47 protein-coding genes, 1 tRNA gene, 1 other RNA gene and 2 pseudogenes (1 of these 51 only partly in view) are annotated in these 53,182 nt (G+C 56.6%); 19 read left to right on the top strand and 32 right to left on the bottom strand.

Going from position 1 to position 53,182, the window contains the following annotated elements; all coding sequences use genetic code 11:
- Positions 1-462, top strand: the 3' end of a protein-coding gene (adhE, locus tag IM291_RS13025; RefSeq protein ID WP_028013432.1) for a bifunctional acetaldehyde-CoA/alcohol dehydrogenase. The gene continues 2,217 nt to the left of window position 1, outside the view; the window shows 462 of its 2,679 coding nt (coding positions 2,218-2,679); the start codon falls outside the window, past its left edge; it ends in the stop codon at positions 460-462.
- A gap of 66 nt (positions 463-528) precedes the next feature.
- On the opposite strand, the gene tdk is transcribed toward adhE, so the two are convergent.
- Positions 529-1,143: a thymidine kinase gene (gene tdk, locus IM291_RS13030; protein WP_028013433.1), complete on the bottom strand. Its 615-nt coding sequence runs from the start codon at positions 1,141-1,143 to the stop codon at positions 529-531.
- Positions 1,144-1,691: 548 nt separating this feature from the next.
- On the opposite strand from tdk, the gene hns reads away from it, so the two are divergent.
- Positions 1,692-2,105 carry a histone-like nucleoid-structuring protein H-NS gene (hns, locus tag IM291_RS13035; RefSeq protein ID WP_028013434.1) on the top strand — a complete coding sequence of 138 codons (414 nt, stop codon included), beginning with the start codon at positions 1,692-1,694 and terminating at the stop codon, positions 2,103-2,105.
- 198 nt (positions 2,106-2,303) lie between these two features.
- Here the strand turns inward: hns and galU are convergent, their stop codons facing one another.
- The 3 genes from galU to rssA form a co-directional block, all read right to left on the bottom strand.
- Entirely contained in the window at positions 2,304-3,212 is a 909-nt protein-coding gene (gene galU, locus IM291_RS13040; RefSeq protein WP_028013435.1) for a UTP--glucose-1-phosphate uridylyltransferase GalU, read from the bottom strand.
- 200 nt (positions 3,213-3,412) lie between these two features.
- Positions 3,413-4,426 (bottom strand): two-component system response regulator RssB, encoded by a 1,014-nt coding sequence (gene rssB / locus IM291_RS13045; protein ID WP_028013436.1) that lies wholly within the window; start codon positions 4,424-4,426, stop codon positions 3,413-3,415.
- Positions 4,427-4,517: 91 nt separating this feature from the next.
- On the bottom strand, positions 4,518-5,420 hold the full coding sequence (gene rssA / locus IM291_RS13050) for a patatin-like phospholipase RssA (protein ID WP_047368711.1): 903 nt from the start codon (positions 5,418-5,420) through the stop codon (positions 4,518-4,520).
- Positions 5,421-5,534: 114 nt separating this feature from the next.
- Here rssA and IM291_RS13055 point away from each other — a divergent pair, with 114 nt between their 5' ends.
- The 4 genes from IM291_RS13055 (at position 5,535) to IM291_RS13070 (ending at position 7,287) form a co-directional block, all read left to right on the top strand.
- Complete coding sequence (locus IM291_RS13055) at positions 5,535-5,993, top strand: YchJ family protein (RefSeq protein WP_041909602.1); 459 nt, start codon at positions 5,535-5,537, stop codon at positions 5,991-5,993.
- Positions 5,994-6,039: 46 nt separating this feature from the next.
- Positions 6,040-6,882: a formyltetrahydrofolate deformylase gene (purU, locus tag IM291_RS13060; RefSeq protein ID WP_192987047.1), complete on the top strand. Its 843-nt coding sequence runs from the start codon at positions 6,040-6,042 to the stop codon at positions 6,880-6,882.
- Positions 6,883-7,040: 158 nt separating this feature from the next.
- Positions 7,041-7,125, top strand: a tRNA-Tyr gene (locus IM291_RS13065).
- Between the two features lie 44 nt (positions 7,126-7,169).
- A non-coding RNA gene (locus IM291_RS13070) (RtT sRNA) lies at positions 7,170-7,287 on the top strand.
- A 5-nt stretch (positions 7,288-7,292) separates the two neighbouring features.
- On the opposite strand, the gene IM291_RS13075 is transcribed toward IM291_RS13070, so the two are convergent.
- The gene (locus IM291_RS13075; RefSeq protein ID WP_041909598.1) at positions 7,293-7,736 is read right to left on the bottom strand and encodes an Lrp/AsnC family transcriptional regulator; all 444 of its coding nucleotides are present in this window, start codon (positions 7,734-7,736) and stop codon (positions 7,293-7,295) included.
- 107 nt (positions 7,737-7,843) lie between these two features.
- Here IM291_RS13075 and IM291_RS13080 point away from each other — a divergent pair, with 107 nt between their 5' ends.
- Complete coding sequence (locus IM291_RS13080) at positions 7,844-8,740, top strand: DMT family transporter (protein WP_192987049.1); 897 nt, start codon at positions 7,844-7,846, stop codon at positions 8,738-8,740.
- Here the strand turns inward: IM291_RS13080 and narI are convergent.
- The 5 genes from narI to IM291_RS13105 all read right to left on the bottom strand — a co-directional run bounded on the left by narI (position 8,737) and on the right by IM291_RS13105 (position 17,176).
- Entirely contained in the window at positions 8,737-9,414 is a 678-nt protein-coding gene (gene narI / locus IM291_RS13085; RefSeq protein WP_021240339.1) for a respiratory nitrate reductase subunit gamma, read from the bottom strand. The two genes, IM291_RS13080 and narI, sit on opposite strands and share 4 nt — an antisense overlap.
- Complete coding sequence (gene narJ / locus IM291_RS13090) at positions 9,414-10,124, bottom strand: nitrate reductase molybdenum cofactor assembly chaperone (protein ID WP_045261096.1); 711 nt, start codon at positions 10,122-10,124, stop codon at positions 9,414-9,416. Before narJ ends, narI begins: the two co-directional genes overlap by 1 nt.
- Positions 10,121-11,656, bottom strand: a complete 1,536-nt coding sequence (gene narH / locus IM291_RS13095; RefSeq protein WP_028013444.1) for a nitrate reductase subunit beta — start codon at positions 11,654-11,656, stop codon at positions 10,121-10,123. Before narH ends, narJ begins: the two co-directional genes overlap by 4 nt.
- A complete protein-coding gene (locus IM291_RS13100; RefSeq protein WP_192987050.1) occupies positions 11,653-15,396 on the bottom strand; it encodes a nitrate reductase subunit alpha in 3,744 nt (1,247 codons plus the stop codon). Before IM291_RS13100 ends, narH begins: the two co-directional genes overlap by 4 nt.
- A gap of 382 nt (positions 15,397-15,778) precedes the next feature.
- On the bottom strand, positions 15,779-17,176 hold the full coding sequence (locus IM291_RS13105; protein ID WP_047364940.1) for a NarK family nitrate/nitrite MFS transporter: 1,398 nt from the start codon (positions 17,174-17,176) through the stop codon (positions 15,779-15,781).
- Positions 17,177-17,485: 309 nt separating this feature from the next.
- Here IM291_RS13105 and narX point away from each other — a divergent pair, with 309 nt between their 5' ends.
- Positions 17,486-19,282: a nitrate/nitrite two-component system sensor histidine kinase NarX gene (narX, locus tag IM291_RS13110; protein ID WP_192987052.1), complete on the top strand. Its 1,797-nt coding sequence runs from the start codon at positions 17,486-17,488 to the stop codon at positions 19,280-19,282.
- Positions 19,275-19,925 carry a two-component system response regulator NarL gene (gene narL, locus IM291_RS13115; protein ID WP_003856701.1) on the top strand — a complete coding sequence of 217 codons (651 nt, stop codon included), beginning with the start codon at positions 19,275-19,277 and terminating at the stop codon, positions 19,923-19,925. The genes narX and narL overlap by 8 nt, the downstream gene beginning before the upstream one ends.
- A gap of 3 nt (positions 19,926-19,928) precedes the next feature.
- Here the strand turns inward: narL and IM291_RS13120 are convergent, their stop codons facing one another.
- From IM291_RS13120 to nasR, 7 genes are all read right to left on the bottom strand, one after another.
- Positions 19,929-21,335, bottom strand: a complete 1,407-nt coding sequence (locus IM291_RS13120; RefSeq protein ID WP_192987053.1) for a YchO/YchP family invasin — start codon at positions 21,333-21,335, stop codon at positions 19,929-19,931.
- A gap of 75 nt (positions 21,336-21,410) precedes the next feature.
- The gene (locus IM291_RS13125; protein ID WP_192987055.1) at positions 21,411-23,909 is read right to left on the bottom strand and encodes a nitrate reductase; all 2,499 of its coding nucleotides are present in this window, start codon (positions 23,907-23,909) and stop codon (positions 21,411-21,413) included.
- A complete protein-coding gene (gene nirB / locus IM291_RS13130; RefSeq protein WP_192987057.1) occupies positions 23,906-27,892 on the bottom strand; it encodes a nitrite reductase large subunit NirB in 3,987 nt (1,328 codons plus the stop codon). Before nirB ends, IM291_RS13125 begins: the two co-directional genes overlap by 4 nt.
- Positions 27,893-27,905: 13 nt before the next feature.
- A complete protein-coding gene (locus IM291_RS13135) occupies positions 27,906-28,694 on the bottom strand; it encodes an ABC transporter ATP-binding protein (protein ID WP_028013451.1) in 789 nt (262 codons plus the stop codon).
- 9 nt (positions 28,695-28,703) lie between these two features.
- The gene (gene ntrB, locus IM291_RS13140; RefSeq protein ID WP_192987059.1) at positions 28,704-29,582 is read right to left on the bottom strand and encodes a nitrate ABC transporter permease; all 879 of its coding nucleotides are present in this window, start codon (positions 29,580-29,582) and stop codon (positions 28,704-28,706) included.
- 2 nt (positions 29,583-29,584) lie between these two features.
- A complete protein-coding gene (locus IM291_RS13145) occupies positions 29,585-30,832 on the bottom strand; it encodes a CmpA/NrtA family ABC transporter substrate-binding protein (protein ID WP_028013453.1) in 1,248 nt (415 codons plus the stop codon).
- A 226-nt stretch (positions 30,833-31,058) separates the two neighbouring features.
- Positions 31,059-32,243 (bottom strand): nitrate regulatory protein NasR, encoded by a 1,185-nt coding sequence (nasR, locus tag IM291_RS13150; RefSeq protein WP_192987061.1) that lies wholly within the window; start codon positions 32,241-32,243, stop codon positions 31,059-31,061.
- Between the two features lie 73 nt (positions 32,244-32,316).
- On the opposite strand from nasR, the gene IM291_RS13155 reads away from it, so the two are divergent.
- The 3 genes from IM291_RS13155 (at position 32,317) to IM291_RS13165 (ending at position 34,995) form a co-directional block, all read left to right on the top strand.
- Positions 32,317-32,670: a DsrE/DsrF/TusD sulfur relay family protein gene (locus tag IM291_RS13155; RefSeq protein WP_048998380.1), complete on the top strand. Its 354-nt coding sequence runs from the start codon at positions 32,317-32,319 to the stop codon at positions 32,668-32,670.
- 106 nt (positions 32,671-32,776) lie between these two features.
- On the top strand, positions 32,777-34,561 hold the full coding sequence (locus IM291_RS13160; protein WP_192987063.1) for a methyl-accepting chemotaxis protein: 1,785 nt from the start codon (positions 32,777-32,779) through the stop codon (positions 34,559-34,561).
- Positions 34,562-34,755: 194 nt separating this feature from the next.
- Positions 34,756-34,995, top strand: coding sequence for a DUF1883 domain-containing protein (locus IM291_RS13165; RefSeq protein ID WP_013096243.1), 240 nt, complete (start codon positions 34,756-34,758; stop codon positions 34,993-34,995).
- 29 nt (positions 34,996-35,024) lie between these two features.
- On the opposite strand, the gene IM291_RS13170 is transcribed toward IM291_RS13165, so the two are convergent.
- Together IM291_RS13170 and chaB are read right to left on the bottom strand one after the other, a co-directional pair.
- Positions 35,025-35,720, bottom strand: a complete 696-nt coding sequence (locus IM291_RS13170; RefSeq protein WP_028013457.1) for a gamma-glutamylcyclotransferase — start codon at positions 35,718-35,720, stop codon at positions 35,025-35,027.
- A gap of 177 nt (positions 35,721-35,897) precedes the next feature.
- Positions 35,898-36,128, bottom strand: coding sequence for a putative cation transport regulator ChaB (gene chaB / locus IM291_RS13175; RefSeq protein ID WP_014884191.1), 231 nt, complete (start codon positions 36,126-36,128; stop codon positions 35,898-35,900).
- A 269-nt stretch (positions 36,129-36,397) separates the two neighbouring features.
- On the opposite strand from chaB, the gene chaA reads away from it, so the two are divergent.
- Positions 36,398-37,498, top strand: a complete 1,101-nt coding sequence (gene chaA, locus IM291_RS13180; protein WP_048998393.1) for a sodium-potassium/proton antiporter ChaA — start codon at positions 36,398-36,400, stop codon at positions 37,496-37,498.
- A 74-nt stretch (positions 37,499-37,572) separates the two neighbouring features.
- Here the strand turns inward: chaA and kdsA are convergent, their stop codons facing one another.
- The 6 genes and pseudogenes from kdsA to hemA all read right to left on the bottom strand — a co-directional run bounded on the left by kdsA (position 37,573) and on the right by hemA (position 42,617).
- Complete coding sequence (gene kdsA / locus IM291_RS13185) at positions 37,573-38,427, bottom strand: 3-deoxy-8-phosphooctulonate synthase (protein WP_028013459.1); 855 nt, start codon at positions 38,425-38,427, stop codon at positions 37,573-37,575.
- Between the two features lie 36 nt (positions 38,428-38,463).
- Positions 38,464-39,273 carry an invasion regulator SirB1 gene (gene sirB1 / locus IM291_RS13190; protein WP_028013460.1) on the bottom strand — a complete coding sequence of 270 codons (810 nt, stop codon included), beginning with the start codon at positions 39,271-39,273 and terminating at the stop codon, positions 38,464-38,466.
- Positions 39,274-39,314: 41 nt separating this feature from the next.
- Positions 39,315-39,398, bottom strand: a pseudogene (locus tag IM291_RS21965) (siroheme synthase); the annotation flags it as partial.
- Between the two features lie 8 nt (positions 39,399-39,406).
- Positions 39,407-40,237, bottom strand: a complete 831-nt coding sequence (prmC, locus tag IM291_RS13195; RefSeq protein WP_192987065.1) for a peptide chain release factor N(5)-glutamine methyltransferase — start codon at positions 40,235-40,237, stop codon at positions 39,407-39,409.
- The gene (gene prfA, locus IM291_RS13200; protein WP_021240360.1) at positions 40,237-41,319 is read right to left on the bottom strand and encodes a peptide chain release factor 1; all 1,083 of its coding nucleotides are present in this window, start codon (positions 41,317-41,319) and stop codon (positions 40,237-40,239) included. Before prfA ends, prmC begins: the two co-directional genes overlap by 1 nt.
- Before the next feature lie 41 nt (positions 41,320-41,360).
- Complete coding sequence (gene hemA / locus IM291_RS13205) at positions 41,361-42,617, bottom strand: glutamyl-tRNA reductase (RefSeq protein WP_021240361.1); 1,257 nt, start codon at positions 42,615-42,617, stop codon at positions 41,361-41,363.
- A 201-nt stretch (positions 42,618-42,818) separates the two neighbouring features.
- Here hemA and lolB point away from each other — a divergent pair, with 201 nt between their 5' ends.
- From lolB to dauA, 4 genes are all read left to right on the top strand, one after another.
- Positions 42,819-43,430, top strand: coding sequence for a lipoprotein insertase outer membrane protein LolB (gene lolB, locus IM291_RS13210; protein WP_028013462.1), 612 nt, complete (start codon positions 42,819-42,821; stop codon positions 43,428-43,430).
- Entirely contained in the window at positions 43,427-44,296 is an 870-nt protein-coding gene (gene ispE, locus IM291_RS13215; protein ID WP_028013463.1) for a 4-(cytidine 5'-diphospho)-2-C-methyl-D-erythritol kinase, read from the top strand. The genes lolB and ispE overlap by 4 nt, the downstream gene beginning before the upstream one ends.
- 125 nt (positions 44,297-44,421) lie before the next feature.
- On the top strand, positions 44,422-45,369 hold the full coding sequence (gene prs / locus IM291_RS13220) for a ribose-phosphate diphosphokinase (RefSeq protein WP_003856663.1): 948 nt from the start codon (positions 44,422-44,424) through the stop codon (positions 45,367-45,369).
- 124 nt (positions 45,370-45,493) lie between these two features.
- Positions 45,494-47,173: a C4-dicarboxylic acid transporter DauA gene (dauA, locus tag IM291_RS13225; RefSeq protein ID WP_192987067.1), complete on the top strand. Its 1,680-nt coding sequence runs from the start codon at positions 45,494-45,496 to the stop codon at positions 47,171-47,173.
- Here the strand turns inward: dauA and IM291_RS13230 are convergent.
- Both IM291_RS13230 and ychH read right to left on the bottom strand, forming a co-directional pair.
- Entirely contained in the window at positions 47,159-48,217 is a 1,059-nt protein-coding gene (locus tag IM291_RS13230; RefSeq protein ID WP_192987069.1) for a MerR family transcriptional regulator, read from the bottom strand. The genes dauA and IM291_RS13230 overlap by 15 nt on opposite strands.
- 122 nt (positions 48,218-48,339) lie before the next feature.
- Positions 48,340-48,615 carry a stress-induced protein YchH gene (gene ychH, locus IM291_RS13235; RefSeq protein WP_008499505.1) on the bottom strand — a complete coding sequence of 92 codons (276 nt, stop codon included), beginning with the start codon at positions 48,613-48,615 and terminating at the stop codon, positions 48,340-48,342.
- A 274-nt stretch (positions 48,616-48,889) separates the two neighbouring features.
- Here ychH and pth point away from each other — a divergent pair, with 274 nt between their 5' ends.
- Positions 48,890-49,474 (top strand): aminoacyl-tRNA hydrolase, encoded by a 585-nt coding sequence (gene pth / locus IM291_RS13240; protein ID WP_008499504.1) that lies wholly within the window; start codon positions 48,890-48,892, stop codon positions 49,472-49,474.
- Positions 49,475-49,600: 126 nt separating this feature from the next.
- A complete protein-coding gene (gene ychF / locus IM291_RS13245; protein ID WP_003856650.1) occupies positions 49,601-50,695 on the top strand; it encodes a redox-regulated ATPase YchF in 1,095 nt (364 codons plus the stop codon).
- 81 nt (positions 50,696-50,776) lie between these two features.
- Here the strand turns inward: ychF and IM291_RS13250 are convergent, their stop codons facing one another.
- From IM291_RS13250 to IM291_RS21970, 5 genes and pseudogenes are all read right to left on the bottom strand, one after another.
- Positions 50,777-51,133: an SMI1/KNR4 family protein gene (locus tag IM291_RS13250; protein ID WP_192987071.1), complete on the bottom strand. Its 357-nt coding sequence runs from the start codon at positions 51,131-51,133 to the stop codon at positions 50,777-50,779.
- Between the two features lie 25 nt (positions 51,134-51,158).
- Positions 51,159-51,608: a Rhs family protein gene (locus tag IM291_RS22115; RefSeq protein WP_370552181.1), complete on the bottom strand. Its 450-nt coding sequence runs from the start codon at positions 51,606-51,608 to the stop codon at positions 51,159-51,161.
- Positions 51,585-52,014: pseudogene (locus IM291_RS22120) on the bottom strand (RHS repeat-associated core domain-containing protein); the annotation flags it as partial. The gene IM291_RS22115 and the pseudogene IM291_RS22120, both read right to left, overlap by 24 nt.
- A 271-nt stretch (positions 52,015-52,285) precedes the next feature.
- The gene (locus IM291_RS13265) at positions 52,286-52,492 is read right to left on the bottom strand and encodes a hypothetical protein (protein ID WP_192987072.1); all 207 of its coding nucleotides are present in this window, start codon (positions 52,490-52,492) and stop codon (positions 52,286-52,288) included.
- A 390-nt stretch (positions 52,493-52,882) separates the two neighbouring features.
- Positions 52,883-53,182: hypothetical protein (locus tag IM291_RS21970; RefSeq protein ID WP_226840363.1), on the bottom strand; the 300-nt coding region annotated here is incomplete at its 5' end.

A 53,182-nucleotide genomic window follows, 5' to 3' on the forward strand; every position in this document is an offset into this window, starting at 1 on the left:
GCGAACGCCCTGTTGATCAGCAACGTTATCCGCTATAACGCCAACGACAACCCAACCAAGCAGACTGCGTTCAGCCAGTATGACCGTCCGCAAGCGCGCCGTCGTTATGCTGAAATCGCTGACCACCTTGGTCTGAGCGCACCGGGCGACCGTACTGCTGCGAAGATTGAGAAACTGCTGGCATGGCTGGAAAGCCTGAAAGCTGAACTGGGTATTCCTAAATCTATCCGTGAAGCAGGCGTTCAGGAAGCTGACTTCCTCGCTCACGTAGACAAGCTGTCTGAAGATGCCTTCGATGACCAGTGTACTGGTGCTAACCCGCGCTACCCACTGATCTCCGAGCTGAAACAGATTCTGCTGGATACCTACTACGGTCGTGAGTTCAAAGAAGGTGACGTTGCTGCTGTGAAAACAGAAGCTCCGGTTATTAAAGCTGACAAGAAAGCGAAGAAAAGCGCTTAACTGACAGTCTGATGAAAAAAACCCGCCTGTATGGCGGGTTTTTTTATGTCTGAATAACGGCGGATATTATTTTCTGTTGTCGTGCTGGATCGCCGTCAGCGAGCCTACGGACAACGCTTCCTTATAATGCTTACGACAGACCGACACATAGCGTTCATTGCCACCAATCACCACCTGCTCACCGTCCGCATAAGGTTTTCCAGCCTGGTCGAGACGAAGCACCATGCTGGCCTTGCGTCCGCAGAAACAGATAGTTTTCAGTTCAACCAGCTTATCTGACCAGGCAAGCAAATACTGGCTTCCGGCAAACAACTCCCCGCGGAAATCCGTACGCAGCCCGTAGCACAGAACGGGGATATCGAGCTCATCAACCACTTCAGAGAGCGCGTGCACCTGTTCACGTGTCAGGAACTGGCTCTCATCAACCAGCACGCAGTGAATGGGCTCTGACGCATGCGCAGCGCGGATATCCTCCAGCAGGTCAGTTTGCGGGTTAAACAGCCTGGCTGGCGAAGAGAGGCCTATTCTGGAACTCACCTTACCTGCACCGAAGCGATCGTCGATTTCAGCGGTATAAACAACGGTACGCATTCCTCGTTCCTGGTAATTGTATGAGGATTGCAGCAGTGCGGTGGATTTCCCGGCATTCATTGCCGAATAGTAGAAATAAAGTTGTGCCATTGGCCGTAAAACCCTAATCAATGTGTAATATTCCCGATGATTCATTGTACCATATTTTGTCTGGTCATCAGCGACACGCCGCACAAACGATGCCGTGCTGAAAGGTGTAAAACGCCCTCTTTTCGCAAAAATAATCCGCTAAAACAGAGAGTAATGACGGTCATGCTGGTGAACAAGTTATATGATTAGCCAAACATAACACTTCTTTTTATTGTGGAATCTACGTTCATTAAAATTCACTATTTATTAACTATTCCTGCCTTAACACCGTCGCCTGGAACTAATACAAAAGGCTGATATTTATCCGCCGAAACTATAATTCCTGCGGCAAATGTCACAAAAAAAAGATGCAAGCGGCGGGGTTAAGCAGGTTATCGTGATAACAAGCGAGACTGCCAAAGAGGAAATTTAAGTTAGCGTAATTAATAATAGCGGCTTTATTTAGTATTTTTTGAATTCCTTACATTCCTGGCTATTGCACATCTGAATTTATGGCTCTATTATTAGGTCAACAAACCACCCCCCATTATAAGTTTGAGATTACTACAATGAGCGAAGCACTTAAAATTCTGAACAACATCCGTACTCTTCGTGCGCAGGCAAGAGAATGTACCCTTGAAACGCTCGAAGAAATGCTGGAAAAATTAGAAGTTGTAGTTAATGAACGTCGCGAAGAAGAAAGCGCTGCTGCAGCTGAAATCGAAGAGCGTACGCGTAAACTGCAGCAATATCGTGAAATGCTGATTGCTGATGGTATCGATCCAAATGAATTGCTGAACAGCATTGCTGCTGCAAAAACCGGTACCAAAGCAAAACGCGCTGCCCGTCCTGCTAAATATAGCTATGTTGATGAGAACGGCGAAACTAAAACCTGGACCGGCCAGGGCCGTACTCCTGCTGTAATCAAGAAAGCTATGGATGAGCAAGGTAAACAGCTGGATGACTTCCTGATCAAGGATTAATCAAGCCGAATTCAGAAAAATCCCGCCTCTGGTGGGATTTTTTTTGCCCGCAATTTATCACTAACATCCTCTTACACTCCGTCATAAAGCGTTATTCGACTATTTAGTTTCGCTTACAAACAGGCTGATCATGGCGTTTTATGGGCATAAAAAAACCGGTGGGCAGGGCCACACCGGTTTCATAGATTTACGCCTGGATTATTTCTTAATACCCATACTCTCTTTGAGCCAGCCTTTAAATTCTTCACCCAGCGTATTATGGCGAATGCCGTATTCAACGAACGCCTGCATATAACCGAGCTTATTACCGCAGTCATGGCTCTTACCTTTCATGTGGTAAGCCTCAACGGTCTCTTTCTCGATCAGCATATCAATGGCATCCGTCAGCTGGATTTCATCCCCTGCTCCTGGAGGCGTTTTCGCCAGCAGAGGCCAGATTTCAGCACTCAGGACATAGCGACCCACCACTGCCAGATTAGACGGCGCTACGTCGGCTTTAGGCTTCTCTACGACACCAACCATTGGCACGCTTTCGCCTGGCTCAAGGTTCACGCCCTTGCAGTCAACCACACCGTAAGCGGTCACGTCTTCAACTGGCTCAACCATAATCTGGCTGCAGCCCGTTTCGTCAAAGCGGTGGATCATCTCAGCCAGGTTGTCCTGAGAGAGATCGGATTCGTATTCATCCAGAATCACGTCAGGCAGAATAACCGCGACGGGCTCATCACCCACAACCGGGTGTGCACACATAACCGCGTGGCCCAGACCTTTAGCCAGCCCCTGACGAACCTGCATAATGGTAACGTGCGGAGGGCAAATAGACTGAACTTCTTCTAACAGCTGACGCTTAACGCGTTTTTCCAGCATGGCTTCGAGTTCAAAACTTGTATCGAAGTGGTTTTCGATAGAGTTTTTAGATGAATGCGTAACCAGCACAATTTCAGTAATGCCGGCCGCGATACACTCATTAACGACATACTGGATTAATGGCTTATCAACCAGAGGCAGCATCTCTTTAGGAATCGCCTTAGTTGCTGGTAACATCCTGGTCCCCAATCCCGCTACCGGGATGACGGCCTTTCTGACTTTCGAATTTAGGGCAGCCATTCAAATTCTCCTGAGCTGTTCAAGTTTTGAACTTTTATGCAATAAATAACGCGTTGAGTATATCAGCCTCGCCCCGCAGTCCGGGTCTGAAAAGAACGCGTTGCCGATGAATTAGGACAAATACGCATGAATCTGGGCAGCGATAGTAGCACTCCCGAGAAAACACAGGTAAAGCAATCTTAAAATTAAGATCCAATTGCTTATTCCGTGGACAACATTAAGCGAAGCCTTCCCCCGGCACCCCAAATTTGGCACTGCCAGGAAGAACAGCGATGGCTAATTTGATTTAGATACGCCGTTCCCAGTGTTCCAAGCGGCACCCCGTTACTCACCTGAATATGGTGTTCCCCGGTATTCAGTGACGCGTTGAGACCTGCAGAAACGAGGATAAGATTCTTTAAACCGCTATGGTAATAACCAACCAGCAGCGGGAACTGTCCGGGTAAATTGGCCTGACGAAAAAGCTGGTTTACCTGTTTGAGTAAACTGCCTAACTCAGGGAGCCGTTGTCCCTGATGTGATAACTGTTCCTGCAATAATCCATTAAAGAGCGCGCGAAGTAACAATGCAGCTAATACGCCATTATCCCCTGCACGGGTTACGTCCAGAGAATAAAATGCGAGGTCGGAATCAGACAGAGGTGCAATATCCAGCACCAGCCCAGGCTGATCGGCCGCCACCAGCTGGCGATAGTTTACGCGGCAGTGGGAAATAGTTTGCTGAACGGGAGGCTGAAGTTCTTGCAACAATTTCGCCGCCGCTGGCGGATTACTCACCAGCGCGTCCCAGTCCTGAAAAAGGCGTTCCTCTTCCTCAACGCGGGAATTAAACATATTTGGATAAAGGCACGCTAATACCGTCTCACGTAACCGGTTCAGATCTTTGACGGGTTTCAGCAGAATATCCTGAACGCCAAGACGTAATGCTTTGGCAATATCCGCCATATTTTCTGTCGCGGAGATCACCAGAATGGGCATCTGGTCCCCCTCGTTGCGCAGATGTTCAACCAGTTTCAGCCCATTCATTCGCGGCATCGCGATGTCGCAAATCATCAGATCGGGCGTAATACCGGTCATTTTTTCCAGCGCGTCGACACCATCTTCAGCCAGTAAAGTGTTTGCTCCCAGCGAGGATAACCACGAATCCAGTAGCGATCGGAAAACGGGCTCGTCTTCAACAATCAAAATGTGTTTTCCGGCCAATGGCTGCGTCATGGTTCCTCCCCTGGCTGACAGTTACTAAATAGTGGCATGCTATCGGCACTATCGCCTGTCAGATTTTGCTGAAGTAGTCAAAAAAAGGTGCTTAACGTGCTGTTCGCACAAACGGCAGCAACTCGTCTATTTTCTTTTCGACGGCTAGCGAGCCCGCTGCGATGGCGGCCTCAGCCCGATGGAAATCAAGGGTAGAGATTTGCGGACAGTAAGGCTGAATAAGAATATCCGGAGGATCGCCAGCCATACGGTTACGTTTAAGGCGATTCTCAAGAACCTGAATTGAGGTGGTCATGATCTCCATGGCCGTCGGTGCGGCAACCGAGCGTCGTGCGGCCAGGCGACCAATTCTTCCGCGCAGGCGTTCATGCCAGGCAAGCTTTTCGATGTCGGCATCTTCGCTCTGCAGATTGACCGGCATAAGGTCTTGCTGCATTAGATGAGCGTCGTGCTGCAAATCAACGGCGATGACGATATCCGCCCCCATGGCGCGCGTCAGAGAGATGGGAACCGGGTTCACGACGCCACCATCGACAAGCCAGTAACCGTTATGGGGCACGGGCGCCATAAGCCCAGGAATACTGCATGAAGCACGCACCGCAAGGTGAATATCCCCTTCGGTCAGCCAGAGTTCACGGCCTGTGCTGAGATTGGTTGCGACGGCGCCGAAAGGCATCCGGCAGTCAGTAAAGTCTTCGAGAGGCATCACCCGGCGGAACTGGTTAAAGACGCGTTCACCGCGCAACAGCCCACCACGCTGCCAGGAGAGATCCATCAGACGCAGAACGTCCCAATAGCTGAAGGAGCGCACCCAGGTTTCGAGATCCGGAAGCTTGCCGCACGCGTAGGCGGAGCCGACAAGCGATCCGATTGAACATCCTGCTACGATATCGACGTCAACGCCCATCTTGTTTAAGGCATTAATCACGCCGATATGAGACCATCCCCGGGCTGCACCTGATCCCAGCGCCAGTCCAATTTTAACCTTTCTCATTAGCCCTGTTTTACTTCCCCTGGATTCCTGACATAGCGTCAACGCAACTGCTCAGTTAACATAGTGCTACCCGAGGCGTTTTACGCCCTTATTTTTTGTTCCAGGAAGAGAATCGTGTCTCAACTCTGCCCCTGTGGTAGCGCTCTGGAGTATAGCCTATGTTGCCAGCGATATCTTTCTGGCAATCAGGTTGCACCGGATCCGTCACACCTCATGCGTTCACGGTATACTGCTTTTGTGATCAAAGACGCAGACTACCTGATAAAAACCTGGCACCCGTCCTGCCACGCCGCCGATTTCCGACAGGAGATCGAAGCCGGGTTCGCCAACACCCACTGGCTTGGGCTTACCGTGTTTGAATCTTCACCCGGTAGCCACCACGACGAAGGCTTTGTCAGCTTTGTTGCCCGTTTTACCGAGAACGCCAGGCCTGGCGCCATTATCGAGCGTTCCCGGTTCTTAAAGGAAAGCGGGCAGTGGTATTATATTGACGGTACGCGCCCACAGTTTGGTCGTAACGATACCTGCCCTTGTGGTTCAGGAAAAAAATTCAAAAAGTGTTGCGGGCAGTAACGCCTGACAACCCAGACTTCGCAAATACAAACAGGATTTCCCGGCGATGCAATCATTACAACGTAAAGTTCTGCGCACTATCTGTCCCGATCAAAAAGGGCTGATCGCACGAATCACCAATATTTGCTACAAGCATGAACTGAATATCGTGCAGAACAACGAGTTCGTTGACCACCGTACCGGTCGCTTCTTCATGCGTACCGAACTGGAAGGCATTTTCAACGACACCACCCTGCTGGCCGATCTGGACAGCGCGCTGCCGGACGGTTCCGTGCGTGAGCTGAATCCTGCGGGCCGTCGTCGCATTGTGATTCTGGTGACGAAAGAAGCTCACTGCCTGGGCGATCTGTTGATGAAGGCCAATTACGGCGGCCTGGAAGTAGAAATTGCCGCTGTTATTGGCAACCACGAAACCCTGCGCACGCTGGTTGAGCGTTTTGATATTCCGTTTGAGCTGGTGAGCCATGAAGGCCATACCCGTGAAGAGCACGACAACCTGATGGCTGCTGCCATTGAAGCGCATAACCCGGACTACGTGGTGCTGGCGAAATATATGCGCGTGCTGACGCCTTCCTTCGTCGCCCGCTTCCCGAACAAGATTATCAACATTCACCACTCGTTCCTGCCGGCCTTTATTGGCGCGCGGCCTTATCACCAGGCGTACGAGCGCGGCGTGAAGATCATCGGCGCAACCGCGCACTACGTGAATGACAATCTGGACGAAGGTCCAATCATCATGCAGGACGTGATTCACGTGGATCACACCTACACCGCAGAAGATATGATGCGCGCCGGACGTGACGTTGAGAAGAACGTGTTGAGTCGTGCCCTGTATCAGGTGCTGGCGCAGCGTGTCTTTGTCTACGGTAACAGAACCATCATTCTTTAATCTTTCGGAAAATGAATTGATTAGCTTTGCGCCTTTACGGATAAAAAGCAGGCAAACAGCTTCTTTTCCCTAAAGGAATGCTTTACAGGGGCGTCTCATTTGATATGATGCGCCCCGCTTCCAGCAGGAAGCAGGCCAGTAAAAAAGCATTACCCCGTGGTGGGGTTCCCGAGCGGCCAAAGGGAGCAGACTGTAAATCTGCCGTCATCGACTTCGAAGGTTCGAATCCTTCCCCCACCACCATCACTTCCAAACGACACTTAACATTCTGCTCGCATCGTGCATCATGTATTTCCGCAAGGGGAAGGATGAGAAGCTTCGACTAAGGTTCGATTCGAGCGCAGCGAGAAAGCGTTGCCGCAGGCAACGACCCGAAGGGCGAGGCGCAGCCGCCACCCGGCGACAGACGACTACATTGGCGGCAAACGACGCTTCACCGGCGAACTTTTCACAATCGACGTATTACATTGGGCATGCTCCGCCAGCCCGTCCAGCAGCGCATCCAGTTGTTCTATTGATCGCACCACTAGCCTAATCACAAAGCAGTCTTCCCCGGTCACCTTGTCGCTCTCAATACACTCCGGCATCGCCTGTATGTATTTATCCACCTTATGCAACAGCCCCGGCAAAGGCCGCACGCGTACCAGCGCCTGCAGCGTATACCCCAGCGCCGCGAGATTCACCCGTGCGCCATAGCCCTGAATCACACCGCGCTCTTCCAGCCGCTTCAGACGCTCTGCCGTGCTGGGTGAGGTCAGGCCGATACGGCCGCTGAGCACCTTCAACGACATGCGCGCATCCTCAACCAGGCAGGCTAAAATTTGCCGATCGATATCATCAATAAGGTATTCCACTCATTTCACCTAATTTAAAAAAGCAGTTAACACCTTCAACCTTATCTCACCCCTGTAAAACCCAACAGCGATTTCCGACAATAGCATTATTAATCAGGAGGTGAATAATGCGTGATTTACATAAAGGCGTCTGGCAGATGAGTCTGGCGATGTTAATTTCCGGCTCTATTGGCGCGTTTGTTTTGCTCAGCGGTCTGCCGGTGACGGAAGTGGTGTTCTGGCGCTGCCTTATTGGTGCAATAGCGCTTTTCATTTTTATCCGGGTAAGTCAAAAGCCCTTTAGCCTCCTCACCCGCACCACGCTGCTGCTGGCGATTCTCGGCGGTGTGGCATTAGTGGTGAACTGGCTACTGCTCTTCGCAGCCTATGAGCGGATCTCTATTGGTCTTTCGACCGTGGTCTATAACACTCAGCCGTTTATGCTGGTCCTGATGGGGATGTTTTTAGGCGAGCGCGTCAGCGTGGTGAAATGGGGCTGGCTGTTCATCGCCTTCGGCGGCGTGGTGATACTGCTCTCCAGCGAGCTGACCGGTACCCACGACACTGAATGGCTGGCGGGTATCGGTCTGGCAATGGCCGCGGCCTTCTTCTACGCGCTGACGGCAATCATTGCGCGCAAACTGAAAACTATCGCACCGCAGCATATTGCCTTTATTCAGGTGCTGACGGGCGTCGTGATGCTTCTGCCGTTTGCCAGCTGGCCGTCATTTTCCGGTGATTTTCCCTGGCCGATCCTACTGACGCTCGGCATCGTCCATACCGGCATTATGTACCAGCTGCTCTACAGTGCGATTCAGAAGCTACCTACCCCCATTACCGGCTCACTGTCGTTTATCTATCCGGTGGTGGCGATCGTTGTCGATAACCTGGTGTTCGGGCACTCGCTGAACCTGACGCAGCTGGCGGGCGGCGCGTTGATCCTGTTTGCTGCAGCGGGCAACAACCTGGGCTGGGGCGAAAAAAAACCCCGCGAATGCGGGGTTGGTATCAAGACGCTGAATTAGCGACGGGCACGCACAATCTGGTATTTGCGCGTCAGGTACTCCACCGGCGCGCTCCAGATATGCACCAGTCGGGAGAACGGGAACAGCACAAACAGCGTCATCCCCAGCACAAGGTGAACGCGGAAGATAAACGCCACGCCGTCCAGGTGCTCAGACGCTCCGCCGTGGAAGGTCACGACGGACTGCGCCCACCCCACCAGCTTCATCATTTCACTGCCGTCCATATGCTGCGCAGAGAATGGAATAGTCAGCAGACCCAGCGCGCACTGCACCATCAGCAGGGAGAGGATCAGGATGTCCGCTGCAGTGGTGGTTGCACGCACGCGCGGGCTGAACAGACGCCGTTTCAGCAGCAGCAGGCCACCCACCAGGGTCATCACACCGCAGGCACCACCGGCGATCATCGCCATCTTCTGCTTCACTTCAATCGGCAGCCATGCTTCGTACATCCAGTGCGGCGTCAGCATCCCAAGGAAGTGACCGGCAAAAATCCCCAAAATACCGATGTGGAACAGGTTAGACGCGACGTGCATCCCTTTGCGGTCCAGCATCTGGCTGGAGGCAGCACGCCAGGTGTACTGGCCGTAGTCATAGCGCAGCCAGCTTCCCACCAGGAACACGGTGCCCGCGATATACGGGTAAATGTCAAAGAAGAACATATTCAGGAAGTGCATTAGTGCCGTCCTCCGTTAGAGATATTCAAATATTGCGGGGCAACCGCGCCGGCAAAACGACGCTGGTGAGCGGAGATTTCAGACTCGCCGCAGTTCTGGTCAGCAAAGAATTTCACCTGCTCTTCTTCCCAGACCGCATCCAGCGCTTGCGGGGTATCGTCCCGGGCTTCATCCGCGATTTTCTCCGCCACTTTTTCACTGTCTACAGAGGCGTTCGCCAGCTTCACCAGCAGATCGAACAGCACCGCATAGCGGCTCTCGCGCTGCTGTAGACGCGCGCCGAGCAGCGCAAGAATCGGGGCGATATCCTGCAGACCGCCCAGCGCCTCTTCTTTCGGCAGCTGCGCCAGATACTCCAGGTACAGCGGCAGGTGGTCCGGCAACTCGCGGCTGTCAAGCTGCAGGCCGTGCTGCTCGTACTGGGCCATCAGGTCCACCATCGCCTGACCGCGGTCGCGGGATTCCCCGTGAACGTGTTCAAACAGCAGCAGCGACGTCGCGCGCCCGCGGTCAAACAGCTGGCTGTAGTCCGCCTGCGCGTCGAGAAGATCGCGCGCCAGCAGGTCGCGGAGGAAAACGCCCAGCTTCTGCGCATCCTCTTTATCCAGGTTTTCAGATGACGCGAGTGCATCAAAGAGTTCCTGTTGATGCTGCGCAAGCGCAGCGTCAGGGTACTCGAGCAGGCGCGAAACAATGACGAGTTCGATCATTGGTGCGGCTCCGTTTTGCTGGTCACATCCATCGCGTCGATGCGGCGGCTGTTGAACAGGTTGAATTTACTGTCTGACCCGTGGCAACCGTCGCCAAAGGTAAAGCCACACCCGCTTTTCTCCGGGAAGGCCTCGCGAGCCAGCTCGCGGTGGCTGCTTGGCACCACGAAACGGTCTTCGTAGTTAGCAATCGCCAGGTAGCGGTACATCTCCTGCGCCTGCGCTTCGGTCAGGCCGACCTCTTCCAGCGCGCGGGTATCGTTCACGCCGTCAACGGTTTCCGCACGTTTGAAGTGACGCATTGCCAGCATACGTTTCAGCGCCAACAGCACCGGCTGGGTATCTCCGGCGGTCAGCAGGTTGGCCAGGTACTGAACCGGGATACGCAGGCTTTCCACGTCAGGCAGAATGCCGTTGCTGCCCAGCTCGCCCGCGTCAGCCGCAGACTGAATCGGAGACAGCGGCGGCACGTACCAGACCATCGGCAGGGTGCGATATTCCGGGTGCAGCGGCAGAGCCAGCTTCCAGTCCATCGCCATTTTGTACACCGGCGACTGCTGTGCGGCGTCGATGACGCTCTGCGGAATGCCGTCTTTCAGGGCCTGCTCAATCACCTTCGGATCGTTCGGATCGAGGAATACGTCCAGTTGACGCTGATAGAGATCTTTCTCATTCTCGGTGCTTGCGGCATTCTCAATCGCGTCCGCGTCGTACAACAGCACGCCGAGGTAACGAATACGACCTACGCAGCTCTCGGAGCAGACGGTCGGCATACCGGCTTCGATACGCGGATAGCAGAAGATGCACTTCTCAGACTTACCGCTCTTCCAGTTGAAGTAGATTTTTTTGTACGGGCAGCCGGTGATGCACATGCGCCAGCCGCGGCACTTGTCCTGGTCGATCAGTACGATGCCGTCTTCTTCACGCTTGTAGATGGCACCGCTCGGGCAGGTCGCGACGCACGCCGGGTTCAGGCAGTGTTCGCACAGGCGCGGCAGATACATCATGAAGGTGTTTTCGAACTGGCCGTACATCGCCTTCTGCATGTTCTCGAAGTTCTGGTCTTTGGCGCGCTTTTCGAACTCGCCGCCCAGAATTTCTTCCCAGTTTGGACCGCTGGTAATTTTGTCCATGCGCTGACCAGTGATCAGCGAGCGAGGGCGGGCGATCGGCTGGTGTTTGCTTTCCGGCGCGTTGTGCAGGTTCTGGTAGTCGTAATCAAACGGCTCGTAATAATCCTCAATCCCCGGCAGGTGCGGGTTAGCGAAGATTTTACCCAGCAGCATTGCGCGGTTACCCATGCGCGGCTGCAGCTTGCCGTTGATTTTGCGGATCCAGCCGCCCTTCCACTTCTCCTGGTTTTCCCAGTCGGTCGGGAAGCCGGTGCCCGGCTTACTTTCCACGTTGTTGAACCAGGCGTACTCCATACCTTCGCGGCTGGTCCAGACGTTTTTACAGGTCACTGAACAGGTGTGGCAGCCGATGCACTTATCCAGATTCAGCACCATGCCGACTTGTGAACGAATTTTCATTTTACGCTCTCCTGTACCTGGTCATTACCTTCGCCGTCTAACCAGTTAATATTCTTCATCTTACGTACCACCACGAACTCATCGCGGTTCGATCCTACGGTGCCGTAGTAGTTAAAGCCGTAGGCCAGCTGCGCATAGCCACCGATCATGTGGGTCGGCTTCGGCGTAATACGGGTCACGGAGTTGTGAATACCGCCGCGCTGCTCGGTGATCTCTGAACCCGGCAGGTTCACGATACGTTCCTGCGCGTGGTACATCATGGTCATCCCGGCCGGCACGCGCTGGCTCACCACCGCACGCGCCGTCAGGGCGCCGTTGCTGTTGAACACTTCAATCCAGTCGTTATCTTCGATACCCAGATCTTTGGCGTCCGCTTCGCTCATCCAGACAATCGGACCACCGCGCGACAGGGTCAGCATCAGCAGGTTGTCGCTGTAGGTGGAGTGGATACCCCACTTCTGGTGCGGCGTCAGGAAGTTCAGCGCCTTCTCAGGGTTACCGTTCGATTTCGCGCCCATCACCGCTTTCACGGAGCGGGTGTCGATTGGCGGACGGTACACCAGCAGGCTTTCACCGAAGTCGCGCATCCACTGGTGGTCCTGATACAGTGACTGACGACCAGAAAGCGTGCGCCATGGGATCAGCTCGTGAACGTTGGTATAACCAGCGTTATAGGACACATGCTCATCTTCCAGACCAGACCAGGTCGGGCTGGAGATAATCTTGCGCGGCTGGGCCTGGATATCGCGGAAGCGGATTTTCTCTTCCTCTTTATTCTTCGCCAGATGCGTGTGGTCGCGACCGGTAAATTCACTCAGGGCCGCCCACGCTTTCACCGCCACGTGGCCGTTGGTTTCCGGTGCCAGAGTCAGGATCATCTCCGCCGCATCAATTGCCGTGTTGAGCATTGGCTGGCCTTTGGCCGGGCCGTCCGCTTTGGTGTAATTGAGCTTGCGCAGCAGGTCCATTTCGCTCTGGGTGTTCCAGGCGATGCCTTTGCCGCCGTTACCGATTTTCTCCATCAGCGGGCCGATGGAGGTAAAGCGCTCGTAGGTTGCCGGGTAATCACGTTCAACCGGAATGATGTGCGGCGCGGTCACGCCCGGGATCAGGTCGCATTCGCCTTTTTTCCAGTCCTTCACGTCAAGCGGCTGCGCCAGTTCGGCAGCGGAGTCGTGCTGGATTGGCAGCGTCACCACGTCGGTCTCTTTGCCCAGGTGACCTACGCAGACTTCGGAGAATTTCTTCGCGATGTCTTTGTAGATATCCCAGTCGCTTTTCGATTCCCACGCCGGGTCAACGGCGGCAGACAGCGGATGAATAAACGGATGCATGTCCGAGGTATTCATGTCGTCTTTTTCGTACCAGGTGGCGGTTGGCAGCACGATATCGGAGTACAGGCAGGTGCTGGACAGACGGAAGTCCAGCGTCACCACCAGATCCAGCTTGCCGTCCAGACCGCTGTCTTTCCATTCCACTTCTTCTGGCTTCACGCCGCCCTGCTTGCCGAGGTCTTTACCCTGAATACCGTTCTCGGTGCCCAGCAGGTATTTCAGCATGTACTCGTGGCCTTTACCGGACGAGCCCAGCAGGTTGGAGCGCCAGATGAACAGGTTGCGTGGATGGTTTTTGCCGTTCTCAGGCTGTTCTGCCGCGAAACGAATTGAGCCTTCCTTGAGCGATTTCACGGTGTAATCCACCGGCGACATGCCCGCTTTCTTCGCCTCTTGTGCAATGCGCAGCGGGTTAGTGCCCAGCTGCGGCGCAGACGGCAGCCAGCCCATGCGTTCAGCGCGCACGTTGAAATCAATCAGGTGGCCGCTGTAGCGGGATTTATCCGCCATCGGCGACAGCAGTTCCTGCGCAGTAACCGTCTCGTAGCGCCACTGGCTGGAGTGGTTATAGAAGTAGGAGGTGCTGTTCATGTGACGTGCCGGACGCTGCCAGTCAAGGGCAAACGCCAGCGGCTGCCAGCCGGTCTGCGGACGCAGTTTTTCCTGGCCCACGTAGTGCGCCCAGCCGCCGCCGCTCTGCCCGACGCAGCCGCAGAAGATCAGCATGTTGATCAGGCCGCGATAGTTCATATCGAGGTGATACCAATGGTTCAGACCGGCACCCACGATGATCATCGAGCGACCGTGGGTCTTGTCGGCGTTTTCCGCAAACTCGCGGGCGATACGAACGATCTGCGCGCGCGGTACGCCGGTGATCTGCTCCGCCCAGGCCGGGGTGTAGGCCTTCACGTCGTCATAGCTGGTTGCGCAGTTTTCGTCGTTCAGACCGCGCTCCAGGCCGTAGTTCGCCATGGTCAGGTCATAGACGGTGGTGACCAGCGCGGTAGAACCGTCGGCCAGCTGCAGGCGCTTAACCGGCAGCTTGTGCATCAGCACGTTTTTTAGTTCGACCTTGTTGAAGTGCTCGGAACCTTCACCACCAAAGTACGGGAAGCCAACCTCGGCGATCTCGTCCTGGCTGCCCAACATGCTGAGGCGCAGCTCCGTCTCTTCACCGGTGGTGCCGTTACGCTGCTCAAGGTTCCACTTGCCCTTCTCGCCCCAGCGGAAGCCGATAGAGCCGTTTGGCGCCACCAGCTCGCCGTTGCTGTTATAGGCAACGGTTTTCCACTCAGGGTTGTTTTCCTGGCCCAGCGCATCCACCAGATCGGCGGCGCGCAGCGTGCGGCCCGCGGCATAGTAGCCCTCACGCTCTTCCAGCATCACCAGCATCGGCATGTCGGTGTAGCGGCGAACGTAGTCGGTAAAGTACTGGCTTGGTTTATCCAGGTGGAATTCGCGCAGCATGACGTGGCCCATCGCCATCGCCATCGCGGCATCGGTACCCTGTTTCGGTGCCAGCCACAGGTCGCACAGCTTGGCGATTTCCGCGTAGTCCGGGGTGACCGCAACGGTTTTGGTCCCTTTGTAGCGGACTTCGGTAAAGAAGTGCGCGTCCGGGGTACGGGTCTGCGGAACGTTAGAGCCCCAGGCGATAATGTAGCTGGAGTTGTACCAGTCGGCGGATTCCGGTACGTCGGTCTGCTCACCCCAGGTCTGCGGTGACGCTGGCGGCAGGTCACAGTACCAGTCGTAGAAGCTCAGGCAGGTCCCGCCGATAAGCGACAGGTAGCGCGCACCGGAAGCGTAAGAGACCATTGACATCGCCGGGATTGGCGAGAAGCCCGCCACGCGGTCAGGACCGTAGGTTTTTACGGTATAGACGTTAGAGGCGGCAATCAACTCGTTCACCTCTTTCCAGGAAGAACGAACGAAACCACCGCGACCGCGCGCCTGCTTGAAGCTTTTCGCTTTGTCGGCATCTTCAATGATAGAGGCCCACGCATCAACCGGGTCGCTGTGCTGCACTTTCGCTTCACGCCACATTTTCATCAGGCGTTTGCGCATCAGCGGGTATTTCAGACGGTTGGCGCTGTAGAGATACCAGGAGTAGCTGGCCCCGCGCGGGCAGCCGCGCGGTTCATGGTTCGGCATATCCGGACGGGTGCGCGGATAGTCGGTCTGCTGCATTTCCCAGGTCACCAGACCGTTTTTAACGAAAATCTTCCAGCTACATGAGCCAGTGCAGTTTACGCCGTGGGTAGACCGGACGACTTTGTCATGCTGCCAGCGCTGGCGGTAACCGTCTTCCCAGTCCCGGTTGGTATCCAGAACCTGGCCGTGCCCATCGGCAAAAGTTTCACCCTTCTGTTTGAAGTAGCGAAACCGGTCCAAAAATTTGCTCATCGGGTATCTCCTGTATGGAGCCTGTGGCTCTCTAAATCGACATTGCTGATTTGCAGCGAAGGTAACGCCCTGAAAGAGGGGGAGAATTGATAACGATCAAGACGAAGAGGGACTGTAAAAGGAGGGGTTAGACCAAATACCACCAAAGCGGTATATTTTTAAAACGAATAAATAAATGATTTATAAAGATATTTATTATTCATCGTACAATAACCCCGGCAAAATTTAACATCTCAGGTATTAAGGGGTAGACATCCCTGCAAAGCGATGGCGATCACAGTGTTACCCGCAGATGACTGCTGCAAAAGCTTGCAGTATGTTGTAACTATTATTCAGTCGAAAAAAAACGCGGCACGAAGGCCGCGTTAACGGATAATCACACTTACTTATTTTTCTTGGTATTACGGCCATATACCAGCCACGTAATCACGACGCAGGCGATATAGAAGACGAGGAAGACTTTCATGGCGCCAGCCGGAGAGCCGGTCAGGTCAAGCGAGATGCCGAACGCTTTCGGAATAAAGAAGCCGCCAATTGCGCCAATAGCCGAGATAAAGCCCAGGGCCGCAGCCGTATCCGTCGCCGCTTCACGCATGGCCTGCTCTTCGCTTCCGCCCTGCGCTTTCACGCGATCCATCGTCAGCTTGCGGAAGATCACGGAGATCATCTGGAAGGTAGACGCACTCCCCAACCCGGCCGTCAGGAATAGCACCATAAACACGCCGAAGAAGGCAAAGAAGTTACCGCCCTGCCCGTCAGAAGGCAGCGTCAGGAACAGCAGCGCGCAGAAGACTGCCATCACAATAAAGTTCACCAGCGTAACGCGAGTCCCGCCCAGACGGTCGGAGATCATGCCGCCCAGCGAACGCGCCAGTGCGCCAATGAACGGACCGAAGAAGGCGAATTGCAGGATCTGCACGTCCGGGAACTGGGTTTTCGACAGCATGGCAAAGCCCGCTGAGAAGCCGATAAACGAACCGAAGGTAGCCAGATACAGCAGCGCCATCACCCAGAGGTGTCCACGCTTCAGCACTGGAAGCTGCTCGCTCAGGGATGCTTTCGACGCGCTCAGATCGTTCATAAAGAACCACGCAGCGAGGGTGAACACCACCAGGAACGGAACCCAAATCCAGGCCGCGTTCTGCAGGTAGAGGGAAGAACCATCCGCCTGCTCAACGCCGCCGCCACCGAAGGCGGCAAAAATAGAAACAGAGATCGCCAGCGGCGCAATCAACTGCATCACGCTTACGCCCATGTTGCCCAGACCGCCGTTAATACCCAGCGCGCCGCCCTGCTTCGCTTTCGGGAAGAAGAAGCTGATGTTCGCCATGCTGGAGGCGAAGTTAGCGCCGGCGAAACCGCACAGCAGGGAGATAATCACGAACACGCTGAACGGCGTGGAGGTATCCTGCACCGCGAAACCTAGCCACACGCAAGGGACGATCATGATGCCCGTACTGAACGCCGTCCAGCGACGTCCACCGAATACCGGGACCATAAACGCGTAAGGGACACGCAGCAGCGCGCCAGACAGCGACGGCAATGCGGTAAGCATAAACAGCTGATCGGTCGTGAACGTAAACCCTACTTTCGGCAGGTTTACCGCGACCGCGCTAAACAACATCCATACGCAAAACGCTAAAAGCAGACACGGAACGGAAATCCACAGATTCCGGCTTGCTACACGATGGCCGCGCTGTTGCCAGAACGCCGGATCCTCTGGACGCCAGTCTGTAATAACGGCACCATTTTCCCTTTCGGGAGCGGATGAGTGACTCATAGACACCTCTGATTCTCGAATGATGCTGCAAACATTAGGGTTTTAGGGCGGCGGTAAGTTGATATAAATCAAAGGAAAAGTGCGGGGATTTGCGGCGCAAAAAAAGGGGTTATCCTTAGTGAGTAGGATAATTCGGTAAAAAAGACGTGGTTTTTCACTGCACTGAAGGTTCCTTGCTACCACCGCTTCTTCACCTATACTCCGTTGGCAATTTAGGGGTAATCCTTTATTGGTATGGGTATACTCCAGGGTATGCACCAGAATAGCGCCATTCCTGCAAGCAGGCCACGTCAGGAGCCCGGCAACTCTATGTTAAAAAGATGTTTATCACCGCTGACTCTCGTCAATCAGCTAGCCCTGATTGTTTTGCTGTCTACCGCCCTGGGCGTGGCCGGCATGGCGATTTCCGGCTGGCTGGTACAAGGGGTACAGGGTAATGCACATGCCATCAACGAGGCAGGTTCTCTACGCATGCAGAGTTATCGTCTGCTGGCGTCGGTCCCCCTGACGCAGGACGATCGGCCCTTAATTGATGAAATGGAGCGCACGGCCTTCAGCCCCGAACTGGAAAACGCCGCCATCCGCGCCGGCCAGCAGTCCCAGCTTAAAGCCCTGCAGGGCTACTGGCACACCCAGCTGGAACCCGGTCTGAAACAGGCGCGCAGCACCGAAACCGTTGCGCAGGACGTAGCGGGTTTCGTCTCCCGCATTGACGCGCTGGTCTCCTCTTTCGACCAAACCACCGAATTACGCATCGACCGGGTGGTAATGGTACACCGTGCCATGGCGCTGTTTATGGGCCTGCTGCTGATCTTCACCATTATCTGGCTCCGGGCGCGGCTGCTGAATCCCTGGAAACAGCTGCTGGCGATGGCGCGCGCCGTAACGAACAGAGATTTTACCCAGCGCACGCACATCAGCGGCCGCAACGAGATGGCCATGCTCGGCCAGGCGCTGAACACCATGTCGTCGGAGCTCTCCGAAAGCTACGCGGTGCTGGAACAACGCGTGCAGGAAAAAACCGCCGGGCTGGAGCAGAAAAATGAGATCCTCTCCTTCCTGTGGCAAGCCAACCGTCGGCTGCACATGCAGGTGCCGCTATGTGAACGCCTTTCGCCGGTGCTGAACGGCCTGCAAAATCTGACCCTGCTGCATGACCTGGAGCTGCGGGTTTACGATGTGGAAGATGAAGATAATCATCAGGAGTTTACCTGTCAGTCCGACATGTCCTGCGATGATAAAGGCTGTCACCTGTGCCCGCGCGGCCTGCCGCTGCAGGCTTCTGGCGGCACTACCCTGAAGTGGCGGCTGACGGACAGCCACACCCAGTACGGTATTCTGCTGGCCACCCTGCCAGCCGGACGTCATCTGAGCCACGACCAGCAGCAGCTGGTGGACACCCTGGTTGAACAGTTAACGGCCACGCTGGCGCTCGACAGGCACCAGGAAAAACAGCAGCAGTTGATCGTCATGGAAGAGCGCGCGACCATCGCCCGCGAGCTCCACGACTCTATCGCCCAGTCGCTCTCCTGTATGAAAATGCAGGTGAGCTGCCTGCAGATGCAGGACGCGGAAATGCCGGAAAGCAACAAACAGCTGCTGAGCCAGATCCGCAACGAGCTGAACACCTCCTGGGTACAGCTGCGCGAGCTGCTGACCACCTTCCGCCTGCAGCTGACCGAGCCGGGGCTGCGCCCGGCGCTGGAATCCAGCTGCCAGGAATTTAGCGCCCGGCTTGGCTTCCCGGTGAAGCTGGATTACCAGCTGCCACCGCGGTTTGTCCCTTCCCATCAGGCGATTCATCTGCTGCAGATCGCCCGCGAAGCGCTGAGCAACGTGCTCAAACACGCTGAAGCGACGGCGGTTACGGTTACCGTCAGCCAGCACGCTAACCAGGTCAGGCTGAGGGTTCACGACAACGGTCGCGGCGTGCCGGAAAATGCCGAACGCACTAACCACTATGGTTTAATCATTATGCGAGACCGCGCCCAAAGCCTGCGCGGTGATTGCCAGGTTCGACGGAGAGAGACGGGTGGCACGGAAGTTGTGGTCACCTTTATTCCCGAAAAACCGCTTACAACTGCTCAAGGAGAAACCCATGACTAATCAGGAACCGGCATCCATCCTGTTGATCGACGACCATCCGATGCTGCGTACTGGCGTAAAACAGCTGGTCAGCATGGCACCCGACATTACCGTGGTTGGCGAAGCCAGCAACGGTGAACAGGGTATTGAGCTGGCCGAATCCCTCGATCCGGATCTGATCCTGCTCGATCTCAACATGCCCGGCATGAACGGTCTGGAAACCCTCGACAAGTTACGCGAGAAATCCCTTTCCGGTCGCGTGGTGGTCTTTAGCGTCTCCAACCACGAAGAGGATGTGGTCACGGCGCTGAAGCGCGGCGCGGATGGCTATCTGCTGAAGGATATGGAGCCGGAAGACCTGCTCAAGGCGCTGCAGCAGGCCGCCGCAGGCGAGATGGTGCTGAGCGAGGCCCTGACGCCGGTGCTGGCCGCCAGCCTGCGGGCGAACCGCGCCACCTCTGACCGCGACGTCAGCCAGTTAACGCCGCGCGAACGCGATATTCTGAAGCTGATTGCCCAGGGCCTGCCGAACAAAATGATCGCCCGCCGCCTGGATATCACCGAAAGCACGGTTAAAGTGCACGTGAAGCATATGCTCAAGAAAATGAAGCTAAAATCCCGCGTTGAAGCCGCGGTGTGGGTCCATCAGGAACGTATTTTTTAAGCATTACTCATCCGGCAGCAGCTTCCAGCGCGGGTCGTCGTCAGGTAATGAGACCAGCGGCTGCACCACAGCGAGCGTGATCTCATTGGACGAGACGCGCTGGCCCTTCGCATCTTCCACCACCGCCGAGAGATGCCAGCGGTTTGTCGCCCCTTCAGCGTCATTCCAGGCAGGCATGATCACGCTCCAGCCGTCGGTGCTGTCACTTTTCCCCGGGGACGTCAGGCTCAAAGCCTGGGTATCACCCTGCCAGTGGATCTGACGAATACCGTGAGTGCTGCGAACCTGCAGCTTCAGCATGACGGTTTCGCCCCCTTTGAGATCCCACGGCGGGGTTGCCAGCCAGACGGAGAGCGTTTTTCGCTGGCGGAACTCCATCACCGGCAGGCTGTTACGCTCCGGCGAGTCATAGCGGCTTCCGCGCAGGGATCGCGTGGCCGCGACCTCTCCGGCGGAGAGCTGCTTAACCAGCGGCACGCCGAAGCGATAGTTGAGCTTCAGCCCGAGGTTATTCTGGCTCTCTCCGCTTTCGCCCTGCTTATGCCCGGCGGTCAGCGTCACCAGCGGCACGGGGGTATAGTTAAGCCCGAGATTGACCGCCACCGGGTTGTGATACCCGGTTCCGCTGTTGAAGAGGTCAACGTTGTCGCCAAAATATTGCTCAAAGCTGACGCTGGTGTTCAGGTGATGAAACCACGGCAGCCAGGCTTTGGCGGTCACGTCATATCCCCGCGCCATGCGCTGCTCCTGAACGTCAGAGCTGTCGCGCCAGCCGGCAAAAGGCTGATAGTAGTTAGCCGACAGGCGCAGATTTTCTCCCCACACCTCCGCACCCAGCCCGGCACGCTGCAGGTTCTCATCCAGCAGATTGTCGTAAAAAGTGTTGTAGCCCAGCAGCCATTTTCCGGCCACCCAGCGCTGGCCGATTCCGGCGTTACTGACCAGGCCATCCGTCTGCTGCGTCAGGCCGAGCTGGCTCCAGCTCAGGTAACGGTTGTTATCGTTCCAGGGGATAAACCAGCTCCCGCTGCTGCCGTTGAATTTCCCGTCATTATCCACCAGCAAATTGACGCTGGCATTCCCCCAGGGCGACAGCCAGGATTCAATCTGCTGGTTCACCTCGCCGCTCACCGCGTCACGCACCTGACCAAAGGCAAACTGCCGCGCCTGCTCGCCCGTAGTCAGGCCGTTGTCAGTCATACTGGCTTCACCAAAGGCTTTCGCCATTTCGGCGAGATGCTTTTCCCCCTCCCTGGTGGGGGCTGCCATACCGAGATCGGGGAGATTATCCCCGTTATTATCAAAGGGATTTTGTGCATGCTGGATAAAGGAATTCGGCGCACCGTGAACGGCTCCGGCACTAACAAGGGAGAGTAAAACCAGCGTTCGGAAAGGGGGAGAAACAGTCATCAATGTCGTAAGAATTACCCGGTGCTTACGTAAGAACACCAGGTACCTTAACGTGATTTCTCCCTCTTTGCAGCTTTACGGGGAATTTTCCGGAATTTCCTGAAACATTGTTTTGAGCTCAGGCACGCACGAACCGCAGTTCGTGCCGCACCGTAGCGTCGCCCCCAGCGCGGTAACGGAACCGCAGCCTCCGGCAATCGCCTCCCGTATCGCGTTTTCTCCAACGCTGAAACAGCTGCAGATGATGCGCCCCGGATCTGTAACCTTCCCCACGCCCTGCCCGTTCAGCAGCGCATGGCGCTCAGCGGGCGTCGAGGGTGGCGACTGAAAAGCGGCTTCTATCACCGGGTGCGCCAGATCGGGCAAGGCGGTGCCTTCCCAGAAACCCAGCATCAGATGGCCGTTATGCCAGGCCAGTACGCTGCTGCGTTCCCCGGTTTGCGCAATCTGCAGCTGCCAGCCCCGGCCGCTGGCATAGTCCATGACCCACGACAGCAGCGGCTTATCACCCGCTATCGTCATTCGCGAGGCTTTACGCCACCAGTGAACCGAAGAGGGGATTTCCGGCCATTCCCGGGCATAGAGCTCCCCCTGCCAGGCGGGCTGCCAGGGCATGATTCTGACGGCGGTTTGCTTACTCTCCGGCTGCCCGGAAGCCGGATCGATGCGCCCTTCCACCAGCGCGTTAACCTTTCCCTGGCGGGCAAACTCAGCGTTCCAGTGCATAGGAGCAAACGCTTCGCCTTCCCGTATTCCGTCGTTGATTCGTACTCTGGCCACCATCACGCCGCGCGGCGAGCCGATCCGCGCCAGCTGGCCGTCGCACAGTGAAAACCGAATGGCGTCTGCGGCGCAGACCTCAACAAACGGCTCCGCGATATGCTGCATCAGCCGGGGCACGTATCCCGTACGGGTCATGGTGTGCCACTGGTCGCGGATACGGCCAGTGTTGAGGATCGCCGGGTATAGCGCGGTAGCCGTCGCGCCGTGCGGCAGCGGATCGACAGGCACTACGTTTCGGCGCGGTAAATTCCCCGTCGGCCACTGGTACGGCTCAAGCGTCTCCCACGCTTCACGGGTTAACCCCGCCAGTTCCTGAAGGTTCAACGCCCGCGCGCCGTCATTTTCAAACGCCGTGAGCGCCGCATGTTCGCAAAAAATCTCCTGCGGATGTTGCCAGGCAAAGGCCTCGCCGTAGCCCAGCCGTTTTGCAATCTGAGCCACGATCCACCAGTCCGGCTTCGCCTCACCCGGCGCGGGCAGAAACGCGCGCTGGCGCGAAATACGCCGCTCGGAATTGGTCACCGTGCCGTCCTTCTCCCCCCAGCCCAGCGCCGGAAAACGGATATGGGCGAACCGGCTGGTGTCGGTATCTTTCATCACCTCAGAGACAATCACCAGCGGACAGGCCGCCAGCGCCTGACACACCGCGTGGCTGTCCGGCAGCGATACGGCAGGATTGGTGCCCATGATCCACACCGCCTTCACCTCGCCGCGGGCGATGGCGTCAAACAGTTCCACCGCCATCAGCCCCGGCGTCTGCGCCAGCCGTTCCGTTCCCCAGAAACGCGCCACCCGCGAAAGATCGTCCGGCTCGAAGCTCATATGCGCCGCCAGCTGGTTCGCCAGCCCGCCCACTTCCCGGCCGCCCATGGCGTTTGGCTGTCCGGTCAGCGAAAACGGGCCGCAGCCCGGACGGTTGAACTTCCCGCTGGCAAGGTGAACGTTAATGATGGCGCTGCACTTGTCGCTGCCGCTGGAGGACTGGTTGATCCCCATGGTGTAGAGCGTAATGGCGCGAGGCACGGTAACAAACCAGTCGTAAAAGGTACCAATGTCCTCTGCCGGAAGTTCGCAAAACGCCGCCACGCGGGCAATCGGCCACTCATCGGTGCCCTGGATCAGATTGAGCAACCCCACAAACAGCCCGGCGTCGCTGCCGGGTTTAAGCGCCAGATGCAGGTCGGCAATATCGCAGGTAGCGGTTTTACGCGGGTCAATCACCACCACCTTCATCTGCGGGTTGTTGTGCTTTGCCTGCACCAGGCGCTGATAGAGCACCGGATGCGTCCAGGCCGCGTTCGAGCCGGCCAGCACCACCAGATCGCTGTTTTCCACATCCTCGTAGCTGCACGGCACCACGTCTTCGCCAAAGGCGCGCCTGTAGCCCACCACCGCCGAGGACATGCAGAGCCGGGAGTTGGTATCGATGTTCGCCGCGCCGATAAACCCTTTCATCAGCTTGTTGGCGGCATAGTAGTCCTCGGTTAACAGCTGGCCGGAGGCGTAAAACGCCACCGCCCGTGGCCCCCATGTGTCGATGATCTCCCGCAGTCGCTCGCCCGCCGCGTTCAGCGCCTGGGACCAGTCCACCTCAAGTCCATCGACAACGGGGTACAGCAATCGCCCCTGCAAGCCCGTTGTCTCCCCCAGGGCCGATCCTTTCACGCACAGGCGGCCAAAGTTTGCAGGGTGGGTGTCATCCCCCCGAACGCTGACCGCTCCATCCTCCACGCTGGCGATCACGCCGCAGCCGACCCCGCAGTAGGGGCACGTTGTCCTGGTTTCCGTCATGAGGCCTCCGCGCGCATCACCAGCTCTTCGTTGCCGACCCACACCTTGCCATTTTCAATTTTGACCGGCCAGGCGCGCACTGCGGGTTCGCCGTTCTCCACCTGACAGCCGTCGCGCAGGCGAATGCGCTGCTTGTAGAGCGGAGAAATAACCATCGGTTCGCCCGCCGCATCGCCGAGGATGCCGCGTGACAGCACGTTCGCACTGCTGCCCGGCTCCAGGTCGTCCAGGGCATAAACGGACGTGCCAAAGCGGAACAGCGCGATCGGTTTACGGCCAAGACGCGCGCCAATGCCCGCCTGCTCCGGGATATCGTCAATGCCGCAGATTTCCTGCCAGCGCTTGCTTTCGTCCGACGGCGCGACGTTCACCGCGGTGCGGAACAGCGCCAGGCGGTCAGGATCGTTGAGCGTGGTTTGCCATTCGCACTGGTACGTCTCGACTACCCGGGCCATCTCCTGCTCCAGCTCGTGGGCGATGCCGAGACTGTCGTTGAGGATCACCTCACGCAGATAGTCGAGGCCGCCCTCCAGGTTGTCCATCCAGGTGCTGGTGCGCTGCAGGCGATCCGCCGTGCGGATGTAGAACATCAGGAAACGGTCTACGGTGCGGATCAGCGTTTCGTCATCCAGATCGCTGGCGAAGAGATCTGCATGGCGAGGCTTCATCCCGCCGTTGCCGCACAGATAGAGGTTCCAGCCTTTGTCCGTGGCAATCACCCCCACGTCCTTGCTCTGCGCCTCCGCACACTCGCGGGTGCAGCCGGAAACGGCCATTTTGATTTTATGCGGGGCGCGCAGGCCCTTGTAGCGGTGCTCCAGTCTGACCGCGAGACCAGTGGAATCCTGCACGCCGTAGCGGCACCAGGTCGACCCGACGCAGGATTTCACCGTGCGCAGGGATTTCCCGTAAGCGTGCCCGGTTTCAAACCCGGCCTCCACCAGCGCCTGCCAGATCTCCGGCAGCTGTTCCAGGGTGGCGCCAAACAGGTCGATACGCTGCCCGCCGGTGATTTTGCTGTACATGCCGTAGCGTTTCGCAATCTGGCCGATGGCGATCAGCCCGTCGGCGGTCACTTCTCCTGCGGGCATGCGCGGCACGATGGAATACGTCCCGTCCTTCTGAATATTGGCGAAGTAGCGATCGTTGGTGTCCTGCAATGGCAGATGCGCCGGCTTCAGCAGGTATTCGTTCCAGCAGGAGGCCAGCACGGACCCCACCAGCGGCTTACATATTTCGCACCCGTGCCCCTGACCGTAGCGGCTGATGAGCTGCTCAAAGATGCGGATATGGTTGACGCGCACCAGATGGTAAATCTCCTGGCGCGAGTACGGGAAGTGTTCGCAGATGTCCTTTTTCACCTCCACGCCCTGCTCGGCAAGCTGGAACTCCATCACCTGCTTCACCAGCGCGCTGCAGCCCCCGCAGCCGGTCGCCGCTTTGGTGCACTGCTTAACGGCGCCGATATCCGCTGCGCCCGCGCTCACCGCCCGGCAGATATCGCCTTTGCTGACGTTATGACACGAACAGATCTGCGCGCTTTCCGGCAGCGCCGCCACGCCCAGCGCTTTTGGCGCGCTGCCTGACAACGCGGGTAGTATCAGCGTTTCCGGCTCTTTCGGCAGGCTGATGTCGTTAAGCATCATCTGCACCAGCGTAGCGTATTCGCTGGCATCGCCCACCAGCACGCCGCCGAGCAGCGTTTGGCCGTCGTGGCTGACCACGATTTTCTTGTAGATTTGCTGCGGGCCGTGCGTCCACTGGTAGCTTAGCGCCCCCGGCGTGCGCCCGTGAGCATCGCCAAACGACGCCACGTCCACGCCGAGCAGCTTGAGCTTAGTGCTCATATCTGCCCCGGTGAAGGTTTTATCTTCGCCCGCGAGCACGGCGGCGGCCACGCGCGCCATCTGGTAGCCGGGCGCCACCAGGCCAAAGATTTTCCCCTCCCACAGGGCGCATTCACCGATGGCAAGCACATTCGAATCGGAGGTCCGGCAGGCGTCATCAATGCAGATCCCGCCGCGCTCGCCAATAGCCAGCCCGCTGCTGCGCGCCAGCGCGTCCTGAGGACGAATACCGGCAGAGAAGACCACCATGTCCGTTTCCAGCTGTTCACCGTCGGCGAAGCGCAGCACCAGCCCGTCGTCCGTCGCAGCAATTTCCGTGGTGGCTTTACTGGTGTGAACGCCAACGCCCAGCGCCTCGATTTTCCTGCGCAGCATCGCCGCGCCGTCATTATCAAGCTGCACCGCCATCAGATTGGGCGCAAACTCCACCACGTGCGTTTCCAGCCCGAGTTGCTTGAGGGCATTCGCCGCCTCCAGCCCGAGCAGGCCGCCGCCAATCACCACGCCACGACGCGAGCCCGCCGCGTGGGCCGCTATGTTGTCCAGGTCGTCAAGGGTGCGGTAGACAAAGCAGCCCGGCAGATCGTTGCCCGGTACCGGCGGTACGAACGGGTATGAGCCGGTCGCCAGCACCAGCTTGTCCCAGTGGGTCTCATGCCCGCTGGGGGTACGCACCACGCGCGCGTCGCGATCGATAGCGACGATCTGCTGCGAGAGGCGCAGCTCAATGCCGTTATCGGAAAAGAACTCCCCCTCCACCAGCGAGAGCGACGCCGCGCTTCGGCCGCCAAAGTATTCCGACAGATGCACGCGGTCATAGGCGGCATAGCGCTCCTCACCAAAGACAACGATCTGATACTGCTTATGCAGATTGCGGTTAACGCAGTCTTCGAGAAAATGATGGCCGACCATACCGTGTCCAACCACCACCAGAGTAGGTTTTGTCATAGCGTTCTGTCCTGCAACCTGCGGTTGCGTAGTGAAACGATCGAACAGCCAGTCCGCGCGTGCGGGCGCAGCCGTTGCCAGTAAATCGGTAAATGTTGCCGCGCTGCGGCAGTCGCCCATCAGCAGCACGCCAGCCAGCGCACCCTGATGGATCAGTAACCGACGATAGTGACGGGTTAGCGGATCCCAGGAGCTCCAGACCACATCGCCCGCCTGCGCCGCCGCGCGCCCGAGGCTGAACAGCTCCACGCCCGTCACCTTGAGGCGCACGCCATTGTCGGTGAGGGCAAACGGCGCGGCTGTGTCGCCCGCCAGCCGCGCGGCGAGAATATCCGCCTGCGTCATACAGGGGGCGACCAGGCCAAAGGTCTGGCCGTCAATTTCGCAGCACTCGCCAATGGCGTAGACGTCCGGTGCGGAGGTCCGCATCTGGCTATCCAACACGATGCCGCGCGCGCAGCGAACACCGCTGGCCTGCGCAAGCGCGACGTTGGGCTGCACGCCGGTCGCCAGCACCACGCGCGCGGCGGCGACGCGGCGTCCGTTGAGCAACGTCACGCTATTCCCGTTAATCGCCGCGATGCCGGAGGCGAGTTCAGAGCGCACGCCCCGCGCCGCCAGCGCCTCTTCAAGCAGTACGCCCGCCTGCTGGTCCAGCTGCTGCTCCATCAGCCACGGGCCGCGATGAACGAGCGTGACGTTGTCACCTGAACGAGCCAGCGCTGCCGCCGTCTCTACGCCGAGCACGCCGCCCCCCAGCACCACCGCCGGACCGGCTATCGCCTGAATGGCGCGGGTATCCTCCAGGGTACGGAACGTGAAGACGTGCGGCGCATCGCCCCCAGGAATCGGCGGCACAAACGGCGTTGACCCGGTGGCAAAGACCAGCGCATCCCAGCCCAGCGTGCGGGCGGTGGTTTGCACTTCCCGTGCGTCCACGTTCACGGCGAGTGCCTTTTCGCCCCGCAGCACCGTCACGCCGCGCTCCTGGTACCATTGGTCATCCTGAAGGCAGATGCCCGCAGCCGTTTTTTCCCCTCCCAGCACCGGCGAAAGCTGGATGCGGTTATAGGCATGCTCCGGCTCGTCACCGATGACGGTGATAGCGAACCGACCGGAAGCTCGCCCGGTGAGCGAAGCAATCAGCCGGGTTGCCGCCATGCCATTCCCGATAATGACCAGTCGCATCAACGCCCCCTCGTTACGCCGCTTTCGGCTGTTTTTCGTAGAGGAAATGGAGGATCTGCTGGCGCATGTGGTGATAGCGGCTGTCTTCCGCCAGCTGCACCCGGTTGCGCGGGCGCGGCAGGTCAACGCGCAGGATCTCCCCGACGGTGGCCGCCGGGCCGTTGGTCATCATCAGCACGCGATCGGAGAGCAGCACCGCCTCGTCCACGTCGTGGGTAATGAGCACGATGGTGGTGTTCAGCGCCTGCTGGATCTGCATCACCGAGTCCTGCAGATGGGCGCGCGTCAGCGCATCCAGCGCGCCGAACGGCTCATCCATCAGCAGCACTTTCGGCTTCATCGCCAGCGCGCGGGCAATCCCGACGCGCTGCTTCATGCCGCCGGAGATCTCCCCCGGACGCTTGTGCAACGCGTGGCCCATCTGCACGCGGTCGAGGTTGTGCTCGATCCACTCTTTGCGCTCGGCCTTGCTCATGGTGTGACGGAACACCTGATCCACTGCCAGCGCCACGTTGTCGAAGCAGGTCAGCCACGGCAGCAGCGAATGGTTCTGGAACACCACCGCGCGCTCGGGCCCCGGCCCGGCGATTTCGCGGTTGTCGCAAATCAGCCCGCCTTCCGTCGGCAGTGCGATCCCGGCGATAAGGTTAAGCAGCGTCGACTTGCCGCAGCCGGAGTGGCCGATAAGACTCACGGTTTCGCCCTCGTGGATATCAAAAGAGACGTTCTGCAGCGCCAGAAACTCGCCGCTGGCGGTGGAAAAACGCTGGCTCACGGCCTGGACCTGAATTAATGGTTTCATGTTCGCTCCTTATTTTTCCTGCCAGCTAAAGCGACGGGCGATCAGCATCAGCCCCTGCTCCAGCAGCAACCCGACCACGCCGATGATGACGATGGCGATCAGAATGTTTTCGACGTTGAGGTTGTTCCACTCGTTCCAGATCCAGAAGCCGATACCCAGCCCCCCGGTGAGCATCTCGGCGGCGACAATCACCAGCCAGGCGATGCCGATGGAGAGGCGCACCCCGGTCAGCACAGCGGGTAGCACAGCCGGGAAGAGTATGCGGCGCATGATCGTCCACTCGGAAAGCTGCAATACGCGGGCGACGTTGAGGTAGTCCTGCGGAATGCGGCGCACGCCTTCGGCGGTGTTGATCACCATCGGCCAGATAGAGCAGATGAAAATGGTCCAGCTCGACGCGGGCTCCGCTTTCTGGAACAGCAGCAGGCCGATGGGCAGCCAGGCCAGCGGGCTGACCGGGCGCAGAAGCGCAATCAGCGGGTTGAACATGCGCGAGAAAAAGGTGAAACGGCCAATCAAAAAGCCCAGCGGAATACCCGCCAGCGCTGCCAGGCCAAAACCGATGGCGACGCGCTGCAGTGAAACAAGCACGTTCCAGCCAATGCCCATATCGTTAGGCCCGTCGCGATAAAACGGGTCGGCAAACAGGGTAATGGCGGAATCAAGCGTGCTGAGCGGCGTCGGGAAGCCTTTGCTGTTTATCGCCGCCAGTTGCCAGAGCACCACCAGCAGCCCGAGGCCGAGCAGCGCCGGAATAACGCGCTGGAAAAAGTCGTTCATCCGGCGCGCTAACGCGGGCGGGCGGCGGCGAACCTGTACCGGAGGCAGGACAATCACTTCCCCGCTCTCTGGCGTCTCTTGTGGTTTCGTGTTTTGCAGATGCGGCATAATCAGGCCCCTTTACGGTGAATGGCGAAACGGCTGGCGTACCCTTCCGGATCGGCGCCGTTCCAGACGGTGCCGTCCATCAGCGTGCTGCTGCGGTACGGTGATGACGGCGTGGACATACCGCCGACGGCGGTGGCGGCATCCTGCCAGACCGAGGTCTGGTTGATGCGCTGCGCGATGCCCGCGTAGTCCGGCGCGGCTTTGAGCAAGCCCCAGCGGCGGAACTGGGTTAAGAACCACATGCCGTCGGAGAGATACGGGTAGCTCACAGCCCCCTCGTTGAAGAAGCGGATCGGGTGCGCGTCCTGCCAGCGCTGGCCCAGGCCGTTGTCGTACTCGCCGAGCATGCGCCCGGTGAGATACTGTTCTTTGCAGTTGAGCCACGCCCGGCGGGAGAGGATCTGCGCGGTTTCGCGTTTGTTTTCCGGGGACGCCTCGATCCAGCGCGCGGCCTCCAGCACCGCGCTCACCAGCGCCCGGGCGGTGTGCGGGTTTTTCTCCACCCAGTCGCGACGCGTGCCGAGGATCTTTTCCGGATGATCGGCCCAGATGGACTGCGACGTGGCGGCGGTAAAGCCGATCCGGTCGTTAATCGCCCGCGCGTTCCACGGCTCGCCGACGCAGAAGCCCACCATGTTGCCGATGCGCATGTTCATCACCATCTGCGGCGGCGGCACCACCACCGTGCGCACGTCGTCAAAGGGGTTAATGCCCGCGCTGGCCAGCCAGTAGTAAAGCCACATGGCATGCGTCCCGGTCGGGAAGGTGTGCGCGAAGGTGTAGGTTCCCGGCGCCTGCTGCCCGATCAGCGTTTTCAGCCCGTCGAGATCGCGAACGCCCTTCTCCGCCAGATCGCTTGAAAGCGTGATGGCCTGGCCGTTCTGATTGAGCGTCATCAGGTTCGCCATCTGCTGCGGCTTGCCGGCGATGCCCAGCTCCAGCCCGTACAGCAGACCGTAAAGAATGTGTGCGGCGTCCAGTTCTCCCGCCACCAGCTTGTCGCGCACCGCCGCCCAGCTCGCCTCTTTGGTGGGAACGATGGTGATACCGTATTTTTTATCAAAGCCTTTTAACGCTGCGATAACCACCGGCGCGCAGTCGGTCAACGGGATAAACCCGACGCGCACCGTCTCCTGTTCCGGTTTATCTGAGCCAGCCGCCCAGGCAGCCTGCATAACACCCGGTAACAGCGCTGCGCCACTCGCCAGCATGCTGGCCTGCAAAAATCGCCGTCTCGACAAATCCGCCATAACCGCTCCCGAAAAAAAGCCAAAAAAAAGCGCCCGCCGTGCCGAAGCACCGCTGGACGCCTTTATCCCGAAGACAAATGCACCGCCGTTGGCGCACCGTCAAAAATGGTTAATTAAATAATGCAAAGCCAGTGCCAGGTTTAAAGACCCTCTTTCAGGGCCGAAAACCGGTTTTGACCGCGTTCGCGCACCTCAATCAAGCATAAAATGCCCGCTGATTGTGCAGCTACTCCTTTGGTGTTACCTGCCAGACGCTCTTCACCGTAAGCAGCGCGCTGGCGATATCGACCATGCGCTGGTTCTTGTCCATCGCCATTTTGCGCAGCGTTGTCCAGGCCTGTTCTTCACTCATGTTCTGGTGGGTCATCAGCACGCTTTTGGCTTTATCAATGGTTTTGCGCTCCTCAAGCGTATCGCGCAGCGACGCGAGCTGGCGAGAAAGCTGCTCTATCTCTCGTGCCTGCTGGCGAACCAGGGTCAGCAGCGGTTTATCCGGGCAGTGCGCCAGCGGATCGTCCTGTTCATCCCCGGGTAGCGGGTATGCCTCGTCGCGCTGAATAAGCTCATCCACCGCGACCATCAGATCGGCGATGATCGTCTCCTCCAGCGCGCGCAGATGCTCCAGCCGCGCCGTTTGCAGCGCAAACCAGGCGAGTGCGGTATGGCCATTGTCTGCGGCAGGCTGGCGAGTACAGGCCACGCGCCGGAGCTGCTCCGTCTCACGATCGGGCTGACAATTAAGGGAGAACGAAGTCTGCACGTCGGCCTGGCTGTGGGAGAGAAAGATCTCAAAACAGGCCTGCTGCCCGTCAATGCGGTCAACCAGCCGCTGGCGGGTCACATCATCGAAAAAGCCCTGCGTGAAGCCAATTGCCCCCAGGGCCCGCTCTTGTCCCGCCAGCTCTTTCCCCTGCATCAGGCTATATAGCGCGACGAAACGGCCCGCAATTTGCGGGTCGTCAATGCTGTCATTAAGCTGCGGTACGATACTGAGCAGGTGGCGCAGCATGCGGGAGTAGTGCTCCATTGCCTGCGGAGCCGTCAGCGTTTGCCGATTTACACCGTCGCGCAGCGCGGGAAGCGTCTCCAGCGTGAGCAGCGCATTGCCGATACGTTCGCAAACGGCGCTTCCCGGAAAGGCGGACTGTTTTCCAAGAATGGCGTTCAGTGCAGCAAGGTTTTCGTCCACCAGCGCCCGGCTGGCTTTGCATTCAGGCGCATAGAGCTTACCCTGTGAGCAGAGCCAGACGTTAGATGCGCCGCGCTCGCACTGGAGCATATGCACCAGTTGGCTAATGCCGCGCACCAGCACGTTCAGCTGCGCCAGCCTGCTGAGCTGCTCCCGGCGCATCCGCCTTGCGCGCTGGAGCCATTCGGTTGCACCTGGCGAAATGCCGGCCATTAATGTCATGCTTACTCTCCCGGACAGCGAAACTCCGGGGAAATTAAGCAATATTCGTGCCTTTATAAAAACAGGAGTCAACATGCAGAAGATTGTGATCGTCGCCAACGGTGCGGCCTACGGCAGCGAATCCCTTTTCAACAGCCTGCGCCTGGCGATCGCGCTACGCGAAAAAGAGAGCGACCTGGTATTGCGGATATTTTTAATGTCCGATGCCGTGACCGCGGGGTTGAAGGGTCAAAAACCGGCGGAAGGCTACAACATTCAGCAGATGCTGGAGATCCTGACCGCGCAGGACGTGCCGGTAAAACTCTGTAAGACCTGCACCGACGGGCGCGGCGTTACCGGGCTGCCGCTGATCGAGGGCGTAGAAATCGGTACGCTGGTTGAACTGGCCGAATGGACGCTGACCGCGGATAAAGTATTAACTTTTTAATAATAAACCCGTAAAAATATTATTTTCTTATGGACGCGGTTTCAGCATCAAGTTTACCTGCGTGGTTGCCGATAGGCATGGAAACAACACAGCAGGTATTTCACTTATGTTCAGATCCATTCGCGCACGCATTATCGCCGCGACGACAGGCTGCCTCGTCGTCGCCCTTCTTCTCAATACCGTAATTAACTTCCAGGTCACGCGCCAGGATAACCAGCAGTCCCAGCGCGATATTCTGACCAGCACCCGCGCCAGCCACAACATGGCGATTGCCGACTGGGTCAAAAGCAAAATGACGGTGATTACCTCCGCGCAGAGCATCGCGCTGGCTGACGATCCGGTTCCGGCGTTTAAGCAGCTTGCCCAGGCGGGCGGTTTCACCAACGTTTACGTGGGCTACGCCAGCAAGACGGCGAAATTCTCCGACCCGACAGGCGTCCCGGCGGATTATGACCCCACCGTTCGTCCCTGGTATCAACAGGTGGTGAGCACGGACGGCCCGGTGGTAACGGCACCCTACGTTGATGCCGGGACCGGGAAGCTGGTGGTCACGTTTGCCGTGCCGGTGAAGGAGAATGGCGCTCTGAAAGCGGTGGTGGCGGGCGATGTCGCCATTGATAGCGTGGTGGCGAACGTGCGCGGGATCCACCCCACGCCGGCCAGCAGCGGGTTGCTTCTGAACAGCGACGGCACGGTGATTGCCGCCAACGAGCCAGCCCTGACGCTGAAGCCGTTTGCCGAGACGATCAAAGGCATCGACCTTGCGGCGCTGAAGAGCGGTAATCCGGTCGACGGAACGCTGAATGACGAGGAAAAAACCTTTATCGCCTCAGCCGTGCCGGGCACGAACTGGCTCCTGGTCGTCGCCCTCGACAGCAGCGATGCCACCTCCGGCATGCGTTCCCTGCTGAAAGCGTCGGCGATTTCGCTGGTGATCCTCGCACTCCTGAGCGGCGCCGTTGTTCACGTCCTGATTGCCCGCCTGCTGAAGCGCCTGTCCGACATTCGCGACGCGATGCACAACATTGCCAACGGCACTAACGATCTGTCCCAGCGCCTGCCGGACAGCGGCGATGACGAAGTGGCGCAAATTGCGCAGGCGTTTAATGCTTTCAGCGATAAGCTCTCGGTGGTGATGGTTCAGCTCCGCGACGCCAGCGCCTCGGTGAAAAACGCCGCGCAGGAGATTGCGGCAGGTAACCAGGATCTCTCCGAACGTACCGAGCAGGCGGCGTCCAGCCTTCGCGAAACCGCCAGCGCCGTGGAAGAGATCACCGCCTCCGTCACCCAGTCAAATGAATCGGCAGCAGAAGCCAACGACCAGGCCAGCAAGGCCTCTGCGGCCGCAGCGCGCGGCGGTGAAGTGGTTTCGCAAGCCATCAGCACCATGCAGTCCATCGAAGTGGCGTCCGCTAAGATTGGCGATATCACCAGCGTAATCGACGGCATCGCCTTCCAGACCAACATTCTGGCGCTGAACGCCTCCGTCGAGGCGGCGCGTGCCGGTGAGCAGGGCCGCGGGTTCGCCGTGGTCGCCGGTGAAGTGCGGAACCTCGCCAGCCGCAGCGCCCAGGCGGCGAAAGAGATCAAATCGCTTATCGACTCCACCACCGACAGCGTGGCCACCGGCTCGCGCTACGTGCATCTGGCCGGGGAAAGCATGGATGAGATCCGCTCCAGCATCGGCAGCGTCTCCGGCATCATGCGCGAGATCTCGATTGCCACCAGCGAGCAGATGAAAGGCATTCACGAGATCAACCACGCGGTGACCCATCTCGACAGAATGGTGCAGCAGAATGCTGAGCTGGTGGTGCAGTCCGCCGCGGCCGCCAGCGCATTGCAGAGCCAGGCGGGCGACCTTGCTGAAACCGCCGGCCATTTCCGCATTTAATTTTCTTCAGGCGCGCGTTAAACAGGGTAAACGCGCGTAAGCTGAAAGGTTTCAGGAATTTTGTCATTTTTGTTTAATCGTTATGCCATTTTTTGATCAAAATCAGCATCCCTCGCTCCCCGCTTTGGTGTTATGCAATGAGTATTTTGTGAACAACATCACGCTCGGGATGGGCAAAATCGACGGGGTAGAAAATGGCACTGGTGAAAACAAGTTTGAAACTGTTTGGTGGGGATACGGTGGTGGTGCGTTGCTCAGAGCGCTGTCGTATTCATCTGATGAGTGCGAAAGCACAGAAGCAATCCCAGGCGGATATTCTGACCGTGCAGGATGACAAGGCCTGGCTTACCGTGCCGTATACCGGCACGTGGGATGTACTGATCGACAGCCACAGCCAGTCGCTGGAGCACTCGGTCAGCTACGTGGCTGCGTAATTTAAACGCCCGGCTCGCCGGGCGTATTCTCAGGCAAAACCCGGTCGCAGCGTGCTGTTGAGCGGGTTCCCTTCCAGCAGCGCCTTCACTTTCACCACCAGCTCATTCAGACAATCGTCCTGCATGCCGAGGCGGGTTAGCTCCTGATCGAGGGAGAAGAGATATTGCGCGTTGGTGCCCAGCGGCCCGCTGGCGGCGGCAATTAACGGGGCAATCACCTGCGTGCGGGTGTCCGCTTCATACAGCGGGTGGCGCGGATCCATAATAAATACCAGCGCGTTAACGGTGCGCCCGTCGTCGAGCTCCAGCTTGCACCAGCTCGGCATATAGCAGCCGGTGATCATCTCGCGCTTCCAGAGCAGCGTCAGCTCCTCTTCGAGCGTGGCATCCGGAAGGCGATACGCGACGCCCGTGGTGCGTCCGCCCTCTTTAAGTGCAAGCATGCGCCCTGGCTGACAGGCGCTGCCGCGTCCAGCCGTCAGGCGCAGGCAAAATGCGCGATGCCAGCCGGGCAGCGTGCCGGTTGCCGATTCAACAAATTCGAGAGCCGGGTTCCACATCAGTGAACCGTAGCCAAAAATCCATACCGGGCCATCATCCGGGCGGCAGGCAAGCGTGGCAGCGAGCGACGCCGCACGTTGTTCAGCTGACCAGAGAAGCGATTCCTCAATAGCACCAAATGCCGTCTTACAATCTGCCTTCATTAAGAAATCACGCGTTAACACTTTACACCTCCGCCACTGCATGCTTCCTTGCGACATCTGTAATTCGCTTTCCCGGCATTCTGTGCTGGTCATTTTGCCAGCAGTCAAATTACGATAAGCAATTAGCGGACCAGTTGCAATACAACGGCAGTTCAACCGCCTGAAAAGTCAAAATGAAGGCAGCGAATAATTTCACGGCTATTTCTTTTTATGCCATTTATCATCGTCTCCTTTCTCATAGTCATGTTTTACTGCGGCCCACGCGACCTTGTGCGCCGTCTCTTCCCGGCTGGCATCATCCCGCCGATCGTCTTTATCTTTGTACTGATCCCATGCGCTGTTAAACGCTTCTTTGTAGATATCCTGCGCGTGTTCGGGCAGGACGTTTTTCACGTTATCGGGTAATTCGCGTTTCGTTTTATATGGCATCACTAACCTCTCTTTTGCCTAAAGAGTTAAGTGTGGACGACGATACGCCGGTGTGCCAGCCGGTCATAAACAATGAGCGGATGAATTTCATAATTCATTGTTATTAAACATATATTTAAAAGAAATATCTTATTATAGGCATTAAACAAGAAAACCATAACAAAGGGTAAAATTAAGTAAAAAATAAAGGTTATTTAACAGATTTCTGTTAATTTATTGCCCTTAAAATCTATCTATAATTACAAGCACCTGCATTGATGGAGAAGCACATGACAGCAACACACGAGGCGGTAAAGACCCGCCACAAGGAGACGTCTCTCATTTTCCCGGTTCTGGCACTGGCTGTGCTGCTCTTCTGGGGAAGCAGTCAGTCACTGCCAGTGGTGGTTGGTATCAATATTCTTGCCCTGGTGGGCATTTTAACCAGCGCGTTTAGCGTCGTTCGCCATGCGGACGTATTAGCCCACCGCCTGGGCGAGCCTTATGGCTCTTTAATTCTCAGCCTTTCCGTCGTTATTCTCGAAGTCAGCCTGATTTCCGCGTTGATGGCAACCGGCGATGCCGCCCCGACCCTGATGCGCGATACGCTTTACTCCATCATTATGATTGTGACGGGCGGCCTGGTAGGCTTCTCTCTGTTACTGGGCGGACGCAAATTTGCGACCCAGTACATGAATCTTTTCGGCATTAAACAGTATCTGATCGCCCTCTTCCCGCTGGCCATCATCGTACTGGTCTTCCCGATGGCGCTGCCGGGCGCAAACTTCTCCACCGGCCAGTCGCTGCTGGTCGCGCTGATTTCCGCCGCCATGTACGGCGTGTTCCTGCTCATTCAGACCAAAACGCACCAGAGCCTGTTTGTTTACGAACATGAAGATGACAGCGACGACGATGACCCGCACCACGGCAAGCCGTCGGCCCACAGCAGCGCGTGGCACACGGTTTGGCTGATCGTGCATCTGATTGCGGTGATTGCCGTCACCAAGATGAACGCCAACCCGCTGGAGACGCTGTTAACCGAGCTGAACGCGCCGGTGGCCTTTACCGGTTTCCTGGTGGCGCTGCTGATCCTCTCCCCTGAGGGTTTAGGTGCGCTGAAGGCAGTGCTGAACAATCAGGTGCAGCGTGCGATGAATCTGTTCTTCGGCTCCGTGCTGGCGACCATTTCACTCACCGTGCCGGTGGTGACGCTGATCGCCTTTATGACCGGTAACGAGCTGCAGTTTGCGCTGGGCGCGCCGGAGATGATTGTGATGGTGGCCTCGCTGCTGCTGTGCCAGATTTCATTCTCCACTGGCCGCACCAATGTCCTGAACGGCGCGGCGCATATGGCACTGTTTGCAGCGTATTTGATGACGATCTTTGCGTAGTCTTTTTGCCCAGCGGCGCTGCGCTTACCCGGCAATATGTCCCATAAAAAAACCCGCCGAAGCGGGTTTTTTTATTAGTTGCTGGTATCCAGCTCGTCGAAGCTTTTCACCAGATCGTCAATCGCTTTGATCTGCTTCAGGAACGGCTCCAGCTTATCCAGAGGCAGCGCGGATGGGCCATCGCATTTCGCGTTAGCCGGATCCGGGTGCGCTTCAATGAACAGACCTGCCAGGCCGGTCGCCATACCGGCGCGCGCCAGCTCGGTCACCTGAGCACGACGGCCGCCAGAGGCTGCACCAAACGGGTCGCGGCACTGCAGCGCGTGGGTCACGTCAAAGATCACCGGCGACTGGTTAGAGACGTTCTTCATCACGCTGAAGCCCAGCATGTCCACAACCAGGTTGTCGTAACCAAAGTTAGCGCCACGGTCGCACAGAATAATCTTGTCGTTACCGCCTTCGATAAACTTATCGACGATGTTACCCATCTGGCCAGGGCTCACGAACTGCGGTTTTTTCACGTTGATCACGGCACCGGTTTTCGCCATCGCGGCAACCAGGTCGGTCTGACGCGCCAGGAACGCCGGAAGCTGGATTACGTCTACCACGTCTGCCACAGGCTGCGCCTGCCAGGACTCATGCACGTCGGTGATCACTTTCACGCCAAACGTCTGCTTCAGCTCCTGGAAAATTTTCATCCCCTCTTCCAGGCCAGGGCCACGGTAAGAGTTGATGGAGGAGCGGTTGGCTTTGTCAAAAGAGGCTTTAAACACGTACGGAATGCCCAGCTTCTGGGTCACGGTCACGTAGTGCTCGCAGATACGCATGGCGAGATCGCGGGATTCCAGCACGTTCATACCGCCAAACAGCACGAACGGCAGGTCGTTTGCTACCTTGATATCACCAATGCTAACCACTTTTTGTTTCATAGGATCGCCTTATTCAGGTGTGAATCGGAATTAAGATTAATGCAGTGTAATTTGTTTGTGCGAGATCGCGTTGATCTGCGCGCGAATCATTTCGCTAATCGGATCTTCCGGGCACTGCTCGACGAAATAGCTCAGATCGTTCAGCGCCACGTGCTCGCAGTCGAGCTGGGCATAGATAAGCCCGCGGTCGCGAATTTCGTACGGATCTTCCGGATTAAACTGCAACAGCACTTCACTGGCACGCAAGGCCAGCTCCATCTGACGCTCTTCCATCAGCGCTGACTTCAGCGTATCCAGCAGCTTGCGAATGACTTCGGCGTTGTCGGCTTCGTCGAGATCTTCGTTAAAGAGCTCGGCCACCGGGCTGATGTTGCCTTTCAGCCAGACGTCCAGCGTATGCTCGTCCAGCGTATCGCCGTTAAACGGATTAATGAGCCACATCTCACCGTCCAGCCACTCCGCACGCAGGATCATCTGCGTCGGGAAAATAACCGGCACCAGCGGAATATCCAGGCGGTGCGCAACCCACAGCAAAATAGAGCCCAGCGCAACGGCGCTGCCCTGACGATTTTTTAAGACCTGGTCCAGCCATAATGCGTCAGACAGGCGATACACGCCACGCGTGTCGCAGAAACCCCATTCGCCGTAGAAAAGCTCCAGAAGCTTCTCTAATTGCCAGTCCTGCGGGCGCGCCTGATTGATCTCTTCACGCGCCAGGCTGACCAGATTCTCCAGTTCATCGTAGACGTACTGCGACGTAAAATCGTCGCGTATCATCTCCGAAATCAGGATCATGCCATCGCAAAGCGGCACTTTATTAAATTCGAAATCGGCTAAGGACCTCATGACTTACCCCAGTAACGACTGAGCGAACAATGACGCTCAGGCGCGATAAAACTCAAAACGATGTAGATGATAACGCCAAACTGCCTTTCAGTCAGCCTTACGCCTTTATCAGTAAATGGCAGATACCCGGAACTCAAGACCACTGCCCCAGCGTCAGGCGTTCGTTGCCGCCGTAGTCGCGGCAGGTTTCGACAGCGGCGTAGCCTGCCTGGGTAAACAGTGCCCGCACGGATTCTCCCTGCGTCCAGCCATGCTCCACGAGCAGCCAGCCGCCGGGAAGCAAACGCTCTCGTGACGTTGTCACAATGTGATCAAGATCGGCTAATCCCGCGTTGGCGGCCACGAGCGCCGTCAGCGGTTCGAAGCGAACATCTCCCTGCGCAAGGTGCGGATCATGTTCGTCAATGTAAGGAGGATTGCTGACAATCATCGCAAATGAGCGGTTCTCCAGCGCGGCAAACCAGCTGCTTTGCAGCACCGTTACGTTGCTGAGCCCGAGACGTTCCACGTTACGCAGCGCCAGCGCCACCGCGTCGGGCATCACATCCACTGCCGTCACATCGCAGTCAGGCCGCTCACTGGCCAGCGCCAGCGCGATAGCACCTGTTCCCGTCCCGAGATCGAGAATGCGGCAGGCCGCTGCGGGTAAACGTGCCAGCGCCTGCTCCACCAGACACTCGGTATCCGGACGCGGGATAAGCGTCGCCGCCGAGACGTAAAGCGGAAGCGACCAGAATTCGCGCTCCCCGACAAGGTGCGCCACCGGCTCGCCGTTTTTACGGCGGGCAAGCAGCGCGGCGAGCCGTGCTTCCTGCTCTGCGGTCAGCTCAGTTTCGCCGAATGCCAGCAGGTACGTGCGGGCTTTACCCGTCACATGCTCAAGCAAAATTTCGGCATCGCGCTTCGGGCTTTCGCTTTTGGAAAGCGCAACTGCAGCCTCACGTAACCAGCGCTGAAAATCCATTATTCCTGCTCGGACAGCGCCGCCAGCTGGTCGGCCTGGTATTCCTGCACGATAGGCTCAATGAGCATATCAAGCTTGCCTTCCATCACTTCATCCAGACGGTACAGGGTCAGGTTGATGCGGTGGTCGGTCACGCGCCCCTGCGGGAAGTTGTAGGTGCGGTTACGGTCGCTGCGATCGCCGCTGCCCAGCAGGTTACGACGCGTAGAGGCTTCCGCCTGCTGACGCTTCGCCATTTCCGCCGCGTGGATGCGCGCGCCCAGCACGGACAACGCTTTGGCTTTGTTTTTGTGCTGCGAACGTTCGTCCTGACACTCCACCACGATGCCGGTTGGCAGGTGGGTAATACGGATGGCGGAGTCGGTGGTGTTAACGTGCTGACCGCCCGCCCCGGAGGAGCGGAAGGTGTCGATGCGCAGGTCCGCCGGGTTGATGTCCGGCAGTTCCGCTTCCGGCAGCTCCGGCATCACCGCCACCGTACAGGCGGAGGTATGAATACGGCCCTGAGATTCGGTGGCCGGAACGCGCTGCACGCGGTGACCGCCGGATTCAAACTTCAGACGTCCGTACACGCCGTCGCCGCTGATCTTGGCGATAACCTCTTTGTAGCCGCCATGTTCGCCTTCGTTGGCGCTCATGATCTCCACGCGCCAGCGGCGCGATTCGGCGTAGCGGCTGTACATGCGGAACAGATCCCCGGCAAACAGCGCCGCTTCGTCACCGCCGGTACCAGCGCGCACTTCGACAAACGCGTTACGTTCATCGTCCGGATCTTTCGGCAGGAGCAGCACCTGAAGCTGCTGCTCCATCTCTTCGGAACGCGCTTTTGCATCCTGCAGCTCTTCCTGCGCCATCTCGCGCATCTCAGGATCGTCGAGCATCATCTGCGCGGTTTCAATATCTTCCTGAACCTGTCGCCAGTCGGTAAAGCATTTTGATACATCACTCAACTGCGCATATTCACGCGAAAGCGCGCGAAAACGTTCCTGGTCTGCGATAGTCCCGGCATCGCCGAGCAGCGCCTGTACTTCTTCATGGCGCTCGTGCAGAGCTTCCAGTTTAGCGACGATAGAAGGCTTCATAGGCGTAAGTGCACCTTGTCTTAGAAAATGGGTATAGGGCGCTATTCCAGCCCGAGGCTGTTGCGCAGAATAGTCAGGCGTTCATCATCCCCGTCACGGGCAGCCTGTTGAAGAGATTTGGTTGGCGCATGGATCAGGCGGTTGGTCAGCTTCCACGCCAGATCCTGCATAATCGCCTGCGCGTCGCCGCCCTGTTCCAGGGCCGCTAACGCTTTGGCAGTCAGGTCATCACGCACCTGCTCCGCCTGTCCGCGATACTCGCGGATGGTCTCGCTGACGCTTTGCGCGCGCAGCCAGGCCATAAATTCGCTGGTTTCCTGCTCAACAATGGTTTCCGCCTGCACCGCCGCCGCTTTACGCTGGGCGAGGTTGTGCGAAATAATGCTTTGCAGGTCATCCACGCTGTAAAGATAGGCGTTAGCCAGCTTGCCAACCTCTGGCTCAACATCGCGCGGAACGGCGATATCCACCAGCAGCATTGGCTGATTACGGCGGGATTTCAGCGCACGCTCCACCATACCTTTACCGATGATCGGCAGCGGGCTGGCGGTAGAGCTGATAATAATGTCCGCCTCTTTCAGACGTTCATCAATATCGCTCAGCGCAACCACCTCGGCACCCACTTCGTCCGCCAGCACCTGCGCGCGTTCGCGGGTGCGGTTCGCGATAATCATCTTTTTCACTTTATGCTCGCGCAGATGGCGCGCCACAAGCTCGATGGTTTCGCCCGCGCCTACCAGCATCACGGTGACGGTCGACAGGGATTCAAAGATTTGCCGTGCAAGGGTACAGGCCGCGAAAGCAACAGAAACCGCACTGGCACCAATGTCGGTTTCGGTTCGCACACGCTTCGCCACGGAGAAGGACTTCTGGAACATACGCTCCAGCTCGCTGGCCTTGAGATGCCCTTTCTGGGAATCTGCGAAGGCTTTTTTTACCTGGCCGAGGATCTGCGGTTCGCCAAGCACCAGCGAATCCAGACCGCTGGCGACGCGCATCAGATGGCTGACCGCATCGTTATCCTGATGCCAGTACAGGCTGTTGCGCAGCTCGTCTTCGTTGAGATTGTGGTAGTCACATAGCCAGCGGATCAGCGCGTCGTGCAGGTTATCCTGCTCTTCCACGCTCAAATACAGCTCGGTACGGTTGCACGTCGAAAGCACCACGCCACCCTGCACCATCGGCTGTGCAAGCAGGCTGTCCAGCGCCAGGTCAAGCGTATCCGGCGAAAACGTAACGCGTTCTCGCAGCGAAACCGGGGCCGTTTTGTGGTTGATGCCGAGTGCTAATAGGGTCATGTTGAGCGGGAGTAGTACCAGCGTTAATAAGGTTAGCAGGACGCATCATACAGGATGCGCGAGATCAATAAAAGAGACCGCCTCCTTTCGGAGTAATAGGTTACTCAACGCTTTGAGATAATTTGAACGTAGACGGTAGCACTGCGGGGCGCTAGCATTAACAGTTATAACTGCAACGTATCTCAAGGATTTGTCCTCATTATGACCCGACTGATTCGCCTGCTGCCGCTGGCAGCACTGGTTCTGACCGCCTGTACTGTCACCCAACCAAAAGGCCCGGGCAAAAGCCCTGATTCACCGCAGTGGCGTCAGCACCAGCAGGACGTCCTTAATTTGAAGCAGTACCAGACGCGCGGCGCCTTCGCGTATCTCTCTGACGAACAAAAGGTTTATGCCCGCTTCTTCTGGCAGCAAACGGGGCAGGACAACTATCGCCTGCTGCTGCTGAACCCGCTTGGCAGCACCGAGCTGGAGCTTATCGCCAAACCGGGCGAAGCGCAGATCACCGATAACAAAGGCCAGCACTACACGGCGACCGATGCCGAAGAGATGATTGGCAAGCTGACCGGGATGCCAATTCCGCTGAACAGCCTGCGCCAGTGGATCCTCGGCCTGCCGGGCGAAGCGACCGACTATACGCTTGACGATCAATACCGTCTGAGCCAGGTCAATTACACCCAGAACGGCAAAACCTGGAAAGTGGTGTACAGCGCCTATGACAGCAAGAGTAAACCGTCGCTGCCATCAAACATGGAGCTGACCCAGGGCAGCCAGCGCATCAAGCTGAAAATGGACAACTGGATCGTTAAATGATGACCCACTGGCCTTCTCCGGCAAAACTGAACCTGTTTTTATACATCACCGGCCAGCGTGCTGACGGCTATCACACACTGCAGACGCTGTTTCAGTTTATTGACTATGGCGACACGATTGCCATCGAGCCGCGTCAGGATGGGCAGATTTGCCTGCTGACGCCGGTCGACGGCGTGGCACATGAGGACAACCTGATCGTCCGCGCAGCGCGCCTGCTGATGAAAGCCGCCGCGGAGTCGGGCCGTCTGCCGGCGGGAAGCGGTGCGGATATCCGCATTGAGAAGCGTCTGCCGATGGGTGGCGGTCTCGGCGGGGGCTCATCCAACGCCGCCACCGTGCTGGTTGCGCTGAACCACCTCTGGGGCTGCGGGCTGTCGACGGATGAACTGGCTGGTTTGGGCTTAACGCTGGGCGCAGATGTCCCTGTGTTTGTTCGCGGCCACGCGGCCTTTGCCGAGGGCGTGGGTGAGATCCTCTCCCCGGTCAACCCGCCGGAGAAATGGTATCTGGTTGCCCACCCCGGCGTGAGCATTCCGACCCCGGTCATCTTTAAAGATCCTGACCTGAAAAGAAATACCCCGGTACGGTCAATAGAAACGTTATTAAATTGTGAATTCAGCAACGATTGCGAGGATATCGCAAGAAAACGTTTTCGCGAGGTTGATGCGGTGCTTTCCTGGCTGTTAGAATACGCGCCGTCGCGCCTGACCGGTACAGGGGCCTGTGTCTTTGCTGAATTTGACACCGAATCCGCTGCCCGTCAGGTGCTTGAGCAAGCGCCGGATTGGCTGCATGGTTTTGTAGCGCGCGGGATGAACACCTCCCCCCTACAGCAGGCCATTCTGGCGCAGACTGAGTTTCGGTGACAACGTCACCCTGTTCCAGACGTTGCATCGCGCTCTTTAATACACCGCCTGGATAGCCTTCGCTTAGGCCCCGCAGTTTGCGGCGAACGCTATCCACCACTGGACGCATGCCTGAGGTTCTTCTCGTGCCTGATATGAAGCTTTTTGCTGGTAACGCCACCCCGGAACTAGCACAACGTATTGCCAACCGCCTGTACACTTCCCTCGGCGACGCCGCCGTAGGTCGCTTTAGCGACGGCGAAGTCAGCGTACAAATCAACGAAAATGTACGCGGTGGTGATATTTTCATCATCCAGTCCACCTGTGCTCCAACAAACGACAACCTGATGGAACTGGTTGTTATGGTCGACGCTCTGCGTCGCGCTTCCGCAGGCCGTATCACTGCTGTTATCCCTTACTTTGGTTATGCCCGCCAGGACCGTCGCGTCCGTTCCGCGCGTGTGCCAATCACCGCAAAAGTTGTCGCTGACTTCCTGTCCAGCGTCGGCGTTGACCGCGTACTGACCGTTGACCTGCACGCAGAGCAGATCCAGGGCTTCTTCGACGTCCCGGTTGATAACGTATTCGGCAGCCCAATCCTGCTGGAAGACATGCTGCAGCTGAACCTGGACAACCCAATCGTGGTATCTCCGGACATCGGCGGCGTGGTACGTGCCCGTGCTATCGCTAAGCTGCTGAACGATACCGACATGGCGATCATCGACAAGCGTCGTCCGCGCGCTAACGTTTCTCAGGTGATGCACATCATCGGTGACGTAGCTGGCCGCGACTGCGTGCTGGTTGACGACATGATCGATACCGGCGGTACGCTGTGTAAAGCCGCTGAAGCGCTGAAAGAGCGCGGTGCCAAGCGCGTGTTCGCTTACGCGACACACCCGATCTTCTCCGGTAATGCCGTGAACAACCTGCGCAACTCCGTCATTGACGAAGTTGTGGTATGCGATACCATCCCACTGAGCGACGAGATCAAGGCACTGCCAAACGTGCGTACCCTGACCCTGTCCGGGATGCTGGCCGAAGCGATTCGTCGTATCAGCAACGAAGAATCCATCTCTGCAATGTTCGAACACTAATCGAACACGGCCAAAAAACCCGCTGCGGCGGGTTTTTTTGTCTCTGGGTTTTATTTGTATGATTAATGCCTCCTTCACCTGCCATTCATATGACAGATGATGCGCACACGGATGATAGATAATTGTGAAAAACGTAGCCTCCTCACATGTTCTGCCCTTTCGCGCCCTCATCGACGCCTGCTGGAAAGAGAAGTACACCTCGTCACGCTTTATCCGTGACCTGATTGCCGGGATCACCGTCGGAATTATTGCCATCCCGCTGGCGATGGCGCTGGCGATTGGCAGCGGCGTTGCGCCACAGTACGGTCTGTATACCTCGGCCGTTGCCGGGATTGTTATTGCCCTGACGGGCGGCTCGCGCTTCAGCGTCTCCGGCCCGACCGCCGCCTTTGTGGTGATCCTCTACCCGGTTTCACAACAGTTTGGTCTGGCAGGCCTGCTGGTTGCCACCCTGATGTCCGGCGTCTTTTTGATTCTGTTCGGTCTGGCCCGTTTTGGTCGCCTGATTGAATACATTCCCCTTTCCGTGACGCTGGGGTTCACCTCGGGGATTGGGATCACCATCGGAACCATGCAAATCAAGGATTTTCTCGGTCTGCAGATGCCCCACATCCCGGAGCACTATTTGCAAAAAGTGGGGGCGCTGTTTATGGCGCTGCCAACGGCCAACCTGGGCGACGCCGCCATCGGAATAGTCACCCTGGGGACACTGATCGTCTGGCCTCGTCTCGGTATTCGCCTGCCGGGCCATCTGCCCGCCCTGCTGCTGGGCTGCGCGGTGATGGCTATCGTTAATATGTTCGGTGGCCATGTCGCGACTATCGGCTCGCAGTTCCACTATGTTCTGGCGGACGGTTCGCAGGGTAACGGCATTCCGCAGCTGCTGCCGCAGCTGGTGCTACCGTGGGATATGCCTGGTTCGAGCTTCACCCTGAGCTGGGATTCACTTCGCGCCCTGCTGCCCGCCGCGTTCTCTATGGCGATGCTGGGAGCGATTGAATCCCTGCTGTGCGCTGTGGTGCTCGACGGCATGACCGGCACCAAGCACAAAGCCAACAGCGAACTGGTCGGTCAGGGCTTAGGCAACCTCATCGCACCGTTCTTTGGCGGGATTACCGCTACGGCAGCCATCGCCCGTTCTGCGGCAAACGTGCGCGCAGGTGCGACCTCCCCCGTTTCGGCGGTTATCCACTCCGTGCTGGTGATTCTGGCGCTGCTGATCCTTGCCCCACTGCTCTCCTGGCTGCCGCTTTCCGCCATGGCCGCCCTGCTGCTGATGGTGGCCTGGAACATGAGCGAGGCGCATAAGGTGGTGAATCTGCTGCGCCGTGCGCCGAAAGACGACATCATCGTGATGCTGATCTGCATGTCGCTGACCGTGCTGTTCGATATGGTTATCGCCATCAGCGTCGGGATCGTGCTCGCGTCCCTGCTATTTATGCGCCGCATCGCGCAGATGACGCGCCTCTCGCCGGTTAACGTGGAGGTGCCTGAGGATGTGCTGGTGCTGCGCGTGATTGGCCCGCTATTCTTTGCCGCGGCGGAAGGATTGTTCAGCGATCTGGAGTCCCGCATCGCGGGGAAACGGGTTGTGGTGCTGAAGTGGGATGCCGTCCCGGTGCTGGATGCCGGCGGTCTGGATGCCTTCCAGCGCTTTGTGAAACGTCTGCCGGAAGGCTGCGAGCTGCGGGTCAGCAACCTGGAATTCCAGCCCCTGCGCACCATGGCGCGTGCGGGCGTGCAGCCGATCCCTGGCCGCCTTGCCTTTTATCCTAACCGTGAAGCCGCGTTAGCGGATCTGTGAGTTACCTGATGCAGAGAAACGTCTCTGCATCATCCCCCCGATCGCCTGCTGGAGCCATGCAAGCACGGCAGGCGTCATCCAGGTTCCTTTCATCAGATGCGGCTCCTGCTGCATAGCCGTACGAAACTTTTGCTGGGTCTCCGGGTTGGTGCCTGCGTAGGACTGGAACAATGCCAGCCAGTTTTCAGCCAGCTTTTGCGCCTCCTTCGAGTCAGGAGCGATATTGTCCCGCTGCGCCTGATGCAGTTTCGCCACCAGCGGCGGCCACTCCATCATGCGGTCAAAATAATGCGCCCGGGTAAAGGCCATCTCTTCGGCAGTGAGATACTTCTCCCATATGCTGAGCTTAGATTCCGCAAACGCCCGCGTGATGTAATCTGTCATCTCCGGGGTGATGCCGGTCTGCGCCTGCATCTGTGGCTCTACGCTGTGCATCTCGTTCAGCCGGGTGAGAAACTCCGGTTTGCCCGCCGTGTCCTGTTCAAGACGTTCCATCCAGCGGGTCGCCAGATCCATCGCCCGCGTGTCAGTAACGGGTATATCCTGTTCCAGCAGCGCGTTAGCCTCTGCCACCAGCCCTGACCAGATAGCCGCCAGCGCATCCTTCTGTACCGCAAACGGCAACTGCTGTAATTCTTCTTTGCTAAACCAGCGATCGTACATATTCATTAACTCCAGAGTCTGTAGCCAGGACTCCAGATCCGGCGTTGCATCGTCGGTAAGCCCGGTACGCAGCTCCACCAGCCGGTCGCGCAGCGTGTGTATACTGCGCAGCTGTTTATCCAGCAGCGTGATTTGCGCATCGAGTAGCTCGGTCAACGACAGCGACTCCTTTTCCAGAAAATCCCTGATTTCGGCAAGTTCCAGCCCCGCTTTTGCCAGCGCCTGGATCATGTGCAGACGCTGTACATCCGCCAGGTTGTAAAGCCGGTAACCTGCCGCGCTTCTGGCAGAAGGCAGCAACAGCCCTGTTTGCTCGTAGTGATGCAATGTCCGCACGGTGATACCGGCTCGTTTCGCCAGCTCACCCACCTGAATCAACATAACTGCTCCTTTTTACTTTGCCAGTGCCACCACTCTGGAGCCTTACGTTACGTGAGGGTCAATATGCTATGCAAAAAAAAAACGACTCCGGATGGAGTCGTTTCGATGTTCTTCATCATGCACTAGCTGTGCTTATGCTGGTCGCGACGACAGCGTTTGTCGTAGTGGCGCACCCACCAGTATTTATCGCAGACTTCCTCATGTCCGCTTACGCGCGCCCCGGCGAGCCACAATACTGCACCGAGGAAGATGCTCAATACCGCGCCATGCGCGAAGTATTGTGGGAGATCAAGCTGCGGCAGCTGGTTTAAAATGGAATAACCTACGCCGACTACCATCACGAAGAGCCCCAACCCCATCAGCACGTTACCGAGTAACGAAGCGTTTTTGCGTTTCATGTGTCACCTCCGGAACTTTGGGTTGTCAGGGGAAAAGCCCCTAATCCTTGTGTGTAAAGTATAGACAACGCCCCTTATATGAGTTGCGTGAATGATCACAATTACAGATAACTCCCAGACAAAAATTTACAAATAACATGTTGAACAACTTGAAATTCTAATTGTTCAGATAAGTAATTATTTGCTTCTCGCTGTGACGAACGCAGAATTTTGTCAAGCGGCGCGCCAGACAGTAAACTACGCGCCAGATCTGGAACCCATTAGGAATTGAATCGTGACGATTAAACTGATTGTCGGCCTCGCCAACCCGGGCGCGGAGTATGCGGCCACCCGCCACAACGCCGGAGCCTGGTACGTCGATCTGCTGGCCGAACGGTTACGTGCTCCCCTGCGTGAAGAACCTAAATTCTTCGGCTACACCTCACGTATCAACCTTGCTGGCGCGGATGTTCGCCTGCTGGTGCCGACCACCTTTATGAACCTGAGCGGTAAAGCGGTGGCGGCAATGGCAACGTTTTATCGCATCAATCCGGATGAAATTCTGGTGGCTCACGATGAGCTGGATCTCCCGCCTGGCGTAGCAAAATTCAAGCTGGGCGGCGGACACGGCGGTCACAACGGTCTTAAAGACATCATCAGCAAGTTGGGCAATAACCCGAATTTCCACCGTTTGCGCGTGGGAATCGGCCATCCGGGCGATAAAAACAAAGTTGTCGGTTTCGTGCTCGGTAAACCCCCGGTTTCCGAACAAAAACTGATTGACGAGGCGGTAGACGAAGCGGCGCGCTGCACTGAAATCTGGCTGCAAGACGGCTTAACCAAAGCGACAAATCGCTTACACGCTTTCAAAGCGCAATAATCCGCCCGATACGGCTTTTTTACCGCGCGTCATGCGGGTTACGTGTATAATAGGCGTAGTTATTTACTTTTCATCAATCGGTTATCGTTAACGGATTGATTATCAAGATATTAAGGTGATTTAGAAATGGGATTCAAATGCGGTATCGTCGGTCTGCCAAACGTGGGCAAATCCACCCTGTTTAACGCGCTTACCAAAGCGGGTATCGAAGCGGCGAACTTCCCGTTCTGTACCATCGAACCGAACACCGGCGTGGTGCCTATGCCGGACCCGCGTCTGGACCAGCTCGCGGAAATCGTGAAGCCGCAGCGCATTCTGCCAACCACCATGGAGTTCGTGGACATCGCGGGCCTGGTGAAGGGTGCCTCCAAAGGCGAAGGTCTGGGTAACCAGTTCCTGACCAACATCCGTGAAACCGAAGCGATCGGCCATGTTGTGCGCTGCTTCGAGAACGACAACATCATCCACGTTAATAACAAAGTGGATCCGGCTGACGATATCGACGTCATCAACACCGAGCTGGCGCTCTCTGACCTCGACACCTGCGAACGTGCAATTCACCGCGTGCAGAAGAAAGCCAAAGGCGGCGACAAGGACGCGAAAGCGGAACTGGCTGCGCTGGAAAAATGCCTGCCACAGCTGGAAAATGCGGGCATGCTGCGCGCGCTGAAAAACCTGACTGACGAAGACAAAGCGGCGATCAAATACCTGAGCTTCCTGACCCTGAAGCCAACCATGTACATTGCCAACGTTAACGAAGACGGTTTCGAGAACAACCCGTACCTGGACAAAGTGCGTGAAATTGCTGCGGCGGAAGGTTCTGTGGTTGTGGCGGTTTGCGCAGCCGTTGAGTCCGATATCGCCGAGCTGGACGACGCCGACCGTGAGGAGTTCATGGCCGAGCTGGGTCTGGAAGAGCCGGGCCTGAACCGCGTGATCCGCGCGGGCTATGAACTGCTGAACCTGCAGACCTACTTCACCGCTGGCGTTAAAGAAGTGCGTGCGTGGACGATTCCTGTGGGTGCGACTGCGCCTCAGGCGGCCGGTAAGATCCACACCGACTTCGAGAAGGGCTTTATTCGTGCGCAGACTATCGCGTTTGAAGACTTCATTACCTACAAGGGTGAGCAAGGCGCGAAAGAAGCAGGCAAGATGCGTGCGGAAGGGAAAGATTATATCGTTAAAGATGGCGACGTGATGAACTTCCTGTTTAACGTTTGATTTGTTTTGAATGAAAAAAATCCACGCTTTGGCGTGGATTTTACCAATATACTGAACTAATTCGTTTAATAAATAAAAATATTATAGCATAAATATGCTATTACTTTCTTTATCCATGTCCAGGCTTCCTAACGCTCCAAGATCTAAAGAATAAATCTCATCAGTACCTTTGCGTAAATTCAAAAAGTACCCAAGATCACCATCTTGACCAATTAATAAAACGTCAGGCTCAACCTCTTGAATTGTATATGTATTATTTCTTTCAAGTAAATCAAAACAATTGAATACATAAAGCAGGTCACCATTTGCTCGTTGAATTTTATAAGAATCAGTGTCCTTGACGTTCTCAATCATAAAGCGCTTATATTCAGAAGGTAAAGACCTGCGTATGAGTTTTTCAATTTCATTTAACTGATCAATTAAATCCTGTTTTTCCATATCGGCTTACCTATTAATGAATAGGTTATATATCAAAATAAATATTACTATTATTAGACTCTCTCAATTGGTCAAAATATTTATACGAGTCACTAATCGATTTCCTTGCCTGCTGCTTTGGAAAACCTGCATCAATCATTTCTTTGTAACTGATATGAAACTCTTGTTTCAACGTTGTATCCCAACCTCCCGGTAAAGCTCTACGAGTTCGTTGAGCAGAACTTATATTATCGTGCGGACTGCCTGATGCGGATTTAAGTAACGTAGCAGGTGCAGTATTTCTCTGGTAACCGTTAATTCTTTTCTTAGCCCAAGCATCTTGTATTGGGTGGTGACTTTGTACAAACCCATCATTTTTACTATTTGTGTGGCCCGACGCCCTGTTTACACCAAGAGAAAGATTACCATGTGGATCAACATCACCCGTTTTATATCCGTTCGGTGCTTTACATCTCGACAACCCCCACGGATCCACCCACCCCAGCGCATTCGGCGCATACTGGTAAAGGTTATCCCCCCCGCCAGCCCTTTCGGGTCCTGCTGCGTAAACCGTCCGCAGTCCGGGTCATAATACCGGAAAAGATTGTAGTGCAGCCCTGTCTCGCGGTCTAGGTATTGCCCTTGCATGCGCAGGTTCTGAGAATATCCTGATACCTGCGTCTCGCTTTCCAGCAGTAGCTTACCTCAGGCTCTGTTGGCCCCTTCCCAGCGCATCTGCCCTTCGATATCCACTATCCGCTCTGGCGTGCCGTTGGGCTGGCAGTGGAACCAGAAGATCTCTCGGGCATTAACGTCGTCAGTATGTGCCAGCGGGTCATCACTGTCTGGTCGCAGTATACTTAGATCATCGGCACGTCCCCCTGCACCTCCTGCAGCAGGCGGTTATGGGTAATTTTCTCAATCGTTCTTCGAACGGATTATCATCAGCGGAGAACAGGTTTTGAATATAGTTAAAAGAAGGAAATCAGCGTAATGTGTGATATATAAAATAAAATCTGTAATTAATTTATTTCTAATATCCTTCATAAAGGAGGGTAAGGAACAGGACGAGTCAAGAGTCATTTACCCTTCCCCATGCATCAACCTGTTCACCCTCCATAAAAAAATATAATAAGCAACCTGAAAAAAATCAATTCCCCGCATGACTATTAGTTAGCAAAAATAAAAGTAAATATTACGTATCAAATCTCCATCCGCTTCATCAACGGTTCTTATTTTGACTTTATTAAAGTCAGCTAAAATACCTTTCACTGGCACATCAGGCTTTGATATGTCATCATAAAATGCTTCCTGTTGACTTTCCCGAACATATTTTTTTATTAAAAAAACAAGATTCTTTCGTAGCCTTTCTTCTGTCATCGCTTTAACTCCTGAATTATACTAACACATTCAAATAAGAGATTACCTCCTGAGACCGATGGTAATAGTATAATCTTAGCAAAATAATACGGAATATTAAGGTAAGAACCATCTTGCCATTTGTTTATTTAATATTTTATTGCCATAAATTGAATAACTGTCTCCATATCTCCTGTTCCTCATGAGTAGGAATTCTATAATCTTGATTCTTTCGCCTATATTCCATGAAACATGAGTCTAAAGCTCGAATAGCCACCACTTTTTCTTTTCGACAATCATCTAAAATAAATTGCATATCCTGTAGACAATTAGAATCAAGAATATATTTTTGGAAAAAAAGCTCCAAAAAATCTAACACTTCATTATAAGATTGTAAATTTATCATGGTTCCTATGGAAGAATATCAATCTTGTCGAAATTAATAACTCTATTTTCAGCATGCAACTGTTGAACATTACCTTGGCCGTATTCAGGGTATGCCTTAGTAAACGGTTCAAGGGGCGCTCTTGGTCTATCGACGAACATTCTGGGGGTCGCAGGCCCGACATAGAAATCAGGCTTTGTTTTACCGATACACTCACAACTCCCCCCCCACGGATCCACCCACCCCAGCGCATTCGCTGGCGCTATGATGTCCACGGACGCACCCTGGAGAAAGATAACGGCCAGACACGATGGCACTACCGCTAC

This window comes from Enterobacter cloacae complex sp. P27C (assembly GCF_014895705.1).
GTDB lineage: Bacteria > Pseudomonadota > Gammaproteobacteria > Enterobacterales > Enterobacteriaceae > Enterobacter > Enterobacter bugandensis.

Excerpts from the sequence above, each read along its gene's own strand:
- tdk (WP_028013433.1), bottom strand. The coding sequence starts at position 1,143 with ATGGCACAACTTTATTTCTACTATTCGGCAATGAATGCCGGGAAATCC.
- hns (WP_028013434.1), top strand. The coding sequence starts at position 1,692 with ATGAGCGAAGCACTTAAAATTCTGAACAACATCCGTACTCTTCGTGCG.
- galU (WP_028013435.1), bottom strand. The coding sequence starts at position 3,212 with ATGGCTGCCCTAAATTCGAAAGTCAGAAAGGCCGTCATCCCGGTAGCG.
- rssB (WP_028013436.1), bottom strand. The coding sequence starts at position 4,426 with ATGACGCAGCCATTGGCCGGAAAACACATTTTGATTGTTGAAGACGAG.
- rssA (WP_047368711.1), bottom strand. The coding sequence starts at position 5,420 with ATGAGAAAGGTTAAAATTGGACTGGCGCTGGGATCAGGTGCAGCCCGG.
- purU (WP_192987047.1), top strand. The coding sequence starts at position 6,040 with ATGCAATCATTACAACGTAAAGTTCTGCGCACTATCTGTCCCGATCAA.
- IM291_RS13080 (WP_192987049.1), top strand. The coding sequence starts at position 7,844 with ATGCGTGATTTACATAAAGGCGTCTGGCAGATGAGTCTGGCGATGTTA.
- narI (WP_021240339.1), bottom strand. The coding sequence starts at position 9,414 with ATGCACTTCCTGAATATGTTCTTCTTTGACATTTACCCGTATATCGCG.
- narJ (WP_045261096.1), bottom strand. The coding sequence starts at position 10,124 with ATGATCGAACTCGTCATTGTTTCGCGCCTGCTCGAGTACCCTGACGCT.
- narH (WP_028013444.1), bottom strand. The coding sequence starts at position 11,656 with ATGAAAATTCGTTCACAAGTCGGCATGGTGCTGAATCTGGATAAGTGC.
- IM291_RS13100 (WP_192987050.1), bottom strand. The coding sequence starts at position 15,396 with ATGAGCAAATTTTTGGACCGGTTTCGCTACTTCAAACAGAAGGGTGAA.
- IM291_RS13105 (WP_047364940.1), bottom strand. The coding sequence starts at position 17,176 with ATGAGTCACTCATCCGCTCCCGAAAGGGAAAATGGTGCCGTTATTACA.
- narX (WP_192987052.1), top strand. The coding sequence starts at position 17,486 with ATGTTAAAAAGATGTTTATCACCGCTGACTCTCGTCAATCAGCTAGCC.
- narL (WP_003856701.1), top strand. The coding sequence starts at position 19,275 with ATGACTAATCAGGAACCGGCATCCATCCTGTTGATCGACGACCATCCG.
- IM291_RS13120 (WP_192987053.1), bottom strand. The coding sequence starts at position 21,335 with ATGACTGTTTCTCCCCCTTTCCGAACGCTGGTTTTACTCTCCCTTGTT.
- IM291_RS13125 (WP_192987055.1), bottom strand. The coding sequence starts at position 23,909 with ATGACGGAAACCAGGACAACGTGCCCCTACTGCGGGGTCGGCTGCGGC.
- nirB (WP_192987057.1), bottom strand. The coding sequence starts at position 27,892 with ATGCGACTGGTCATTATCGGGAATGGCATGGCGGCAACCCGGCTGATT.
- IM291_RS13135 (WP_028013451.1), bottom strand. The coding sequence starts at position 28,694 with ATGAAACCATTAATTCAGGTCCAGGCCGTGAGCCAGCGTTTTTCCACC.
- ntrB (WP_192987059.1), bottom strand. The coding sequence starts at position 29,582 with ATGCCGCATCTGCAAAACACGAAACCACAAGAGACGCCAGAGAGCGGG.
- IM291_RS13145 (WP_028013453.1), bottom strand. The coding sequence starts at position 30,832 with ATGGCGGATTTGTCGAGACGGCGATTTTTGCAGGCCAGCATGCTGGCG.
- nasR (WP_192987061.1), bottom strand. The coding sequence starts at position 32,243 with ATGACATTAATGGCCGGCATTTCGCCAGGTGCAACCGAATGGCTCCAG.
- IM291_RS13155 (WP_048998380.1), top strand. The coding sequence starts at position 32,317 with ATGCAGAAGATTGTGATCGTCGCCAACGGTGCGGCCTACGGCAGCGAA.
- IM291_RS13160 (WP_192987063.1), top strand. The coding sequence starts at position 32,777 with ATGTTCAGATCCATTCGCGCACGCATTATCGCCGCGACGACAGGCTGC.
- IM291_RS13165 (WP_013096243.1), top strand. The coding sequence starts at position 34,756 with ATGGCACTGGTGAAAACAAGTTTGAAACTGTTTGGTGGGGATACGGTG.
- chaB (WP_014884191.1), bottom strand. The coding sequence starts at position 36,128 with ATGCCATATAAAACGAAACGCGAATTACCCGATAACGTGAAAAACGTC.
- chaA (WP_048998393.1), top strand. The coding sequence starts at position 36,398 with ATGACAGCAACACACGAGGCGGTAAAGACCCGCCACAAGGAGACGTCT.
- kdsA (WP_028013459.1), bottom strand. The coding sequence starts at position 38,427 with ATGAAACAAAAAGTGGTTAGCATTGGTGATATCAAGGTAGCAAACGAC.
- sirB1 (WP_028013460.1), bottom strand. The coding sequence starts at position 39,273 with ATGAGGTCCTTAGCCGATTTCGAATTTAATAAAGTGCCGCTTTGCGAT.
- prmC (WP_192987065.1), bottom strand. The coding sequence starts at position 40,237 with ATGGATTTTCAGCGCTGGTTACGTGAGGCTGCAGTTGCGCTTTCCAAA.
- prfA (WP_021240360.1), bottom strand. The coding sequence starts at position 41,319 with ATGAAGCCTTCTATCGTCGCTAAACTGGAAGCTCTGCACGAGCGCCAT.
- hemA (WP_021240361.1), bottom strand. The coding sequence starts at position 42,617 with ATGACCCTATTAGCACTCGGCATCAACCACAAAACGGCCCCGGTTTCG.
- lolB (WP_028013462.1), top strand. The coding sequence starts at position 42,819 with ATGACCCGACTGATTCGCCTGCTGCCGCTGGCAGCACTGGTTCTGACC.
- ispE (WP_028013463.1), top strand. The coding sequence starts at position 43,427 with ATGATGACCCACTGGCCTTCTCCGGCAAAACTGAACCTGTTTTTATAC.
- IM291_RS13230 (WP_192987069.1), bottom strand. The coding sequence starts at position 48,217 with ATGTTGATTCAGGTGGGTGAGCTGGCGAAACGAGCCGGTATCACCGTG.
- ychH (WP_008499505.1), bottom strand. The coding sequence starts at position 48,615 with ATGAAACGCAAAAACGCTTCGTTACTCGGTAACGTGCTGATGGGGTTG.
- ychF (WP_003856650.1), top strand. The coding sequence starts at position 49,601 with ATGGGATTCAAATGCGGTATCGTCGGTCTGCCAAACGTGGGCAAATCC.
- IM291_RS13250 (WP_192987071.1), bottom strand. The coding sequence starts at position 51,133 with ATGGAAAAACAGGATTTAATTGATCAGTTAAATGAAATTGAAAAACTC.
- IM291_RS13265 (WP_192987072.1), bottom strand. The coding sequence starts at position 52,492 with ATGACAGAAGAAAGGCTACGAAAGAATCTTGTTTTTTTAATAAAAAAA.